The organism is Bradyrhizobium sp. BR 10289, assembly GCF_019455385.1.
Taxonomy (GTDB): domain Bacteria; phylum Pseudomonadota; class Alphaproteobacteria; order Rhizobiales; family Xanthobacteraceae; genus Bradyrhizobium.
Genome location: NZ_JACOFR010000015.1, coordinates 55507 through 113177, shown reverse-complemented (window position 1 = coordinate 113177; position 57671 = coordinate 55507). Strand labels below are relative to the sequence as shown.

The window sequence follows — 57671 nt, the reverse complement described above, 5'->3', positions numbered from 1 at the left end:
TTCATGATCGCGGCCACCGATCCCGACAATCGCATCGGCCGTCCGCTGCATCTGACCTCGGCCAATGGCGAGGTGCTGGCGCGCTGCTCGACCGAGCCGGAGACCGAACGCCTGTTCCGCGGCGCTGACCTGATCAACGCCGACGGCCAGCCGCTGGTGGCGGCCTCGAGGCTGCAATCCTGGTTTCCCCTGCCGGAGCGGGTCGCGACCACAGACCTGTTCCACGTCGTCGCGCGCAAGGCCGAAGCGCTGGGCCGCACCTTCTACATGTTCGGTGCCAGCGAGGAGGAAAATGCCGCGGCGGTCGAGAACGTCCGCAAGATGTACCCGAACCTCAAGATCGTCGGGCACAGCCACGGCTATCTGCGCGGTGAGGCCCTGCGCGCGAAGGTCGAGGAAATCAATGCGCTCGCGCCCGATTATCTCTGGGTCGCGCTCGGCGTGCCCAACGAGCAGGCATTCGTCGAGCAATACACACCGCTGCTGACCAATGTTGGCGTCATCAAGACATCCGGCGGGTTGTTCAACTTTTTATCGGGCAGCCGATCCCGCGCGCCGCAATGGATGCAGAAAATCGGCCTCGAATGGGCTTGGCGCACCTTGCTCGAGCCGCGCCGCCTGTTCTGGCGCTATTTGACCACCAACCCCCGCGCGCTCTATCTTCTCTTCAGCCGCAACCGGCCCCTCCGCTAAGAGAAGAGCAGAAGACGACATGACCGACCGACCGACTGTCCTCGTCACAGGAGGCGCAGGCTACATTGGCTCGCATGCCTGCCGCGCACTGACTGCTGCCGGCTATCAGCCCGTCGTTTATGACAATCTCTCGACAGGTCATCGCAGCTTCGTCACAGGCCCCCTGGTGACGGGCGATCTGCTCGACGGTGCGGCGCTGGCGCGCGCCTTCGCCGAGCATGACGTCGCGGCGGTGATGCATTTCGCGGCGGCGAGCCTCGTCGGCGAATCCATGACCGACCCGCAGAAATATTACATCAACAACGTGCAGGGCACGCTGTCGCTGCTCCAGGCGATGCGCAACGCCGGCTGCCATCGAATCGTGTTCTCCTCGACCGGCGCCGTCTACGGTAACGCCGATTCGAAAGAACTGCCGGAAGATTTCCCTTGCGCGCCGATCAATCCCTACGGCGCGTCGAAACTGATGATCGAGCGCATGCTCGCCGATTATCGCACAGCCTATGGCTTCGGCGCGTTCTGCCTGCGCTATTTCAACGCCAGCGGCGCCGATCCCTCAGGCGAAATCGGCGAGCTGCGCGACATCGAGACCCATCTCATCCCGCGCGCCATGATGGCACTCCAGGGTCATGTCGAATTCGCGGTGTTCGGCGACGATTACGACACGCCCGACGGCACAGCGATCCGCGACTACATCCACGTCACCGACCTTGCCGACGCGCATGTCGCGGCACTGAAGCTCCTGGAAACCGGGCATGCCGGCGGGAGCTTCAATCTCGGCACCGGCTCAGGCTTCTCTGTGCGCCAGATTCTCGACGCCATCAGGCGGGAGACCGGGCGCGAGGTGCCGCACACCGTCAAACCTCGCCGCGCCGGCGATCCCACCTATCTCGTCGCCGACGCCTCGGCCGCGCGAAAAGTCCTTAACTTCGTGCCGCGTCATTCCGACCTCGCGACGGTGATCCGCACCGCCTGGGCCTGGCACCAGAAGGCGCATCCGCTCAAGGTCCGTTAAGCAACCGTAACTCCCGCACCTTGCCTGCCGTACCTCCAAGCGGCTAGAAAGGGCCTTCGCTGCCGCCGTTGGCGTATCTCCGACGGCCGCATTTTTGGGCACTGCCAACGATGATGTCGGCATGTGCGGCTCGGCCGATTTGCGCGAGCCTGTTTTCCGAGCGTCAAGGCCACAATCGAATCCGCGTGACGGCCTGTCACCAGGCGCGGATTCGAAGGAGTATCGATCCAATGCATCAGGCTGCACGCCTGGAGTTCGAGCGCGTGATGGATGAATTCGTCCGCTGGCATGTCGTGCCGGAGAACGAGCGCTCGCCCGCGCCTGCCTGGTGGTGGGGTCCCGCCATGGCTGTTGTCGACGACCAGGAGCCGATGAGCCGCGCATGGTGCGCCGAGCTGGGCCTGAACGAAGGCACGAGCTTCGCCGACGGCGCGCGCGCGATCCTGTCGCTGTTCGTCGAGCAGACCTCGCTGACGGGACCGCAGGATTTTCCGAGCATTGCCGAAGGCGCCGATCACGAAGTTCGCGAGCTGCATCCGCAGCCGTCAGACGACAGCGCTTTTCAGCCGTAACGCCGCGGCCTCGGTCGCGGCAACGTCGAACTCAGGCTGGAGCGGCGGCGCGACCGGCAGTGCGATCGGCCGCAACAGCTCGGCCATCTGCCTGGCCGGCAGCGGCTTGGAGATCAGGAAGCCCTGCATCTCGTCGCAGCCATGGGTGCGCAGGAACGCTTCCTGCTCGGCGTTCTCGACGCCCTCGGCAACGACGGTCATGCCGAGCGCCTTGCCCATGCTGATGATCGCCTGCGCGATCGCTTGGTCCTCCGAATCCTGCGGCAGGTCGCGCACGAAGGAGCGGTCGATCTTGATCGTGTCGATCGGGAAATGCTTCATCAACGACATCGACGAATAGCCGGTGCCGAAATCGTCGATGGCGAGGCGAATGCCGCGGCTCTGGATGGCGTCGAGCACCTTCAGCGCGCGTCCGACATTGCGCATCATCATGCTCTCGGTGACCTCGAGCTGGAGCAGCACCGGCGACATGCCGCTGGCCGCCAGCGCCTCGTCGACGTCCTGCAACAGATGCTCGTCGGCGAACTGCCGCGGCGACAGATTGACCGCCATCGACACCGGCAGCAGGCCGCGGCGCTGCCAGGCCATGGCCTGCGCGCAGGCCTCCTTCACCACCCAGCGGCCGATCGGTACGATCAGACCGGTTTCCTCCGCGAGCGGAATGAATTGCGCCGGCGAGATGCTGCCGAGATCCGGATGGGTCCAGCGCAGCAGGGCTTCGACGCCGGTGATCTGGCCGGTCTCCATGTCCACCTTGGGCTGGTAGTTCAGCGAGAACTGCTCGCGCTCCAGCGCGCGGCGCAGCGCGCTCTCCAGCGAGAGGCGCTCGATCGACTGCGTCTTCACTTCCTTGGAGAAGAAGCGATAGCCGTTCTTGCCGTCTTCCTTGGCGAGATACATCGCCATGTCGGCGTTCTTGGTCAGCGTCTGCGCGTCCGAGCCGTTGGCCGGATACATCGCGATGCCGATCGAGGCCGTGGTGTGGCACTCGTGGCCGGCCAGCACCATCGGCTCGGCGAGCGCAGCGAGCAGCCCGGCGGCGATGCGCTGGACGTCGTCGATTTCGCCGCACTGGTCGAGAATCACCACGAACTCGTCGCCGCCGAGGCGCGCGACCACGTCGCTGGCCCGCAATGCGCCGCGGAGGCGATTGGCCACTTCGAGCAGAAGCAGGTCGCCGGCCTCGTGACCGAGCGAATCGTTGATGACCTTGAAGCGGTCGAGATCGATGAACAGCACCGCAAAACGGTGATCGTGGCGTTTCGCCTCGTCGATCGCCTCACGGAGCAGCCCGTTGAAGGTCTCGCGGTTCGGCAGGTCGGTCAGACTGTCATGCGAGGCGAGATATTCGATCCGCTCGTCCGCCTGGTTCTTCTCGTCGGCGCGATCGAAATTCTCCATTGCGAAGGACACGTTGTTGGCGAGACGCTGCAACAGCTCGACGAATTCGTCCGTGAAGGTGTCCTGCTCGGTCGACATGTAGATCATGACGCCGACGGGCTGGTCGTGCGTGATCAACGGGAATGCGGCGCCGGAACGCGCGCCTTCGCCTTGCAGGACGGCATGGAAGGCGCTGACGCGGCTGTCGTTGACATAATCGTTGCTGATGCAGGGCTGCCGGGTGCGGAATGCCGTGCCGCTCATGCCGCGGCCCTCGGGCCGGTCGGCGTCGATGGAGAGACGAACGTTGCGGGTGGTCTCGGCAGACGGCCCGGCCGTCGCGATGATCGCGAGCTGGTCGCTGTCGTCCTTCAGCAGCGCTATGGTCGCCGAGGTGAATTTTCCGCCGGTGGAGGCCGCCTGACAGACCAGCTCGAACAGCTCGACACGCGACTTGGCCCGCACGATCGCTTCATTGGTGGCGCTCAGCGCCGCGAACATGCGTGTCAAGCGCTCCTTCTGCGCCTCGGCCCGCGCTCGCTCCTCGGCACGGTCGAAATTGTCGAGCGCGAAGGCGACATTGGCCTGGAGCCGTTGCAACAGCTCGACGAATTCGGGCGTGAAGGTGCCGCGCTCCGGCGAGTTGAATAGGAACACGCCTTCGACGCGATCGCCGTTGAACAGAGGCAGCGCCGCGGAGGACGCGATGCCGTTGCGGCGGGCGCTGGCCTGCCAGGGCGCGATACGGTCGTCGGCGAGGACGTCGTTGCTGACGGCAGGCTGGCGCGTCCGGAACGCGGTGCCGGTGAGCCCGCGCCCTTCGGGGACCTGGTCGGAAGTGGAAAACTTGAAATTGCGAACCTGATCCGCATTCGGCCCGTAGCAGGCGACGACGCGGAGCAGCTCGGCCTGATGATCGACCAGCGCGATGTTGGCAGAGGTGAACTTGGCGCCCTTCGCCGTCGCCTCGCAGACGAGGTCGAACAGCTCCGAACGCGTCCGCGCCCGCAGGATCGCCTCGTTGGTGGCGCTGAGCGCCGCATACATGCGTGCCAGGCGCTCCTCTTCCGCCGCGATCCTGGCCTTCTCGGCCTCGCGGTCGAAATTCTCGAGCGCGAACGAGACGTTCTCCGCCATGCGCAGCAGCAGCGCGACCACGCCCTCGTCCTTGGCCCAAGAGCGGCTGATGAAGAACAGCAGCACGCCGACACTCTCGCGGTGCCTGATCAGCGGCGCGACCACGCAGGCGGCGACGCCGGTGTTGACATTGGCCTGCTCCCACACCGTTCCCTTGGTCCGGCTGGCGAGATCGTCCTCGACGATGGCTTTCTGGGTTCGGAACACCTCGCCGGAGATGCCCTTGCCGTAGGGATTGTCGGGATCGATCGAATAGCGCGCCTGGGTGACGAGCTCGAGGTTCTGCCCCGTCGCCGCCACCGGCTTCATCCAGTGCGAGTTCGGATCGCGAAGCAGCACGATGGTCGCCACGGACTTGCCGCCGTGTACGGAGGCGTCACACACCAGTTGATAGAGCTCCTGCTCGGTCTTGGCCCGCAGGATCGCTTCATTGGTGGCGCTGAGCGCGCCGAACATACGATTGAGGCGCCGCGTCGTCCGCTCGCCGCTCTGGCGCGCGGTCTCGCGCGCGAAATTGTCCAGCGCATAGGAAATGTTGGCCGACATGCGCTCGAACAGCGAGACCATCTGCTCGTTCAGCGAATTGGCTTCGGCACGCGTGACAAGGAGCACGCCGACGCTTTTGCCGCTGCGGAGCAGCGGCAACGCCGCAGCAGCGCCGATATGCGCACCGGCTGCGCCCGCGCGCCATGCCAGCGAGCGCGGATCATTGAGATAGTCGTTGCTGACGCACAGCTTCTGATCCCGAAAGGCCTCGCCGGCGACACCCGAGCCTTCGGGGGTCCCGGCTTCCGTGGTGATGACGATCGAGCTCAGGCGGGGAATATCGTCGCCACAGCCGGCCGCGAACTGCAGCCGCTTGCCATCCGGTCCGACCAGGAACACGGCGACAGCCAAAAAGTCCCCGCTCGAAAACCCGGCGTCGCAGACCTTCTGGTACAGCTCGTCCGGCGATTTCGCGTAGAGGATCGCCTCGTTGATGGCGCTCAACGCCGCAAAGGTGCGCGCGAGTGTCGTCGGCACGATCTCAGCTCCCGGGCATTTCTGCCTATTTCTCCCGGCTGCCTTTATGAAGGGCCATCGCCTAAATGGTCGTTATTGCGCGCCGCAAACCGCCGATCAAAGTGAACGAGCTGCGAACACGCGCCGAAAAACTGTCCGGAATCCCGCCAAGCGGGATGTTCGCGCGCAGACCTTGCGACCAAAGGCGCATTCTGTTTACGAATCTGCAGCCCTGTATTGGTTTACGAGAGATTGATATCGCTCGCGCGCTTTGAGACGATGGCTCCCAACGAGCAGCCCATTAAGGGCACCAAGCCGGGGAAACGCCATGCCCATCGTCACGGCCGACCGCCTCACGCGCATCAGCGCCGCGCTGCTCCAGGCTGCAGGCGCTTCCCCTGAAGAGGCCGACGCGGTCGCAACCGGCTGCGTCAATGCCAATCTCGCCGGCCACGACTCCCACGGCGTGATCGCGGTTCCCACCTATATCGACCGCATCAAGGCCGGACACATCGTCCCCGGCGCCAAATGGTCCATCGTCCAGGAATCGCCGACCACGACGGTGATCGACGGACATTGGGGGTTCGGCTTCCACGTCAATGCGAAAGCGATGGCGCTGACGATCGAGAAGGCGAAGACGGCGAATGTCGCCGCCTGCACCGTATTCCGGCAGAGCCATGTCGGCCGCCTCGCCGCCTATCCCTTGATGGCGATGCGCGAAGGGATGATCGGGATTGCCACGGCGGATTCCGGCCGCTCGCCGAAACACGTCGCGCCGTTCGGCGGCAAGGAGCCGCGGCTCGGCACCAACCCGATCTCGATCGCGGTGCCGTCCGACCTCGATGCGCCGTTCTATCTTGATATGGCGACCTCGGCTGTCGCGGCCGGCAAGATCCAGCTCGCGGTTGCCCGCGGCGAGGCGATTCCGACCGGATGGATCATCGACGCCGAGGGGCGGCACACCACCGATCCCACCCAATACCGCAAGGGCGGCGCGCTGCTGCCGCTCGGCGGCACGGAGGGTTACAAGGGCAGCGGTCTTGCCGCCATGGTCGAGGTGCTGTGCGGCCTGCTCACCGGCCTGGGATTCGGCGTCGAGCCGACCGGGCGGCATAATGACGGCTGCTTCATGGCGGTGTTCAACGTCGCAGCGTTCCGGCCGCTGCAGGCGTTCAAGCGCGAGGTCGCCGAGTTCGCGCGCTACCTCAAATCGACGCCGCCCTCCGAGGGCAGCCGAGGCGTCTACTATCCCGGCGAGATCGAGGGCCTGCGCGAGCAGCAGCGCCTGCGCGACGGCATCGAGATCGAGGATGCGACCTGGGAAAAACTGCGCGCGCTGGCGCGTGACTACCGGCTCGACACCATCCTCGATCTGGCCTGACGGCATCAGGAGAACAGCATGAATCGGCAGATGGTCCTTGTCGGCTTCCTTCAGGCGCAGAATTGCACGAACCTGCCGAGCTCGTGGCGGCACCCTGACTCCCGCGACGATTCCATGTCGGCGGATTATTATCAGGAGATCGCCAGAATCCTCGAAGCCGGCAAATTCCACATGGCGTTCTTCGACGATCGCCTGGCGATGCCCGACCGCTACGGCAACGACCATGCCCACACGGTCGAATACGGCATCCGCTGCGTGAAGATGGATCCGCTGATCGTGCTGACCACGATGGGCATGGTCACCGACAGGCTCGGCCTGGGGGCGACCTGCTCGACCACCTATTACGAGCCCTTCGACGTCGCACGCCGCTATGCGACGCTCGATCTGATGTCGGGGGGACGCGCGGCCTGGAACGTCGTCACCTCGCTCAATGACGGCGAGGCGCTCAACATGGGGCGGGACTCGCATCCTGAACATGATTCCCGCTACGACAAGGCCGACGAGTTCATGGAGGTCGTGCTCGGCCATTGGGACACCTGGGAGGACGGCGCGCTCATCATGGACAAGAAGAGCGGCCGCTTTGCCGATCCGACCAAGGTGAAGCGGCTCGATCACAAGGGCGCAAACTTCAAATCGCGCGGGCCGTTCACCGTGCCGCGTTCGCAACAGGGCCACCCCGTGATCATCCAGGCCGGCGCATCGGGCCGCGGCCAGCGCTTTGCCGGGCGATGGGGCGAGGTGATCTTCACCGCCGCGCGCAATCCTCAGGCCGCCAAGGATGGCTATGCCGCCGTGCGCAACGAGGCCGCGAAAGCCGGCCGCGATCCCGACCAGATGTTTCTCTGCAATTTGACGACGCCGGTTTGCGCGGCCACGAAAGCCGAGGCCGAGGACAAGATGGCGCTGATCAACAAGCTGCCGCTCGAGATCGACGCACTGTCGCTGCTCGCCGAAGCGCTCAACTACGATTTCGCCTCCAAGGATCTCGACGAGCCGCTGACGACGGACGAGCTGAACAGCATGCAGGGCATTCTGGGAATCCGCGACGGCGTGCTGAAGAATTCCGGCAAGAGCAATCCGAGCGCGCGTGACTTCGTCACCTTCTCAGGCCGTGGCCAGGTGCACGATGCCATGGTCGGCGGCCCCAAGGAGATCGCGGACAGGCTGGAGGAGATGTTCGTCGAGCGCGGCTGCGACGGCTTTGTCATCGCCGCGACCTATGTGCCCGGCTCCTATGCCGATTTCGTCCAGCACGTCGTGCCGGAATTGCAGCGGCGCGGCCTGTTCCAGAAGGAGTATCGCGGCAAGACGCTGCGGGAGAATCTCGGCCTGAAGCGGCCGGCGGCGGGCGCCTGGAAAGTGCAGCCGCGCGACGCTGCGGAATAACAAGAAGGACACATCATGCGCTGGCTGAAATTCACCGCCTCCGGCAAAACCTCCTGGGGCCTGGCCGAAGGCGACCAGGTGATCGCGGTCGAGGGCGATCCCTTTGGCGAATGGCAGCGCACCTCGCACACGCATCCGCTGTCGCAGGTCAAGGTCGAGCTGCCGCTGATCCCGCGCACCTTCTATTGCGTCGGCCTGAATTACCTCAAGCACCTGAAGGAAGCCGCCGACAAGGCCGGCACGGTGCCGGCCGTGCCTGAAAGGCCCGAGATCGGCTACCGCGCCCAGAATGCGCTGATCGCGCATGACGAGGATGTCGTGATCCCCGCCTTCGCAACCGAGAAGATCCATTATGAGGGCGAGCTCGTCGTCGTCATCGGCAAGAAGGTGAAGCACCTCACCGCAGAGAATGCGATGGATTGCGTGTTCGGCTACACCATCGGCAACGATGTCAGCGAGCGTAGCTGGCAGAAGGCGGACCGCAGCCTGTGGCGTTCGAAGAACGCCGACACCTTCAAGCCGATGGGCCCGTGGATCGAGACCGCGGCCGATCTGGCGACAATGGAAACCGTGGTCCGGGTCAACGGCAAGGAAACCAACCGCTTCGCGACCGCGGACATGATCTTTGGCGTGGTGCCGTTTCTGGTCGAGCTGACCAAATATTTCACGCTGTGGCCCGGTGACGTGATCTGGATGGGCACGGACGGTGCTTCTCCCGACATCAAGCACGGCGACGTCGTCGAGATCGACATCACCGGCATAGGCACGTTGCGCAACAGGTTCGTGCGGGAGGGGCGGTAATGAAGGTTCCGTAGGGTGGGCAAAGGCGCGTAACGCCGTGCCCACGATCTCTTTCTGTCATGAAGGAAACGTGGGCACGCTTCGCTTTGCCCACCCTACGATACTTCCTACGAGACTTCCCTATGTCTCAGAACGGCAGCGCCACACTCGTCTTGATTTCCTTCAGCACCACGTTGCTGCGCACGGTGCGGATGCCGGGAATGCGGAACATGAACTCGTCGAGGAATTTGTTGTAGGCGGCCATGTCCTGCACGACGACGCGCAAATGGTAATCGGCGTCGCCCGTAGTCGCAAAGCACTCCAGCACCTCGCGGCGCTTGGTGACCCGGGATACGAACTCGTCGACGAACTTTGCGTCATGCCGCTCCAGCGAGGCGTGGAGGATCGCCGACATCGCAAAGCCCGCCTGCTCGCGCGCAACCAGGGCCGCATAGCCCTGGATGACCCCCCTCTCCTCCAGCGCGCGCACGCGGCGCCAGCAGGCCGAGGTCGACATGCCGACCTCGTCGGCGAGCTGCTGGTTGGTGGCGCGGCCGTCTTTCTGCAGATGCGCGAGAATCCGCGTGTCCTGGTCTTCAATCATCGGCGCCCCTCAAAATCGATGAAATCTACCACATTTGATATCGTATCGCAAAATTCTACCGAATTTGTGATCGCACGCGGATAAATAGGTAGGACCTACCAGCCTCCAAGGCATAACCTTCCGTCATTGGGCAGGGATGCCGCGCGAGGTCCACCATGGACGCCGTTCCATCACTCGACACTTACGAGCTCTCCGACCGCTACGACCGCGAGGAGGGCCGCGTCTTCCTCACGGGCACGCAGGCCATCGTCCGCATCGCGCTCGATCAGGTCAGGCGCGACCGCGCCGCGGGGCTGAACACGGCCGGGTTCATCTCCGGCTATCGCGGCTCGCCGCTCGGCGGCATCGACCTCGAGCTCTGGCGGATCCAGCAGCGGCTGAAGCAGGACCGCATCGAATTCCTCCCCGCCGTGAACGAGGACCTCGCAGCGACCGCCGTGCTCGGCTCGCAGCAGGTGGAGACGCAAGCCGATCGCGTGGTCGATGGCGTGTTCGGGCTCTGGTACGGCAAGGGCCCCGGCATCGACCGCTCCGGCGACGCGCTCAAGCACGGCAATGCGTACGGCTCCTCGCCGCATGGCGGCGTGCTGGTGGTCGCCGGCGACGACCATGGCTGCGTGTCCTCGTCGATGCCGCACCAGTCCGATGTCGCCTTCATGAGTTGGTTCATGCCGACGCTGCATCCGGCCGATGTCGGCGAATATCTGGCGTTCGGCGAATATGGCTATGCGCTGAGCCGCTTTTCGGGCATGTGGGTCGGCTTCAAGGCGATCTCGGAGATCGTGGAATCAGGTGCCTCCGTCGCGCTGCGCCCGCCGCGCGTGTTCAATACGCCCGACTTCACGCCGCCGCCCGGCGGCCTGCACTATCGCTGGCCGGACTTGCCGGGCCCGCAGATTGAGGAACGGCTGGAAGCGAAAAAGCATGCGGTCTACGCCTTCGCCAAGGCCAATCCGATCGACCGCCACATCTACGACATTCCCAGTGCCACCTACGGCATCGTCACGACCGGCAAGGCGCATCTCGACCTGATGGAAGCGCTGCGGCTGATGGGCCTCGACGAGGCTGCCTGCCGCCGCATCGGTATCGACGTCTACAAGGTGGGCATGGTCTGGCCGCTGGCGCTGCACGACGCGATGGACTTCGTGAACGGCAAGCGCGAGATCCTCGTGGTCGAGGAGAAGCGCGGCATCATCGAGAGCCAGTTCAAGGAATATTTCTACGACTATCCCGGCAGCAAGCCCGAGCGCATGGTCGGCAAGCACGACGAACGAGGGGCGCGGCTGATCTCCTGGATCGGCGAATTGTCACCGCGCGCGCTGGCGGAAGTGCTGGCGCGACGGCTCGATCCGATGTTTCCGGGCCTCGATCTCGCCGCCCGCGCCGCCGCGCTGTTGCCGGAAGCGGAGCGCACGATCAACGTCGCGGGCGCGACGCGCACGCCCTATTTCTGCTCGGGCTGCCCGCACAACACGTCAACGAAAGTGCCGGAGGGTTCGAAGGCGCTGGCCGGAATCGGCTGCCACTTCATGGCGAGCTGGATGGATCGCGAGACCTCGTCGCTGATCCAGATGGGCGGCGAGGGCGTGAACTGGGCGGCATCGTCGCGCTTCACCGGCAACAAGCACATCTTCCAGAATCTCGGCGAAGGCACCTATTATCACTCCGGCTCGATGGCGATCCGGCAGGCGATCGCGGCAAAAGCCAACATCACCTACAAGATCCTGTTCAACGACGCCGTCGCCATGACCGGCGGCCAGCCGGTCGACGGCCCCGTCAGCGTGCATGCGATCGCGCACAGCGTCCGCGCCGAGGGCGTTGCCCGCATCGCGCTGGTGTCGGACGATCCCGCGCAGTTCCTGCCCGCAGACCTGCCTGATGGCGTGAGCATCCACCCGCGCGAGGCGATGGACGCCGTGCAGCGCGAGCTGCGTGAGGTCTCCGGCGTCTCGGTGCTGATCTATCAGCAGACCTGCGCCACCGAGAAGCGGCGCCGGCGCAAGCGTGGCCAGATGGCCGACCCGAAACGCTTTGCCTACATCAACGATCTCGTCTGCGAGGGCTGCGGCGATTGCTCGGTCGAATCCAACTGCCTCAGCGTCGAACCGAAGGAGACGCCATTCGGCCGCAAGCGGCAGATCAATCTGTCGGCCTGCAACAAGGACTTTTCCTGCCTCAACGGCTTCTGCCCGAGCTTTGTCACGGTCGAAGGCGCAACGCGCCGGAAGAAAAGCGCGAGCCAGATCGACGCGATCGGCCGCGCGGCGGCGCTCCCCCTCCCCGAACCTGCCACGCTCGACCGTCCCTACGATCTGCTCGTGACTGGCGTCGGCGGCACCGGCGTGATCACGGTGGGCGCGCTGATCGGCATGGCCGCGCATCTGGAACGCCGTGGCGTCTCGGTGCTGGACTTTACCGGCTTTGCGCAGAAGTTCGGCCCCGTGCTGAGCTTCATCCGGCTTGCCGCCTCGCCCGACGCGCTGCACCAGGTGCGCATCGACCAGGGTGCGGCCGACGCGATGATCGGCTGCGATCTCGTCGTCAGCTCTTCGCCAAAGGCGTCCGGCACCTATCGAAAAGGCACGCGCGCCGTCGTCAACACCGCGGAGATGCCGACCGGCGACGTGGTTCGTTTTCGTGACGCCGATCTCGCCTCGCCCGCACGCCTGCGCGCCATCCGCCAGGTGATCGGCAACGACAATCTCGACACGATCAACGCCAACGCGCTGGCCGAGCGACTGCTCGGCGATGCCGTCTATGCCAACATCATCATGCTGGGCTTTGCCTGGCAGCGCGGACTGGTGCCGGTCGCGCTGCAAGCGCTGCTCCGCGCGATCGAGCTGAACGGCGTTGCGGTCGATCGCAACCAGCAGGCCTTTGCCTGGGGGCGGATCGCGGCGGCCGATCCGGGCTTCCTGCCGACGGCGGACGAATCGCCCAAGACCGAGACGCTCGATGAGCTCATCGCCCGCCGCGCCGATTTCCTGACCGCCTATCAGAACGAGGCCTATGCGGCGCGCTATCGGGAGATGATCGAGAAAGTGCGCCGCACTGAGGCTGCGATCAACAGCGAAGCGCTCACGGAGGCGGTCGCGCGCGCCCTGTTCAAGCTGATGGCCTACAAGGACGAGTACGAGGTTGCGCGCTTGCATATGCAGAGCGGTTTCATCGACGAGCTGAAGCGGGAATTCGAGGACGGTTTTAGCGTCCAATACCACCTCGCCCCACCGTTCCTGCCGTCGAAGCAGGACGCCCGCGGCCGGCCCCGCAAGCGTGCCTTCGGTCAGTGGATCCAGATGCCGCTCGCGATGCTGGCGCAGTTGAAGGGCTTGCGCGGCACGCCATTCGATCCGTTCGGCTACACCGCCGAACGGCGCGCGGAGCGGGAGTTGATCAGCTGGTATGAGGGGGTGATCGAACGCATGCTCGGTCAGCTCGACACCGCGCATGTTTCCGAGCTCATCGCCATCGCAAAAGCGCCAATGGAGATCCGTGGCTACGGCCCGGTGAAGGACACCGCGATCGCCAAGGTGAAGCCCGATGTCGAGCGGCGCCTCGCGAATTTGACGACGCCGGTCATGCAAAAGCTGCAGGTCCACGGTTGACGCGACCGCAATGAGGCCTCAGCCTCAGGCCTCCAAGCGGGCGCCCTGTTGGCGTCTCCGCAATGGAGTGACGCATCATGGATTTCGACCAGTTGACCCTGACCCAGGCCATTGCCGACCTCCGCGCCGGCAAGGTGACGAGCACCGCGCTCACGACGGAAGCACTGAGCCGCGCCAAGGCCCATGCCGATCTCAACGCCTTCATCACTCTGGACGAGGCCGGCGCCCTGAAGGCCGCCGCCGCATTCGACGCGAGCGGCGACACGTCAAAACCGCTCGGCGGCGTGCCCATCGTGGTCAAGGACAACATCGAGGTCGCGGGATTGCCCTGCAGCGCCGGCACTCCGGCGCTGAAAGATTACGTTCCGAAAGCGGATGCGCCGGTTGCCGCAAAGCTGCGCGCCGCAGGCGCGATCATCATCGGCAAGACCAGCATGCACGAGCTTGCCTTCGGCATTTCCGGCTACAACACCGCGTTCAAGACCGGCGCGGAGTTCGGCGTGCGCAACGCCTATGACCGCGCGCTGATCGCGGGCGGCTCCTCGTCCGGGACGGGCGCCGCACTCGGCGCGCGGATCGTGGCGGGCGGGCTCGGCACCGACACCGGCGGATCGGTCCGCGTGCCCGCGGCGCTGAACGGATGCGCCTCGCTGCGCCCGACCGCCGGGCGCTATCCGCAAGGCGGCATCGCGCCGATCTCGCACACCCGCGATACCGCGGGGCCAATGGCCGCGACCATGGCGGACGTCGCGCTGCTCGACCGCGTCATCACAGGCGGCGAGTCCATTGCGCCGGCCGATCTGACGCAGGTCCGCATCGGCATCGTCAAATCGATGTTGGCGAATCTCGATGCCGACACCGAGTCGGCTTTCCAGGGGGCCGTCGCGAAAATGAAATCGCAGGGTGTCACTGTGATCGAGATCGAGATGGCGGCGCTTGCCGGACTTAATGCTCAGGTCGGCTTTCCCGTCGCGCTCTATGAAGCCTATGACGACATGGTCGCCTATCTCGCGCATACCGGCACCGGCCTCGGCATCGACGACATGGCGAAGCAGATCGCAAGTTCCGACGTCAAGGGCATCTTCGATGGCCTGGTGATCCCGCGCAAGCTGCCCGGCCCTGACGGCACACCGGTGGATGCCAAGCCGATCTATGAGGCCGCGATCAAGACCGCACGCCCTGCGCTGCAGGCGCTCTACAGCAAGACGTTTTCGAACAACCGGCTCGACGCCATCGCCTTCCCGACCACGCCGCGCGTCGCGATTGCCTCCACCCCCGATTCCAGCAGCCTCGAGAATTTCGGCCTGTTCATCCAGAACACCGACCCCGGCAGCAATGCCGGCATTCCCGGGATTCAGATTCCGATTGCGCTGGGTGCGACGAGCAAATTGCCGATCGGGATCGAGCTCGACGGCCCGGCGGGGAGCGACCGCAGTTTGCTGGCGATCGGCATGGCGCTGGATACCGTGTTTGGGCGACTGCCGCCGCCACGCTGACGCTCTCGTAGGGTGGGCAAAGCGGAGCGTGCCCACGCATTTGTTGCGATCGAGAAGGAACGTGGGCACGGCGCAAGTGCGCCTTTGCCCACCCTACGGCATCTCGCAATGACGAAGAGATGGTGGGCGCGTCGCTTCTGCCGCCGCTCACGAATACGGATTGATCAGCTTCTGCTGCTCGGCGCTGTGATGGACCAGCATGTCGATGAAGGTTCTCACCTTCGCCGACAGATGATGCCGATGCGGATAGACGGCGTTCATCGACATCTCGACCGGCCGATACTCCGGCAGCAGCCGCACCAGCCGGCCGGCATCGAGATCGTCGCCGACCAGAAAACCGGCGGCGAGGCTGATGCCTGCGCCCTGGAGCGCGGCCTCGCGCAGCGCTTCGCCGCTGTTGGTGATCAGATTGCCCGAGACCCGCACCGAGGCCGGCGCGCCCTTGCGATCGAAGAAGCGCCACTCGTCAAAGGGATAGTTGATGTGGCGCACGCAATTATGCGCGGCGAGTTCCTCCAGCGTCTGCACGCGGCCATGCGCCTCGATATAGGCGTGCGAGCAGCACAGCACGTGACGCCAGGTCGCAAGGCTCCGCACGATCAGGCTGGAGTCCGGCGGCGCGATCATGCGCAGCGCGAGATCGAAACCCTCCTCGATCAGATCGACATTGGTCTCGCCCATGCGCAGATCGACCTTGACCTCGGGATAGGTCGCGAGGAATTCGGCCATCACCGGGGCCACGAACGAGACCATATGGGTGGCGGTGTGGATGCGCAGCGTGCCGCGCGGCGTCGACTGCAGCGCGCCGGCGATGTCGTCGGCCTGCTCGATATCGGCAAGGATCTGGACGCAGCGATCGTAATAGGCCTTGCCGACTTCAGTGAGGTTCACCTTGCGCGTGGTGCGCTGAAGCAGCCGCACGCCGAGCCGGTCCTCCAGCGCCTGCACGTGGTTGCTCACCATGGTGGTGGACATGTTGAGCTTGCGGGCCGCCGCAGAGAAGCCGCCGGCCTCGACCACCCGGCTGAAGACTTCGAGGCTGGTCAATCGGTCCATGTCGCCTGATTATCCGCTTTCGATCGATAATCGCAAGGAATTCGGTCTGATTATCCAACAGATCAGGCGCAACCCTCTCTCGCGCGCAGCCCGTTGGCCGCAATGTCGCGACAGGCGCGGCGATCGCTCTGGGGCAACCGCCGGCTCAGCCTAGTAGATCATCACACGCCGGGACGCTGACGACTATCCACTCCTGATGGATAATCCTTCCCATATTTCGCCAATTATCTCTTGAGACAACAAGACCGATAGTCTCGGCGAGCCGACAGGAGACCGTCATGTCTGAAATGCCCCGCACCGAAAAATTCCAACAAGCAACTGAAATCACTCACGATTATCAGGCACCTCGTGCCGTTCCGGCCCGCACCATGGTCCGGCGCACGGCACTGGCGCTTGCGCTGCTCGCGGGCACGGCCGCGATTGGCTATTACGGCCACGACTACTGGACCCGCGGCCGCTACCTCGAATCCACCGACGATGCCTATGTGAAGGCAGACTCCACGATCATCGCGCCAAAGGTCTCCGGCTATATCGCCAAGGTGCTGGTCGGCGACAACGAGAAGGTCAGGGCCGGCCAGCTGCTGGCGAAGATCGACGACCGCGATTTCAAGGCGGCGCTCGACCAGGCCAGGGCCGACGTCGCGGCCGGCGAAGCCTCGGTGCGCAACATCGATGCCCAGCTCCAACTGCAGCAGCCGGTCATCGAGCAGAGCACGGCCGATGTTGCGGCTGCGGACGCCAATCTGAAATTCGCGCAGGAAGAGCGCGCCCGCTATGACGACCTCATGAAAACGGGCTCCGGCACGATCCAGCGCGCACAGCAGACCGACGCAGCACTGCGCGCCAGCAACGCGCAATTGCAGCATGCCAAATCCGGCCTCGTCGCCGCACAGCGCAAGGTCGACGTCCTCACCACCCAGCGCGCGCAGGCCACGGCCCAGCTCGAGCGCGCCCGCGCGGTCGCGCAGCAGGCAGCGCTGAACCTGTCCTACACCGAGATCACCGCGCCGGTCGACGGCACGGTCGGCGCCCGCTCGTTGCGCGTCGGCCAGTTCGTGCAGGCCGGCACGCAATTGATGGCGGTGGTGCCGCTCGATGCAGTTTACGTCGTCGCCAATTTCAAGGAGACGCAACTGACGCATGTGCGCCCCGGCCAGCCGGTCGAGCTGCACGTCGACAGTTTCCGCAATCAGACCCTGCACGGTCATGTCGACAGCCTGTCGCCGGCGAGCGGTCTCGAATTCGCGCTGCTGCCGCCCGACAATGCCACCGGCAATTTCACCAAAATCGTACAGCGCGTGCCGGTGAAGGTCGTGCTCGACGATGACAGCCTGGCCGGCCTGCTGCGCCCCGGCATGTCGGCGGTGCCGACCGTCGACACCAAGCAGACCGTGCTGGCCGAGCGTGAGGCGGCAAAACGTCTCGCCGAGAACACGGCCCGTCCGAACGGCGGCTGAGGTCGGACAACCGGCGGGATCATCAAGTCCCGCCGCACGATCCTTCCCGGCTTCCTCGATGATCGAAACCGTCCGTCCAATGCATCCTGTCTCCATACCCGAGACGAGGCTTCCATGAGCACGCTTCAACCAACCGTCAACGCCGCCGCCGGCCTCCCCGCTCCCGCGGCGCCCGCCACGCCGGCGATCTCTGCAAGAACCTGGATCGCGGTGATCGGCGCCACGCTCGGCGCCTTCATGGCGGTGCTGAACATCCAGATCGTCAACGCCTCGCTCGCCGACATCCAGGGCGCGATCGGCGCCGGCATCGACGACGGGGGCTGGATCTCCACCTCCTATCTGGTCGCCGAGATCGTGGTAATTCCGCTGTCGGGATGGCTGGCGCAGGTATTCTCGATCCGGATCTACCTGCTCACCAACGCGGTCCTGTTCCTGGCGCTGTCGGCGGCCTGCGCGCTGGCGCAGGACCTGCCGCAGATGATCGTGCTGCGCGCCGTGCAAGGCTTTACCGGCGGTGTGCTGATCCCGATGGCGTTCACGCTCATCATCACGCTGCTGCCGCGGCCCAAGCAACCGGTCGGTCTCGCGCTGTTCGCGCTGTCGGCGACATTTGCGCCGGCGATCGGTCCGACCATCGGCGGCTATCTCACCGAGAATCTGGGCTGGCAGTACATCTTCTACGTCAACCTTGTGCCCGGCGCGATCATGGTCGGCATGCTCTGGTACGCGCTCGATGCGAAGCCGATGAAGCTGTCGCTGCTCCGCGAGGGCGACTGGGCCGGCATCATCACCATGGCGATCGGTCTCTCCGCGCTGCAAACCGTGCTGGAGGAAGGCAACAAGGACGACTGGTTCGGCTCGCCCTTCATCGTCAGGCTCAGCGTGATCGCGGCCGTGGCGCTGACCGCTTTCCTGATCATCGAGCTCACCGTGAAGAAGCCGCTGCTCAACCTTCGCCTGCTGGTCCGCCGCAATTTCGGCTTTGGCATGCTCGCCAACTTCCTGCTCGGCGTCGCGCTGTACGGCTCGGTGTTCATCCTGCCGCAATATCTGGCGCGCATCCAGGGCTACAATGCCGAGCAGATCGGCATGGTGCTGGCGTGGACCGGACTGCCGCAACTCGTGCTGATCCCGCTGGTGCCGCGGCTGATGCAACGCTTCGATGCGCGGATCATCATCGGCATCGGCTTCGCGCTGTTCTCGGCCTCGAACTTCATGAACATTTACATGACCAATGACTACGCCGCCGACCAGCTGCTGTGGCCCAACATCGTCCGCGCCATCGGCCAGGCGCTGGTGCTGGCGCCGCTGTCGGCGGTGGCGACATCAGGAATCGAACCGGAGAATGCGGGCTCGGCCTCCGGTCTGTTCAACATGATGCGCAATCTCGGCGGCGCCGTCGGCATCGCGCTGCTCCAGACCGTCTTGACCAAACGCGAGCAGTATCACTCCAACGTGCTGATGCAGTCGGTCTCATTGTTCGAGCCGGCGACGCGGACGCGGCTGGAGCAGCTCACGCAATATTTCGTCAATCACGGCGTGCTCGACCGTGCGGACGCGGCGCATCGCGCCTATGTCGCGATCGGCCATACCGTGCAGAAGCAGGCCTTCATCTTCGCCTTCAGCGACACGTTCTACCTGCTCGGCATGGCGCTGATCGTCGCCCTGGTCGCCGTCTTCTTTCTGAAGAAACCCGGCCAGAGCTCGGCCGGCGGAGCCCACTGAGTCAACTCAAGCAAGGAGAACGACCATGAAACCGCGCATGAATTTCTACCAGGCCGCCCCCGATACGATGAAGGCGATGATGGCGCTGGAGGAGCAGGTCCAGTCGACCGGTCTGGAGAAGTCGCTGATCGAGCTGGTCAAGATCCGCGCATCGCAGATCAATGGCTGTGCCTTCTGCATCAACATGCACACCGAGGACGCGCGCAAGCGCGGCGAGACCGAGCAGCGGATCTATCTGCTCAATGCCTGGCGCGAATCCCCGCTCTACACCGACCGCGAGCGCGCTGCGCTGGCCTGGACCGAGTCGGTGACGCTGATCTCGCAGACGCATGCGCCGGATGATGCCTACGAAGACGTCCGCGCACAATTCTCCGACGCGGAGATGGTGAACCTGACCATGCTGATCGGCGCCATCAACGCCTGGAACCGGCTGGCGATCGCGTTCCGCGCGGTGCATCCGGTAAAGGTGAAGGCGTCGGTGGCGTGAGGGAAGCGGCAGCAGCGTGATGCACGGCACCGCCTCCGCATTCTCAACTGTCATGCCCCGGCTTGACCGGGGCATCCAGTACGCCGCGGCCTCTCGGTTCTAATAACAAAGGTCTCTGGAATACTGGATCGCCCGGTCAAGCCGGGCGATGACAGCTGAGCGTGCGGCTTAAACCGCTGTCGCCTTCGCGAACTCCACATAGATCTCGCGGAGCCGTGTCGCAACCGGGCCGGGCTTGCCGTCGCCGATGGTCTTGCCGTCGATGGCGACCACCGGCTGCACGAAGGACGAGGCCGAGGTGATGAAGGCTTCCTTGGCGGCGAGCGCGTCGGCGACCGTGAAGGCGCGCTCCTCGACACGGAGCTGACGTTCCTCCGCAAGCGCGATCACGGCCTTGCGGGTGCAGCCCGGCAGGATCGCGTTGGAATTCTGCCGCGTGACGATGACGTCGTCCTTGGTCAGGATGAACGCCGTGGACGAGCCGCCCTCGGTGACGTAGCCGTCCTGCAGCATCCAGGCTTCGCCCGCGCCGGCTTCCGCCGCGGCCTGCTTGGCCAGCACCTGCGCCAGCAGCGCCACGCTCTTGATGTCACGGCGCTCCCAGCGGATGTCGGGCACCGTGATCACGTTGATGCCGGTCTTGGCCGCCGTGGAGCCCATGATGTCCTTCTCGGAGGTGAACATCACCAGGCTCGACTTGACGTCGGCCTTGGGGAAGGGGAAGTCGCGGCCCTTGTCGGCACCGCGCGTGACCTGGAGGTAGACGAGGCCACTCTCGATCTTGTTGCGCGCGATCAGCTCCTTCTGGATCTCGGTGATGCGCGCGATCGTCTCCGGCAGTTGCAGCTTGATCTCGCCGACCGACCGCTCCAGCCGCGCCAGATGCGAGGCATTGTCGACCAGCTTGCCGTCCAGCACCGCCGAGACCTCGTAGATGCCGTCGGCGAACAGGAAGCCGCGGTCGAGGACCGAGATCCTGGCTTCCGAGAGCGGGACGAATGAGCCGTTGACGTAGGCGATCGAGTCCAAGGCAGGTCTCCTGGAGGGGTGGATTTGGCGCGCTTATACGCGAAATGGGCGCGCCGAGCACCCTCTATTCGTCATTCCGGGGCGTCGCGCAACGACGAGCTTTGATGCGCAATTGCGCATCAGAGAATCCATTTGGCTTCTCGGACTGCTGCCCGACGGATCCCGGGTTCGCGCTACGCGGCCAGGGATGACGATCGATTAATGCGACAAAATCTTCGACAAAAATTTCTGCGCGCGGTCGCTGCGCGGCTTGCCGAAGAAGTCCTCCTTCTCCGCGTCCTCGACGATCTCGCCGCGGTCCATGAAGATGACGCGGTTGGCGACCTTGCGGGCAAAGCCCATTTCGTGGGTCACGACCATCATGGTCATGCCTTCGCGGGCGAGGTCAACCATGACGTCGAGCACCTCGCTGACCATTTCAGGATCAAGTGCCGAGGTCGGCTCGTCGAACAGCATCACGATCGGATCCATCGCGAGCGCGCGGGCGATCGCGACGCGCTGCTGCTGGCCGCCGGAGAGCTGCGCCGGGAATTTCTGCGCCTGCTCCTTCAGGCCGACGCGCTCGAGGAGCTGCATGCCCTTCGCGACCGCCTTGTCGTGCGGCCGGCCCAGCACCTTCTCCTGCGACAGGCACAGATTGTCGATGATCTTGAGGTGCGGAAACAGCTCGAAATGCTGGAACACCATGCCGACGCGCGAGCGCAGCTTCGGCAGGTTGGTCTTGGGATCGTGCACCTTGGTGCCGTCAACGGTGATCTCGCCGCTCTGGAACGGCTCCAGCGCGTTGACGCATTTGATCAGGGTCGACTTGCCCGAGCCCGAGGGACCGCAGACGACGACCACCTCGCCCTTGGTGACGCTGGTGGTGCAGTCGGTCAGCACCTGAAAAGTCGGGCTGTACCATTTGTTGACGTGGCTGATTTCGATCATGTGTCTCTCAAGCCCTGCGGCAGACTCGGTTCACCTCTCCCAAGGGGAGAGGTCGGCGCGAAGCGCCGGGTGAGGGGTTCAGGTCTATCGTTGGAGCAAAACCCCTCACCCGGATTGCTGACGCAATCCGACCTCTCCCTATGGGAGAGGTGAAGGGGCACCGCGTTCCGAATACCGATTCCACGTTTCCACCTATCGAATGATGGCGATGCGCGACTGCAGGCGGCGAACGCCGAAAGACGCGATACAGGAGATGGTGAAGTAGACGATTGCGGCGAACAGATACATCTCGACCAGACGGCCGTCGCGCTGCGCGACCTTGCTGGCCGCACCCAGGAAGTCCGGGATCGACAGCACGTAGACCAGCGAGGTGTCCTGGAACAGCACGATGGTCTGCGTCAGCAGCACCGGCAGCATGTTGCGGAACGCCTGCGGCAGCACGACGTAGCGCATGGTCTGGGCGTAGCTGAGACCGAGCGCGCTGGCCGCGGCCGGCTGTCCTCGCGAGATCGACTGGATGCCGGCGCGCATGATCTCGGAGAAGTACGCCGCTTCGAACATGATGAAGGTGATCAGCGAGGACGCAAACGCACCGACGCTGATCGGGCGCGAAGCGCCGGTCAGCCACTGCCCGATATAGGGCACCAGGAAGTAGAACCAGAAGATCACCAGCACCAGCGGCAGCGAGCGCATGAAGTCGACATAGAGGCCGGCGATGCGTCCGAGCGTCTTGTAGCCGGACAGCCGCATCAAGGCGATCGCCGTGCCGAAGATGAGGCCGCCGAGCGCCGCAAGCGCAGTCAGCGTCACCGTGAAGGTCATGCCCTCGTAGAACAGATAGGGCAGCGAGCGGCGGATGACGTCGAAATCGAAACTCCCGAGCATGGCGCTATTTCCCCGTGATGTAGCCGGGGATCGCGACATAGCGCTCGAGGAAGCGCATCGAGGTCACGACGACCGTATTGACGAGGAGATAGATCAGGGTCGCGGCCGTGAAGGCCTCGAACACCTGGAACGAGAATTCCTGCATCGAGCGCGCCTGCCCGGTCAGCTCGATCAGGCCGATGGTGATCGCGACCGCCGTGTTCTTGATGGTGTTGAGGAACTCGGAGGTCAGCGGCGGCAGGATGATGCGGAATGCCATCGGCAGCAGCACGTAGCGATAGCCCTGCACGGTGGTGAGGCCGAGCGCGGTCGCCGCCATCTTCTGCCCGCGCGGCAGCGAGCCGATACCGGCCTGCAGCTGCACCGCGACGCGCGCCGACATGAAGAAACCGATGCCGATCGCAGCCGTCCAGAACGGCGCGTTCGGCAGTTGCTTCAGCCACAGGCCCGCGGCCTTCGGCAGCAATTCCGGCAGCACGAAGAACCACAGGAACAGCTGCACCAGCAGCGGCATGTTGCGGAAGAACTCGACCCAGCAGAAGCCGAACCAGTACGCGCCTCGCGAGGGCAGCGTGCGCATGACGCCGATCAGCGAGCCGAAAATCAGCGCGATGATCCAGGCGAGCACGGCCGTCTTCAGGGTCAGCACCAGTCCCGACAGCAGCATGTCGAGATAGGTGCCGGTCCCCATCGGGTTCGGCTCGAAGAAAATTCCCCAGTTCCAGTGGTAGTTCACGTGTCCCCCGCGCGAACGCGCCGATCAGATATGTCCCGGCGCCGCCTATGCAAATGTCCGGCCACTCTGGTGTCAAGAGTGGCCGGACATGATCCCGATCGAAAAGATCGAGGTAGTAGCTTACTTATAGTCGTCCGGGTTCGGCGAGTCCGACGGTTTTGCGAACTCGTTCTTAAGCTCGGCCGAGATCGGGGTGTTGAGGTTCAGGCCCTTCGGCGGGATCTTCTGGGTGAACCACTTGTCATAGATCTTCTGGCCCTCGCCCGAGGTGTAGAGCGCGGCGGTTGCCGCATCGACCACCTTCTTGAACGGCGCGTCGTCCTTGCGCAGCATGATGCCATAGGGCTCGGGCTTGGAGAACGCATCCTTGGAGATGGCGTAGTCGTCAGGCGACTTGGAGCCGGCGACGAGGCTGGCGAGCAGAATGTCGTCCATGACGAAGGCGACCGCGCGATCGGTCTCGACCATCAGGAAGGCTTCGGCGTGGTCCTTGGCCGGGATGATGTTGGCGCCGAGGCCCTTGGCGACGTTGGCTTCGGTGAGCTGCTTGATGTTGGTGGTGCCGGCGGTCGAGACCACCGTCTTGCCCTTGAGGTCGTCGATCGACTTGATGCCGCTCGACTTCTTGAAGACATAGCGGCTCGCGGTCAGGAAGTGGGTGTTGGTGAAGGAGACCTGCTTCTGGCGCTCGGCGTTGTTGGTGGTCGAGCCGCATTCGAGGTCGATGGTGCCGTTGGCCATCAGCGGGATACGCGTGGCCGAGGTCACCGGGTTGAGCTTGACCTCGAGCTTGTCGAGCTTGAGCTCCTTCTTCACGGCGTCGACGATCTTGTAGCAGATGTCCATCGCGAAACCGACGGGCTTCTGGTTGTCGTCGAGATAGGAGAACGGGATCGAGGAGTCGCGGAAGCCGAGCGTAATGGCGCCGGTGTCCTTGATGTTCTTCAGCGTGCCGGTCAGCTCCTGGGCCCCGGCCTGGCTGACGGCGAAGGTCGCGGCGAGCGCGAGCCCGATGCTACGGAAATGTTTCACTTTTTTGGTCCCCTTTCAGGATGATGCGGCCCGGATGCAAGCACAGATTGGGCCGGATTAGAATGTGACTTTCGGCTGGATTGCGGCGCAGGTTAACGGGCTCAGGCCAGCGGGCTTTAGGCCAAAGGTCTGGGCAATTCCCCGAGATCCCAGAACAGCCCGGCCATCACCGTCAAGGCCTCTTCGGTCAATGGCAGCAGGATGTGCTCATTGGGCGCATGCTGGGAGCAGCCGGGATAGGAGTGCGGGACCCAGATCGTCGGCAGGCCCAAAATCTCGGAAAACACGTCGTTGGGCAGCGAGCCGCCGAAATTCGGCAGCACCGCTGGCGGCTTGCCGGTGGTCTCCCTCACCGAATCCGCCGCCCATTTGATCCAGGGGCTGTCGAAATCGGTGCGCGATGCCGCAAAGCTCTGGGCGGCCCGCACCTCGACCATCGGAAAGCCCTTTGCCACCAGATGCGCGCGGACCGCATCGATCAGGCCGTTGACCTCCGTGCCGACCACGAAGCGCAGTTGCAGCACGGCATTGGCATGGCCTGGAATGGCATTCGCCGGCTTCTCGATATTGCCCGATGACATCGCCAGCACTTCGAGCGTGTTCCAGGCATAAAGGCGCTCGGCGGCCGAAAGACCCTCCTCGCCCCAGTTCTCCGCGAGCGCCGGCTCGTCCGCGGTCGGCACCACCTGCACGTCGGCGAGATAGCTGCGGATCTGGTTGGTGAGGCGCGGCGGCTTCAGCGCGTCGAGCTGGAGCCGGCCATGGCCGTCGACCAGCGTCGAGATCGCGTTGACGAGGATGGTGGCGGGATTGGCGAGCACGCCGCCCCAATTGCCGGAATGATGGCCGCCATCGCGCAAATTGACGTCGAGATGAATGCGGATGCCGCCGCGGCAGCCGAGGAACAGCGTCGGCCGATCCGCGGACAAACGCGGCCCGTCGGACGCCATGAACAGATCCGCCCTCAGTGCATCGCGATTGAGATCGCAGACCTTGCCCAGGTCAGGCGAGCCGATCTCCTCGCCCATCTCGACGATGAATTTGGCGTTGAAGCCGAGCTTGCCGCCGCGGGCCTCGCGCACCGCGCGGAGCGCGGCCATGTTGATGCTGTGCTGGCCCTTGTTGTCGGCGGTGCCGCGGCCATAGAGGCGCGTGCCCGCGACCGTCGTGCGCCAGGGATCGCGTCCATCGCGCCACTCGCCCTCCATGCCGTCGACGACATCGCCATGGCCATAGACCAGCACGGTCGGCGCGGACGCGCTCTCGATATGCTCGGCGAACAGGAACGGCGACTTGCCACTGGGGGATTCGACGATGCGGCTGGTGAAATCGAGCGCGGCGAAGGCCGGCACCATCTCCTGTTCCAGATAGGCGCGCAGCTCGGGGCCGCGCGACGGATTCTGGCTCTCGGTCTTGAAGCCGACGCGGCGGTCGAGTTCAGCGAGGAACGCACCGGATTTGAAGTCGTCCCGGGCGCGGGCGATGGCGTCGGCTCTGGTCATTGCTTTCGTTTTCAAGGTTTCGAGGCGGGCGAACCTGGCGGGCTACACTGGCCGTCGATAGTGGCGGGGAGTTGGATAGATCTTGGTCAGCTCTTGCTTGGCGCTTGTTCGGCCCTTGGGAATTCGTTCTTGCGCCCTTGAGATTGGCTTGCCAAGAGCGGGAGCGCCCGCTGAATTTGGCCTTGCCAAGGTCGCGTTATATGCAAGAACTTCGCCAAGTTGGGGCGCACGTCTATCATTCGAAGAGCGCTCAGTACAGGGCGCCGGGGGACCAGCATGGCCAAAGAAATCAGGCTCAACGCCTTTGCGATGAATTGCGTCGCGCACCAGTCACCGGGGCTGTGGACCCACCCGCGCGACCGCACCGCCGAATATAACCGTCTGCCGTACTGGATCGACCTCGCCAAGACGCTGGAGCGCGGCCGTTTCGACGGGCTGTTCCTGGCCGACGTGCTCGGCGTCTATGACGTCTATGGCAACAGTCCTGACGCAGCTTTGCGCAACGCAGCGCAGACGCCGTCGAACGAGCCGCTGCTGCTGCTCTCGGCCATGGCGGCGGTGACGAAAAATCTCGGCTTCGGCGTTACCAGCAATCTCTCCTTCGAGCCGCCCTACCCGTTCGCCCGGCGGATGTCGACGCTCGATCACCTGACCGAAGGGCGGATCGGCTGGAACGTCGTCACCGGCTATCTCGACAGCGCCGCGCGCGGTGCCGGCAAGGACAAGCAGACCGGGCACGACGACCGCTACGATATCGCCGACGAATATATGGAGGTGGTCTACAAGCTCTGGGAAGGCAGCTGGGAGGACGGCGCCGTGCTGCGCGACCGCAAGCGCGGCATTTTTACCGACCCATCAAAAGTCCATCGCATCAATCATGAGAGCGCGAACTACCGCATCAACAACACCATTCACCTCAGCGAGCCCTCGCCGCAGAGGACGCCGGTGCTCTACCAGGCCGGGACCTCGCCGCGCGGCCGACAGTTTGCGGCGAAGCACGCCGAATGCGTGTTCATGTCGGGACCGTCGGCCAAGATCATTGCGCCGCGCGTCGCCGCGATCCGCGAGGAAGCCGCCAAGCTCGGCCGCAACCCCGCCGAGATCCTGATGTTCAACATGATGACGATCATCCTCGGCAACACCGAGGCCGAAGCCGCGGCGAAGTATGCCGATTACCGCTCACATATCAGCCCCGAGGGCGCGCTGGCCTTGATGTCGGGATGGACGGGCATCGACTTCTCCGGCTACGAGCTCGACCAGCAGGTCCGTCATGTCCAGAACGATGCCGGCCGCAGCGCGCTGGACAACGTCACCCGCGGCGATCCCGATCGCGTCTGGACCGTGCGCGACGTCATCGAGCATGTCGGCATCGGCGGCGCCGGCCCGGTCGTGGTCGGCACGCCCGAAAGCGTCGCCGACAAGATCGAGGACTGGTTCGAGAAGACCGACGTCGACGGCCTCAACGTCGCCTTTGCGATCTCGCCCGGCGATTTCGAGGATATCAGCGACATGCTGGTGCCGGAGTTGACCAGGCGCGGGCGGTACAAGAGCGACTATGCGAAAGGCACGTTACGGGAAAAGCTGTTCGGCGACGGCCGCGCAAGGCTGGATGCGCCGCATCCGGCCGCGGGCTATCGGGTGGGGAAGAAGGGGTAGGCGGAAGTCGCGCCACACCCTCGCTGTCATGCCCCGGCTTGACCGGGGCATCCAGTACTCCGCGGCTTCTCCATAGACAACAGATGCCTCTGGAATACTGGATCGCCCGGTCAAGCCGGGCGATGACATCGAGGATGTGGAGATGTGGTCGCGTCTCACACCTTCCCATCCACCATCACCTCGATCAGCTTCGTGCCCGGCCGATTGAAAGCCGACGCCAGCGTCGGCTTCAATTCGCGCGGATCGCTCATCTTGATCGCCTCGCAGCCGAGCGCCTTGGCGACACCGGCAAAATCCACCGGCGGATCGACGAAATCCATGCCGACGTAATTGTCATCGCCGTGGAACGCAAGCAGGCGCTGCTTGATGATGCGGTAGCCGCCATTGTTGGCGATGACGACGTTGAGCGGCAGCTTGTGATGCGCCGCGGTCCACAGCGACTGGATCGAATACATCGCGCTGCCGTCGCCGGAGAAGCACACGACCGGGCGATCCGGATTGGCGATGCTGGCGCCGACCGAGGCCGGCAGGCCCCACCCGATGCCCCCGGAGGCGAGACCGTGATAGTCGTAGCGGCCGCGATGCGGGCGCAGCGCCGAAACCTGGCGGCTGGAGGTGAGGCCTTCGTCGACGAGGATCGCATGGTCGGGCATGGCCTCGACCATTTGCAGCACCAGATAGTCGGGATCGATGGGGCTGCGACCGGCGTTCTTGCCGATCTGCTCGACTAAAGCGGCGCGGCGCGCGGTCCAGTTCTTCGACGCGAGTTCAGCGAGACGCTGCTTGCTGCGGCTCGCCAGCGCAGCGCCACCCATCTCCTTCAGCACCGGGATCAGCGCACGCAGCGTTTCCTTCAGATCAGCTTTCAGCGCGATCTCGGCACTGTGGTTCTTGGCGATCTCCCAATCGACGAGACCGATCTGCACGATGCCGAGACCATCGGGCAGCGCGTCCACCTCGCTATAGACCGACATGCGAAGCGGATCGCCGCCGAGCGCGATCAGGAGGTCGTAAGGTACCAGCGTATCGCGCGCGACCTTCTGGACGCGCGCGAGCGTGCCGACGAAGCTCGGGCTCTCCGACAGGAAGTGCGAACCATAGGGTGTGGAGGATTGATAGGCGGCGGCGCCGAGCAGCTCGGCGAGCTCGGCGGCTTCCTTCAGCGCATCGCTCTTGACCACCTCGTCCATGGTGACGATGATGGGGCGCTCGGCCTTGAGCAGCCGCGCGGCAAACGCCTTCAGTGCTTCGTCCGATGGTTTTGTGCGCGCGTCGATGCGGGTGGAGCGGCCGAGATCGATGCCGGCTTCGCTGTTGAGGATATCGCCGGGCAGCGAGATGAACACCGGGCCGGTCGGCGGCGTCATCGCCACCTTGGCGGCGCGGCGCACGATGCGCGGCAGGTCTTCCAGCCGCGTCACCTCGACCGCCCATTTCACCAGCGGCTCGGCCATGCGCACCAAGGGGCCATAGAGCACCGGCTCCATCAGGCCGTGGCCCTGCTCCTGCTGGCCCGCCGTCAAAATCATCGGCGTGCCCGTGAACTGGGCGTTGTAGAGCGAGCCCATCGCGTTGCCGAGGCCGGGCGCGACATGGACGTTGCAGGCGACGAGCTTGCCGGACGCGCGGCTGTAGCCGTCGGCGATCGCGACCACCAAGCTCTCCTGCATCGCCATCACATAGGTGAGGTCGGGATGGTCCTTCAGCGCATGCATGATCGGCAGCTCGGTGGTGCCGGGATTGCCGAACAGATGCGTGATGCCCTCGTCCTTGAGCAGCGCGAGAAAGGCGGAGCGGCCGGTGATCTTGTTCTTCATGTTTCCTCCAGGAAGCGGACGTTGCCGCAAGGACGAGACATGATGGCCGAAGTGACGGGAGGCGCGCAAGGAAGTGCGGTCGCCGTCATAGCTGTGTTGCGCGGGAGCCCCGCTCTCGTGTCCCGGACGCGACGCAGCGCCATAGCGCGTCTAAGACGCGCATGAACGCGCTTACGGCGATGCGGCGCAGAGCCGGGACCCAGTTGCTCACCGCATTCTCCGCTGCATGGGCCCCGGCTCAGCGGAGCGTCACTTCGTGCCGCACCGCGTCCGGGGCACGAGAGCGGAGCGAACAGCAAGGATTACATCTCCTCGCGCCCAAGTTCGAACGGATCCTCACCGCCCGCGCGCTTCTTCTTTTTCGAGCGCTGCCAGACCACGCCCGGAAAGCCCTTCAGCGGCACCAGCGGCTCGCCGGTATAGGCCCATTCCTGCAGCTCCTCGATGGCGATGTGATAGAGCGGCTGGCGGCCGGTGCGCTCCCTGAACAACGCGCGGGGAATGTTGACCATGTGCGGCCCGCGCGGGCGCTCATAGGTGATCGGCGTGCCGCAATGCGAGCAGAAGCTGCGCGTGGTTTTTGTGATCTTGTCCTCGTAACGCGTCAGCGCGGTCTTGCCGGAGGTGATACGAAAACGCTTCTTCCAGCTTCCGACATAGGTGGCGTAGGCCGCGCCGTGGGCCCGGCGGCTGGCGGCAGAATGGTCGTGCCAGGCCCAGCGCGCGGGGATGTCGATCTCGAAGGTGATTTTGCCGCAGAGGCACTGGCCCGTGGCTGTTCCTGCGGCGGCTGCGGCTTTGGCCATGGTGTTTTCCCGTCGTCAATGCGCGTGGACAATACACCACTGTCATTCCGGGGCGCGACAAAGTCGCGAGCCCGGAATCCATCGAGCCACAGGTTCAGGCGGAGGAATGGATTCCGGGCTCGGCGCTGCGCGCCGCCCCGGAATGACAGATCAGGCCGGCGTCAGCTCATCGTACACTGGATAGTCCGTGTACCCCTTCTCCTCGCCGCCATAGAACGTCGCCCGGTTATACGGCGTGATCGGGTAATCGCGCTCCAGGCGCCGCGGCAGGTCCGGGTTGGAGATGAAGATGCGGCCGAAGGCGATGATGTCGGCGTGGCCGTCGGCAATCGCAGCATTCGCGGTCTCGCCCGTGAAGCCGCCGGCGGTCATCAGCACGCCGCTGTAGTACGGGCGGAATAGTACCATGGCCGAGGGCACGTTCTCCCAATGCACGTCTGCCCGGCCGGCGCCGCTTGAGCGCGGCTCGATGAAGTGCAAATACGCAAGACCGAGCTTGTCGAGCGCCTTCACCACATGGGTGTAAAGCGGCATCGGATCGGGCTCGCCGGAATCATTGGCAATGCCGTGCGGCGACAGCCTCACGCCGACGCGGTTCGCACCCCAGACGTCGATCGCGGCCTGCGTGACTTCGAGCAGAAGCCGCGCGCGATTTTCGATCGAACCGCCATATTCATCCGTGCGCTGGTTGCTGCGCGACTGCAGGAACTGCTCGAGCAGATAGCCGTTGGCGCCGTGGATCTCGACGCCGTCGAAGCCGGCGGCAAGCGCGTTCCTGGCGCCCTGCTTGAAAGCCTCGACAATGCCCTTGACCTCATCGGTCTCCAGCGCCCGCGGCCTCTCGTAGTCGGCAATCTTGCCGTCGGCGGTCATCGCCTTCATGCCCTCGGCCTTGATCGGGATCGCCGAGGCCGACACCGGCAGCTCGCCGCCATGGAAAGAGGAATGCGAGACGCGGCCGACATGCCAGAGCTGGAGGAAGATGATGCCGCCCTTGGCGTGCACGGCATCGATCACCTTGCGCCAGCCGGCGATTTGCGCGTCGGTATAGATGCCGGGCGTTGCCGGATTGCCGCGGCCGTGCGAGAGCACCGGCGAGGCTTCGGCAATGATCAGGCCTCCCTTCGTCGCGCGCTGGCCGTAATATTCGGCGTTGAGCGGCCGCGGCGAAAAGCTGTCGCGCTCGGCGCGCATGCGCGTCAGCGGCGCCATCGCGACGCGGTGCGCGAGCTTGTACGGACCGACCTGCAACGGCTTGAACAAGGCCTCGAATTTCATGGGGAGCACCGGATGGCTATGAAAGGATGGGGATCATATAGCGAGGGGCGGCCGCCGGAAAAGGCGCCGCCCCCAACAAAAGCAGTTATTCCTTGCCGCGGAACGCGGGCAGAGAACAGGCCTTACGCCGTCTTGATCCAGACGGCCTTCACGTTGAGATATTCCTCGACATGCTGCTTGCCGGACTCGCGGCCGTAGCCGCTCATCTTGTAGCCGCCGAACGGCACGGCCGGGTCCATTGCCTGGTAGCAATTCACCCACACCGAGCCGGCGCGCAGCGACTTCGCAACCGCATGGGCCTTGCTGACGTCGCGCGTCCACAGGCCGGAGCCGAGGCCGAACGTGGTGTTGTTGGCACGCTTGACCAGCTCGTCCATGTCCTTGAACGCGATCGCGGAGATGACGGGACCGAAGATCTCCTCCTGCGCGATGCGCATGTTGTCCTGCACGCCCGCGAATACGGTCGGCGAGACGAAGAAGCCCTTCGACAGCGCGCCTTCTGTGACGCGGCCGCCGCCGGCGAGCGCCCGCGCGCCTTCCTTCTGGCCGATATCGAGATAGCCGGTGACGCGCTTGAGCTGCTCCTCGGACACGAGGGGACCGATCTGCACGTTGGGATCGAGGCCGTTGCCGACCTGCAGCTTCTTGCCGAATTCGGCAACGCGGCCGACGAACTCGTCGTAGACCGACTGCTCGACGAACAGGCGCGTGCCGGCGCTGCAGATCTGGCCCGAATTGGCGAATACCGCCATCGCCGCGCCCGGCACGGCGGCGTCGAGATCGGCATCGGCGAACACGATGTCCGGCGACTTGCCGCCGAGCTCGAGCGAGACGCGCTTGAGGTTGCCGGCCGACGCACGGATGATCGACTGGCCCGTGACATGCGAGCCGGTGAAGGCGACCTTGTCGACGTCATGATGAGCGGCAAGCGCGGCGCCCGCGGTCTCGCCATAGCCGGGCACGACGTTGACGACGCCGGGCGGAACGCCGGCTTCCAGCGCCAGCTCGGCGATGCGCAGCGAGGTCAGCGGCGCTTCTTCCGCCGGCTTCAGCACCACGGTGCAGCCGGTCGCGATGGCAGGGCCGATCTTCCAGAGCGTCGCGGTGAGCGGGCCGTTCCAGGGAATGATGGCGCCGACGACGCCGACCGGCTCCTTCAGCGTGTAGGAGAAGATCTCGCCGGGCAGCGAGTTCTCGATGGTCTCGCCATGAATCGCGGTGGTCTGGCCGGCATAATAGCGCAGCATGCCGACAGCGCGGAGGCGATAGGCGCGGGTGCGGCTGAGCGGCGCCCCCATGTCGAGCGTGTCGAGCTGCGACAATTCGTCGAAATTCTTCTCGACAAGGTCGGCGAGCCTGAGCAGCAGGTTCTGCCGCTCGAATGGCTTGACCTTGCTCCAGGGACCTTCGAAAGCGCGGCGGGCCGCGGCAACCGCGCGGTCGATGTCTTCCTTGTCGCCCTCGGCGACGGTAGCGAGCAATTCGCCCGTCGCGGGGTTATGGGTCTCGAAGCGCTTGCCGGAGGCCGCGTCCACCCACTTCCCGTCGATCAGCATCTGCTTGTAGGACCCGTTGGCGAACGGGTGGCGCGTGATCGGAATAGCTTGCGATACAGCCATGGCTGCACTCCCTGTCAGGTGATTGATTGGGTTCGATCTGGGCGGGATCGTTAGGTCGACCAAAATACAGCGCTGCCGGAGGAGCGTAAAGGCGGCGCGGAACGAAGACCTCCCATGCCGACTTGAGCAGGGTCGCATGAGCGCCATGTTATAGCGCGACCAATCCCCCTGCCCGGAGACGAACCCATGCCGCACCCCGTCATCGTCAAGGACAATGTTGCCGTGATCACGGGTGGCGCGTCCGGCATCGGGCTTGCCGCCGCCACAGCCTTCGCGCGCGCCGGCATGAAGGTGTGCATCGCTGACGTGGATCAGGCACGGCTGGCGGAGGCCGCAACAAAACTGTCATCCATCACCTCCGCCACACATGTGATGACCTTCGCGGTCGATGTCGGCAAGGCGGAGAGCGTCAAGGAACTCGAGCGGGCCGTGGGCGCGCATTTCGGCGGCACCGACCTCCTCATGAACAATGCCGGCATCCAGCCGGGCAGCACGTTGTTCGCCGAGCCCGACAATTGGCAGCGCATCATCGCCGTCAACATGTGGGGCGTCATCAACGGCTCGCGGATCTTCGCACCCAACATGATCGCGCGCGGCAGGTGCGGCCTCATCATCAACACCGGCTCGAAGCAGGGCATCACCACGCCGCCGGGCGATCCCGCCTACAATGTCTCCAAGGCCGGCGTGAAGGCCTTTACGGAAGCGCTTGAGCACGAGCTGCGCAATACGAAAGACTGCCACATCCGCGCGCATCTGCTGATTCCGGGCTTCGTCTTCACCAACCTCACCGCCAAAGGCCGCACCGAGAAGCCGGCCGGCGCCTGGACCGCCGAGCAGACCGTGGATTTCATGCTGGCGCGGCTGGAGGCCGGCGATTTCTACATCCTGTGCCCGGACAACGACGTGCCGCGCGCCCTCGACGAGAAGCGCATGCTGTGGGCCGCGGGAGATATCGTCGAGAACCGTCCGCCGCTATCGCGCTGGCATCCGGATTATGCGGATGCGTTCAAGAAATTCGTGGAGGGGCGTTAGGCGTGCACCGCTCTCTCACGCCCTCTCCCCGCTCTTGCGGCGAGGTGAAGAAGCCTACAGCGTCTCCTGCTTGTGCCCGCAATTCTTGCAGGCGAATTTGACGCGGTTCTGGCCTTTTTCCGCCTGGACCCGGTTTGGCGCGCCGCACTTGCCGCAGACCGCTTCGATGCGGGTGGTGCCCTGCTTCACGACGATAGACTTCTTTTCCATCGATTCGCGGATCAGGCGCTCGGCCTCTTCACGCAGGGATTGTTTCGACAACGCTCGTCTCCGCCTCTGGAAAGCGCGAGAGCCATATCGCACTTGCGTTGGAATCTCAATCGGCAATGCCGAATCAAACTTCGACAATCACGTAGGAGTCCTCGACATGCACCGGAAATGTCTCGGCCACATACGGGCCCTTCTGCAAGTCGTCGCCGCGCTCCACCGCGACGGGATATGACCGGATCTTGACACGCTTCGGGTCGAACCAGGACTGGCCGTTGCGCATGTCGAACTCCCAGCCATGCCAGGGACAGCGCAGCATCTCGCCGACGCGCGAGCGCTCGTAGACGCCGGGTTCCGGCGAGGTCAGTCGCGCGACGCAGGCGGCCTTCTCCAGCGGCGCGCCCTCGTGCGGGCAGCGGTTCAAGAGCGCAAAGAATTCGCCATTGACGTGGAACACGACGATATCGCGCCCGGCAACAGCAACCACTTTGTTGCCGCCGGGTGGAATCTCCGTGGTCGATGCGACGATGTGGCGGGCCATGTCTCTTCAGAAACCCTCTGCTCAGAACTTGTAGACCGCACGGGCATTGGTGCTGAAGATCTTCTTCCGCTCGGCCTCAGTCAGCGGCGTCTTGAAGGCGAAGCGCGGATCGTCAAAATCCCAGTGCGGATAGTCCGACGAGAACAGCAGCCGGTCGATGCCGACCCATTCGATCAGCGACCGCAGATGCCGCGCCTCGTCCGGCTCGTCGATCGGCTGCGTCGTGAACCAGAAGTTCTCGCGGACATATTCAGATGGCTTGCGCTTCAGATGCGGCACCTCGCTGCGAAAGCGCTCGAAGTGCTGGTCCATGCGCCACACCGCCGACGGGATCCAGCCGAAGCCGCCTTCGATGAAGACGATCTTCAGCTTCGGAAACCGCTCCGGAACCCCCTCGATCACGAGGCTGGCGAGCTGCGCCGCGATGGTGTGCGCGTTGGACTGATGCTCCTCGACATAATAAGACGGCCAACCGCCGCCGGTCGGCGCGTGGCCGCCATAGCCGCCGACATGGATGCCGAGCGGCAAATCCAGCGCCTGCGCGCGCTCGTAGATCGGCCAGTAGCGGCGGCGGCCGAGCGGCTCGTTGGCGCGCGGCGAGACGTTGATCTGGATGTACTCACCGATCTTGGCGCAGCGCTCGATTTCGGCGATGGCGAGGTCCACGCCGTCCTGCCCGACCAGGATCGAGGCCTTCAGTCGGGGATCGCGATGCGACCAGAACGCCAGCTGCCAATCGTTGATGGCGCGCTGGATCGCGGCACCGAATTCGAGGTTCTGCTGCGAGAAGATGAAGAGATCGAGCACCTGCAGAATCCCGAATTCGACGTCGAGCGGGTCGAGATGCTGCTTCTGCATGAAGGCGAGATCGGAGCCGGGCACCCCGCCGGTCGGCGGCCAGGCATCGCGCCGGGCGATCAGCGGCGAGGAGCGCGGATAGGGCGTGGTGAACAGATAAGGCGTGCGCAAATGGCTGCCATAGTCCTTCAAATGCTGCTGCCAGCGTTTCGGCAGGAACTCGTTGAGATCATCCGTCGAGCGCAGGCTCGGATGCACGTCGCAATCGACGATGCGCAGCCGCGTCGCGGCGGGCTTCTCATCATCGCGCAATGGACGGTCGATGACTTCACTCATGCAAGCCTCCTTGAAACAGGTTCGGCGATTGCTTCACCTCTCCCCGACGGGGAGAGGTCGGCGCGAAGCGCCGGGTGAGGGGGCGCGGCAAACTCGGTGCAGCGTAAGCCCTCACCCGGATCGCATCTTGCGATGCGATCCGACCTCTCCCTCCGGGAGAGGTGTGGCACCGGCGATACGGCTTCGAGACCGGAGACGCTCATCATGTTCACGCATTCAGCTTCAACCGCGGGAACGTCGCCAGCGGATTGTCGACACACATCTTTTCGATGACGCTCTTGGGCAGATGCGGTGGAATGGGATCATCGCCGTCGAACTGCCAGTGCGGATAGTCGGACGCGAACAGGAACATTTTTTCGGAGCCGATCTGGTCGATGATCTCCTCGACGCTTTTTGCATCGGAGGGGGCATCGAACGGCTGCATGGTGACGCGGAAATTCTCGCGGATGATCGACGCCGGCTCGCGCTCGACCCAGGGCACCTCGACGCGGACGCCGCGCCAGGTCTTGTTGGCCCGCCACATGAAGGCCGGCAGCCAGCTGACGCCCGACTCCATCAGCACGACCTTGAGGTTCGGAAACTTGCCGAACACGCCCTCATAGATCAGGCTCAGGATCTGCGCCTGAAATGCCTGCGCCTCGACGAAGTAATATTCGTAGCGATGCGACGGCCAGCCGGCCGAGCTCGGCGCCTGCCGATATTGCGTGCCGGCATGGATCGCGAGCGGCAGCTGGTATTTTTCGGCGATCCGGTAGACCGGCCAGAAATGCCGCCGGCCCAGCAGCGTCTCGCCCTGCGCCAGCACCAGGATGGATACGAACCTGGCATCGCCGGCGCGGCGCTCGATCTCCTCGATCGCGAGATCCGGATCCTGCATCGGCACCACGATGGAGGCGCGCAGACGGGGGTCGCGCGACAGCCATTCGGCGGCGATCCAGTCGTTGATGGCCTTGCAGAAATCGGCGGCCATATAGGCATCGAACACGGCCTGCGCGCCATAGAGCACATTGAGGATGGCGTGGCTCGCACCTAACTGCTCGAACGCGCCCTTCTGCACCATCGCAAGATCGGAGCCGGGCTTTGCGCCGTTGGCCGGCCGCCAGTCTGCGCGGCCCGTGAGCGGCATGCTCGGCGGATAGGAGGTGAGATCGAGCCCGTCGATGGCGCGGCTCACCACCTGCTCTTTCCAGTGATCGCTGAGATAGGGCAGCAGCGTCGTGCGCGTGCCCCCAACCGCCGGATGGATGTCGCAGTCGATCCGCGTCACCGCCATGAGCTTCCTCGCCGAGATCTTGTTGTCGGCGTTCTTATGCGCCGCCTCTCCAGAGTGTCCTTGCCAGCTTCGGCGCGCAAGGGCGCAGGCTCGCGCGATCCGTCATGGCTCCGATGCATTTCGCAGGCGCGATATGAAGCTTGGTGGAACGCCGAAGCGGCGGAACAGATTGCTCCGCCACTTCTTGCGCATCCGCCTTCTCACGCCGCCTTGGAGACCTCCATCAGCAGGCGCTCGGCCTTGGCGTCCTCGATGCGGTTCACCAGGCGGCTGCTCTCGTGATTGTCGCGGACCGTCTTGGTCAGGGTGATACAGGTCTGGATCAGCATCACGATGCCCATGGTGAGATAGCCCTTCATCCAGAGGTCGATCGGCAGGAAGAACACGCCGATGGCGACGAGGAAGGCGGAGGCGGCGAAGGACGCGTAAGTGAAGGTCACCCAGGCGCTGCTGTGGGGCTGGCCGTTCTGGTTCATGATGGTCTCCTGTTGGTTCGAATGAGGTTGAGGTTTGAGAGATGAGGTCTGGGATCAGGCCGTCGGGGTGCGCTTGGATTTCAACCGCGACAGCACGTCGTCCGCGGTCGTCTTGAGCCGGGGGCCGAAGCCCTGCTCGGCCAATCGTTCGGCAGTGGCGAGCGGGCCGGAGGCCGCATCGAGCTCGACCAGCGCGTCATCGGCAGCCTGGGCCTCCATTTGGCGATCGCGCAGGCGCCGCAAGGTGCTCTCCGCCTCCGGCAGCGTGGATTCGTATGGACGGGCCGCCTCGATGCCGCTGCGGCGAAGCGAGCGCACCGCTTCCGAGGCGCGGGCGACGCGGCGGCCGCGGTCGAGCTCGGTGATGCGGGCCTGCGCGTTCGCGACGTGCCGCTTCAAGCGGGCGATCTCGGTCGCGAACAGCGCGCGGGCCGTCATGGCCGCATCCCGGTCGGCCTCGAGGCCTGCGATGGCTTCGGCGGCATCCTTGGCGAGATCCTCGCGGCCGCCGTCGAGCGCGGCAATCGCGCGGGTTTCGAGATCTGCGATGCGGGCGATGGTCGCCTCGAGCTTGCGGCCCTCCTGCTGGTCCTGGGCGATGGCCAGCGCCAAGGTCCGCTTGCTGCGCTCGACGGCCGCGGCCGCATCGCGCATCTGCTGGTCGAGGATCAGAAGGGCCGTGCGGTCCTCCAGCTCCTCGCCCGCGGCGGCCACGCTGCCGCGGAAGAGTGTCACTACAGTCTTGAACATTGTCAGCTCCCTGTTATGAGCGTTGCTCACAAACGATTAGTAGCGGCAGCCATGAACATTGTTCAAGAAAAAATTTGAGCAACGCTCAAGAATTTGGTAAACAATTGACTAAGGCCTTGGAGCGTCGGGAGAAACTACGGGCGGCCTTGATCCGGGCCGCCGAGCGTATGATTGCGGAGCGGGGCCTGGCCGGCCTGAAAACCCGCGATCTCGCCCGCGAGATCGGCTGTGCCAATGGCGCGGTCTACAATCTCGTCGCGGACGTTGACGAGCTTGTCCTGTGCATCGGCTCGCGGACGCTGCTCCGTCTCGACGAGGCGCTCAGTGCAGCGGTGCGCGCTGGCAATCCGTCGCCGCAGGAGACGCTGGTGCGCATCGCGATCGCCTATTGCGACTTCGCCGCGGAAAATCTCGAACTCTGGCGCGCGCTGTTCGAGCACCGCATAGAGCCCGACAAGGAAGTCCCCGACTGGTTCGTCGACGACCAGTTGAAGCTGTTCCGTCACATCCACGCGCCGCTGGCGGCGTTGTTTCCAAAGCGAGGGACAGAGGAACTCGGCATCACCGCGCGCAGCCTGTTCTCGGCCGTGCACGGCATGGTGGCGCTGGGACTCGAGCAGAGGCTGGTCGCCGTGCCGCTGCCGGCACTGCGCAAGGAGATCGCCCTCCTCGTGCGCGCGATGCTCGACGGATTGATCGCGCGGGCAAGCTAACCGCATCGACTGACTAAAATTTCGCCTGTCGCATCGCGGGCGGCGCGCCTAGCTTTCGCGGCGTCTCGTTCCCTCGTCCGGAGCCTCCCATGTCCCTCCTCATCCGCGGCGGCACCGTCGTCAATCACGATCATTCGCGCCGTGCCGACGTGCTGATCGACGGCGAGACCATCGTCGCGCTCGGCGCCTCGCTCGAGGCGCCGACGGGAGCCGAGATCATCGATGCCGGCGGCGCCTACGTCATTCCGGGCGGCATCGATCCGCACACCCATCTCGAAATGCCGTTCATGGGCACCGTCACCGCCGACGATTTCGAATCCGGCACCAAGGCGGCGCTGACCGGGGGCACCACCATGGTGGTGGATTTCTGCCTGCCCGATCCCGGCCAATCGATGCTCGCCGCCTACCAGGAATGGCGGCATAAATCCGAGAAGGCGGCATCCGACTACGGCTTCCACATGGCGGTGACCTCGTGGTCGAAGCAGATCCATGACGAGATGGAGACCGTGGTCAAAACCTACGGCATCAACACCTTCAAGCACTTCATGGCCTACAAGGGCGCGCTGATGGTGAACGATGACGAGCTCTACAACTCGTTCGCGCGCTGCGCCCATCTCGGCGCCATGCCCGTGGTTCACGCGGAGAACGGCGATGTCGTCGCCCTGATGCAGGAAGCGCTGATCGCACGCGGCGTCACCGGCCCCGAAGGGCATGCCTATTCGCGGCCGCCGGAGGTCGAGGGCGAAGCCACCAACCGCGCCATCATGATCGCCGATATGACGGGCACGCCGGTCTACATCGTCCACACCAGTTGTCGCGAGGCGCATGACGCGATCGCCCGCGCCCGGGCGGCGGGGAAGCGCGTCTATGGCGAGCCGCTGATCCAGCACCTGCTGCTCGATGACAGCGAATACCAGAACAAGGACTGGAATCATTCCGCACAGCGCGTGATGTCACCGCCGTTCCGCGACAGGTCACATCAGGAGAGTCTCTGGGCCGGCCTGCAATCCGGATCGCTCCAGGTGGTCGCGACCGACCATTGCGCCTTCACCACCGAGCAGAAGCGGTTTGGCCTCGGCGATTTCAGGAAAATCCCGAACGGCACTGGGGGCATCGAGGATCGCCTTGCACTGTTGTGGACCGCCGGCGTCGCCACCGGCCGACTGACGAAGGAAGAATTCGTCGCGGTGACCTCGGCGACCATCGCCCGCATCCTCAACATCTATCCGCGCAAGGGCGCGGTCGCCGTCGGCTCGGATGCCGATGTCGTGGTGTGGGATCCCAAGGCGAGCAAGACCATCAGCGCCAAGCGGCAGATGAGCCGGATCGATTACAACGTATTCGAGGGCTTTGCCTGCACGGGCGGGCCGGCCGCAACGCTGTCACGAGGCCGCGTCGTCTGGAAGGATGGAGACTTGCGCGCCGAAGCCGGCGACGGCCATTATGTCGAACGCCCGGCATTCTCGCCGGTGCACGTGGCGAACTCCACATGGAAAGAGCTGACCGCCCCGCGCGCGGTCGCACGCGGAGCGGTGACGCCGTAACGGCTCCGCTCACGCGGCTTGCGACGCCGTGAAGCGCGGCCCATGGCACATACCTTGCCTCTTTGTACGGCAAATCGCTATCAAGGAGGCACTGATGAGCCTAACGTCTTTCGATCTGAGCCGCCGCAGCGTCGTACTTGGCGGCCTCGGCATCGCTGGAATGACGACTGTCCCATCACTTGCCTGGGCGCAGGGACGCGCCGAGACGCTGCTGGTGGTGCAGGAGCTCGGGCCGAACTCGCTCGACATGCAGGGCGTCGGCTCCAACCAGACCGTGAACGGCCTGTCCTGGAACTGCTACGATCGCCTGCTCTCCTATGCCTCGAAGACGCTGCCCGACGGCACCATCTCATACGACCGCGAGAAGCTCGCGCCGGAGCTTGCCGAAAGCTGGGAGGTCGCGGCCGACGGCATGTCCTGCACCTTCAAGCTTCGCAAGGACGCCAAATTCCACGATGGCACGCCTGTGACGGCAAAGGACGTCAAATGGTCGTTCGACCGCGCCGTGAAGGTCGGGGGATTTCCGACCTTCCAGATGTCGGCGGGGTCGCTGGAGAAGCCCGAGCAATTCGTCGTGGTCGACGATCACACCTTCCGCATCGACTATGTGCGCAAGGACAAGATGCTGCTGTTCAACGTCGCCGTCGTCGTGCCCTTCATCATCAACTCCGAGCTTGCGAAGAAGAACGCAACGGCTGAAGACCCCTGGGCGCTCGCGTGGCTGAAGTCCAACGAGGCCGGCGGCGGCGCCTACAGAATCGAAAGCTGGAAGCCCGGCAGCGAGACCGTGCTGGTGCGCTTCGACGACTGGAAGAGCGGACCGCTGCCGAAGGTGAAGCGCGTGATCGCGCGCGACGTTCCCTCCGCCGGCACGCGCCGCGCCATGCTGGAGCGGGGCGATGCCGATATCTCCAGCGGCTTCGCGCCGCGCGATTTCGAGCAGATCATCAAGGAGGGCAAAGTCAAGGTCTCCGGCGTGCCGATCCCGAATGCGCTCTGGTACGTCGCGCTCAACACCGCGAAGCCCCCGTTCAACAATGTGAAGCTGCGTCAGGCCATCGCCTGGGCGATGCCGTATGAGCAGATCCAGAGCAGCGCATTCTTCGGCCGCGCGGTTCCGATGTATGGCGGAGCCGCTGAAGTTTCAAAGCCCGTCTGGCCGCAGCCGTCTCCCTATGTCACCGATCTCGACAAGGCCAAGGCCCTGATGAAGGAAGCCGGCTTCGAGTCCGGCCTGGAGACGACGTTGTCGATCGACACGGGCACCGCGACGGTCGGCGAGCCGACGGCAATCCTGATCCAGGAAAGTCTCGCCAAGATCGGCATCAAGGCGGCCATCGAAAAGATACCCGGCGCGAACTGGCGCACGACGCTGAACAAGAAGGAGCTGCCGCTCGCGCTCAATCGCTTCTCAGGCTGGCTGGATTATCCCGAATATTACTTCTACTGGAATTTCCACGGCAACAATTCGATCTTCAACATCTCCTCCTACCAGAACAAGGAGATGGACGCGCTGATCGACAAGGCGCGCTTCACCGTGGACGCGGCGGAATACGACAAGGCGGTCAAGGATTTCATCGCGCTCTGCATGCGCGACGTTCCCATCGTTCCACTCAACCAGCCGATCCACGACGTCGCCATGCAGAAGACCGTCACCGGCTACGAGTTCTGGTTCCACCGCGAGCCGGACTATCGCCAGTTCGCGAAGGGCTAGTTCTTCCCGACGACGCGGACGCGCGATACGACGCGCGCCTGTTCGGTCGGAAAGGCTCGCGACAGGCGCTCGTCGCTCGCGCGCAGCATCGCCGCATCCAGCTTGCCCTGACGCGATCCTTCCAGCGCGCAGGCGAAGACGCGGTAGAATTGCGCGCCGTCATAGGCGACCAGCAACGTGTCGACCCCGGCGTTGATCGCCTCGACGACAGCCTTGCAGACGTCATTCTGGTAGATCGCACCCATCACGAGGTCGTCGGTCATGACGACGCCCTGGTAATTCCAGGTGTCGCGGATGATGCCTTGGACCACGCGCCTCGAGTGTGAGGCAGCACGGTCGGGGTCGACGGCGGTGAGCGTGACATGGCCGACCATGAGCGCGCTGCGCGAATGCGACAGCACCTCGCGGAACGGGAGCCAGTCGGTCACCTCCAGCTCCTTCACGGGCGTGTTGAGATCAGCGCTGAAATGATGCGTGTCGGTGCGGACGCGGCCGATGCCCGGAAAATGCTTCAGCGTGGCGCCGACGCCTGACTCTTCCAGCCCGCGGACATAGGCGCTGGCAATCGTGCTGACGACGACGGGATCGGTCGCAATCGCGCGCTGGCCGATCAGCGTATGGAAGTCGAGGCGGTTGCGCGGTTGCGGCGGCTTGAGGTCGAGCACCGGTGCGAGATTGAGGTTGACGCCCAGCTCGGAAAGCTCGCGACCGTGGATGCGGCCGAACTCCTCCGCCCTGGCCTGCTGCTCATCGGGCGCGAGCCCGGTGAGCGTCGCCAGCGCCGGCACCTTGGTCAGCGGCGGCGCAAGATGCCCGACGATGCCGCCCTCCTGGTCCGCGGCGACGACCAGCGGCGGCAGGCCGACCGCGCGCCGCTTGTCCTGAAGCGCCGCAATCTCGGCTCGGAGCGCCTCGACCGTCCGGCCGCGAATGTTGTGCCGGGTGACGTAGACGCCGCCGATCAGGCCCTGCTCGGCGAGCCGTGCGACCTCCGGAAAGGAGGAATAGCCGACCATGAAGTGCGGCCCGAGCTGGCGCGCCTCCGTCGCGCTGGCGGCGAGGACGTCGTGCTTGCGCAGCTCGAACTTCAAATGCGCCGTCGACATCAGCAGCGGCGGCAGGCACCAGAGCACGACCAGCAGCTTGCCGGCGGTTGTCCGCCACCGGCCTCTGCGCAGCAGGACGATGACGATCGCGAAGCTTGCGACGACGAGCGCGATGTTTCCGGCGCCGCGCAGCGGCACCAGATAAGGATCGTTCTTGTTCGCGGCCGCGAATGCAACAAGAGGTGCGGCCAGCCAGAGCAGGATGAGACCGATACGGCGGAGCAATTGCATGATGTGCCACATGGGAGGAGTGGTGAATGCTTCGCACCTATCAAAGCGATTCACGCCGCGCGAGAGGCAAAGGCGCGCCTGCACGAAAACTGCAAAAGACTCCTGAAACCGTGCAGACGATGATCCCGCCTTCTGCACAAGAGGCGGTCAGACTTCGTGATGCCACACATCACGAAAGGTCATTTGCACATGACGAGCCTGGCTTCGACGATCGCAGCGGAACTCCATCCGATCAGGCATTCCTCGATCCCAACCAAGGTCGGCCTTGCGCTGGCGCTGGCCGGGCTCGCCGACTGGCTGTTCTATGGCGAGCGGATCGGGCTGTCGCTGACGCTGTTTGCGATTGCGTTGGCTTGCGTATCGGTGCTGTTCAATCACGCGGCCCTGGATCAACGGCGCGCCGTCATCAGCGCGGCCGTTCTCGCCGCCGGCCTCGTGCCGGCCGTCGAAGAGCTCAACGCGCTGTCGTTCCTGATCCTCACCATGGCGTTGGTCATTGCGCTTCTAGTCGCAACCAACCCCGATGCGAACGGGCTTGGCGAGCGTGCCCGCGCGCTAGGAAATCTTGTCTTGCTCGGCCCCTTCCGGTTTTTGCTCGATGCGCGCCAGCTGTTCGACATGTCGGCGTTCACCCGCGGCATCGCGCTCTGGCTGCTCCCGGCAGCGCTCAGCACCGTCTTTGTCGCGCTGTTCGCCGCGGCCAATCCGGTGATCGAGCAGTGGGTCGCCCTGCTCAATCCAAAGCTCATCCTCGAATACATCAGCATCCCGCGCGCGCTGTTCTGGATCATGATGCTGGCACTGGTCTGGCCGTTCATCCATGTGCGCTGGCGGCGCAAGACGGTCGTCACCACCGATGTTGCAGATCGACCCGTGCCGCCGCCGCTCCCGCCCGCAGCCCCCATCGTCTCGGCGGAATTCCTCGGCCCCTCGACCATCCTGCGCTCGCTGATCCTGTTCAACCTGCTGTTCGCGGCGCAGTCCATTCTCGATGGCATCTATCTCTGGGGCCATGTCGCGCTCCCCGCGAACATGACTTATGCGGCCTATGCCCATCGCGGCGCCTATCCGCTGATCGCGACCGCCCTGCTCGCCGCCGCCTTCGTGCTGGTGGCAATGCGTCCGGGGGGCGCGGCGGAGAAGTCGAACGTGATCCGGCCGCTGGTGTATCTCTGGGTCGGGCAGAACGTGCTCCTGGTCGCCTCCTCTATCCTCCGCCTCGATCTCTACGTCGACATCTACATGCTGACATATTGGCGTATCGCGGCCTTCATCTGGATGGGGCTGGTGGCGCTCGGCCTGATCCTGATCGTGGCCCGTATCGCGCTCGACCGGCCCAACCGGTGGCTGATCAGCGCCAATCTGATCGCGTTAATGATCGTGCTCTATGGTTGCTCGCTGATGAACTTCGACGCACTCATTGCCGACTACAATGTTTCCCACAGCCGGGAAGCATCGGGCGAAGGCGTGCAGGTCGACATCAACTATCTCCTGACGCTGGGGCCGCAGGCGCTGCCTGCCATCGACAAGGCTTTCATGCTCCGGCCCGGCACGCCGGAGAGCTGCCTTGTGTCGCGCCGCGACCGCCTTGTAGAACAGCAGCGCCAGGATCTCACCTGGCGAAGCTGGGGCTTCCGGAACTGGCGGCTCGGGCGCAGGCTCGAGGCACAGGCGGCACGTCAGCCGGCTGGCTGACAGGGAGGCGGAGATCATCTTGGCGCATCGCATTCTCATCGTCGACGACGAGGGCCACATCCGCGAGGTCATCCGTGTCGCGCTGAAGAAGGCCGGCATGGACGTGATCGAGGCCCGCGACGGCAAGGAGGCGCTCGCCCGCTTTGCCGCCGACAGGCCCGATCTGATCGTGCTCGACATCGGCATGCCCGAGTTCGACGGCCTCGACGTCTGCCGGGAAGTCCGCAAGAGCTCCGACGTGCCGATCCTGTTCCTGTCGGCGCGCGACGAGGAGATCGACCGCATCCTTGGCCTCGAGATCGGCGGCGACGATTACGTGACAAAGCCGTTCAGCCCGCGCGAGCTGGTCGCACGCGTCAATGTCATCCTGCGCCGGCTCTCCCCACGCAACGGCGAGGCCAAGACCGGTACGGCCGCGCTGTCGCAAGGGGGTCTCCTGATCGATCCCGAGCAGCATGTCGCGACCTTCGCCGGCACGCCGCTGAAGCTGACCGCGATCGAGTTCGGCATCCTGCGCGCGTTTCTGACCCGGCCGACCTCGGTGTTCAACCGCGAGCAGCTGATGCGGGCGGCCTACCAGCTCAACATCCAGGTCTCCGACCGCACCATCGACAGCCACATCCGCAACATCCGCGCCAAGCTTGCGGCGCAAAATTGCGAGAACGTGATCGAGACCATCCACGGCGTCGGCTTCAAGCTCGGCCGCTGCGAGACAGAGGCATGAGCGCGGCGCCCGACAAATGGCGGCCCTCGCTCACCCTCGTGATCTTCACGGTGCTGGCGACCGTCGGCGTGCTGCCGCTGGTCGGCCTGTTCTTCTTCCGCCTCTACGATAACCAGCTGATCCGCCAGACACAGGCCGAGCTGATCGCGCAGAGCCGTGTGCTGGCGACGATCTATGCGCAGGAGATCACGGCGAGGCTCGACAGCGGCCTCGTGCTCGGCGCCGAGGTGCCGCCGAACGTGCTGCCCGATCCCGGCGACCAGGTCACGCCGATCCGGCCCGCGCTCGACCTCACCGCCAACGACCTGCTGCGGCGGCGGCCGGACGCGCTGCCCGCGCCGCAAGCAGCGCAAGCGGCCTATGTCGAGATCGGCGCGAAGCTGACGCCAATCATCCGCGAAACCCAGAAGGTGACGCTGGCGGGCTTTCGCATCCTCGATCCGCAGGGCGTCGTGATCGCCGGGCGGCAGGAGGTCGGGCAGTCGCTCGCCCATATCGAGGAAGTCGCGGATGCGCTGCACGGGCAATACCGGGCGACCTTGCGCAACCGCGTGCCGGACAAGCCGCCGCCGCCGATCTATTCCTTCAGCCGCGGCCTCGGCGTGCACGTGTTCTCGGCGATGCCCGTCATCGTCAACAACCGCGTCGCGGGCGTGATCTACACCACGCGGACGCCGAGCAACATTTTCGATCATCTCTACCAGGAGCGGGCCAAGTTCGTGCTGGCCGGGCTCGCCGTGATCCTCGGCACCATCGCGATCGGCCTGGTGTTCTCGCGCACCATCACGCGGCCGATGCGCGAGCTGATCGACCGCGCCGCCAGAATTGGGCGCGGCGACCGCGAGGCGTTCCAGCCGCTGCGGCACTACGGCACGCGCGAGTTCGCCCAGCTCTCGCACAGCTTCCTCGGCATGGCCGAGCAGCTGGCGCGGCGCTCGGACTACATCGCGACCTTCTCGGCCCACCTCACCCACGAGCTGAAATCGCCGCTGACCTCGATCAAGGGCGCCGCCGAGCTGCTGCAGGATTCGGTTCAGGGCAAGGCCGGCAGCCTGACGCCGGCCGAGCAGAACACGTTCATCGCCAACATCCTCGCCGACACACAGCGGCTGGAGGCGATGGCGCAGCGGCTGCGCGAGCTGGCCCGCGCCGAGAGCCTGCCGCAGAACGAGCGGACCGAGCTCGCGCCCGTCATCGCCGACCTCCGGAGCCGGTTTCCGGCGAGCCGCATCGAGGCCAGCGGCAGCCTCGACCGGGCCATCGGCATGTCCTCGGAGAAGGCGCTGATCGTGCTATCGCACCTCGCCGACAACGCGATGCGGCATAAGGCCGGGACCATCCGGCTGGAGGCGGCGGACGAACGGACGACCCTGCTGCTGACGGTGAGCAATGACGGCGAGCCGATCTCGGCGCCGAACCGCGACAGGATCTTTGACGCGTTCTTCACCACCCGCCGCGACCAGGGCGGGACGGGGATGGGATTGGCGATCGCGCGCGCGGTGATGGCGAGCCATGGCGGCTCGATCAGGCTCAAGCCCACCGAGACGGGCGCGGCCTTCGAGCTGCAATTCCCCGCAGGTTAGATCGCGAACACCCAGGCGGCCACGATGGTGCCGAGGGTGACGAGACCGGCGATGGTCCAGCCGGCGGCGTATTCAAGTTCAGGATGACCGGTTGCCCGCATGATCTCGGTGGGATCGGCGGTATGCTTCTCTGCCATGACAGCCTCGCACGTTACTTTCCGCGTCACTAGATAAGTCGCATCAGCCGCCAATAGGTTCCATCACGGAAAGGGGAGGAATGACGCAGCTTGGTTTGTTCGCCGAGCCGGACGCCAGTCCGGCCGGTCTCCGACATACGAATGATTTTATCGACGCCGCCACCGAGCGGGAGCTGATCGGCCGCATCGCGGCATTGCCGCTCCAGCGCTTCCAGTTCGGTGCCTTCGAGGGCAACCGCCGGGTGGCGTGGTTCGGCTATAGCTACGATTACGCGCTGCAGCGCCTCGCGGAAGCCGAGCCGATCCCGGACTGGGTGCGGCCAGTTGCGCGCCAGGTCGAGGCCTGGGCGGGGCTGAGAGAGGGCAGCGTGCAGCAGGTGCTCTGCACCGAATATGACGCCGGCGTCGGCATCGGCTGGCATCGCGACAAGCCGCATTTCGACAAGGTGCTCGGCCTGTCGCTGGGCTCGGCTTGCAAATTTCGCTTCCGCCGCCGCAGCGGCGACAAGTGGGAGCGCTACACGCTCGCGGCTCTCCCGCGCTCGCTTTACCTGATGGACGGAGAGGCCCGATCGCAATGGGAGCACAGCATCCCGCCGGTCGAGGCGCGCCGCTACTCCGTCACGTTCAGAACGATGAAGCGGACCTGATCGTCCAAGACAAAATGCGAAAACAACCCCATGCACAGTAGCAACCGCCATCCGGCATGACGCGAGGTCGCCTCCCGCAAGCGTCTGATACACAGGTGCAAAACGCCGCTTCGCGCAACTGGGCCCCGCCCCGGCCTTGCCTTTCAAATCGGGGGGCATGCTAGATTGAACGGACCGGCAGGAGGGGCGCATGGGCAACAGCCAGGCAACGCGGGACGGGGCCGATCGGGTGAAATCGGGTCGAGCGATCGTCGCCTGCGCCCTCGTTCTTGCGGGTCATCCCATGTCGCCGGCGCCCACGCCGCGACACCCACCAAGGGTCTCGGGCTCCACCGCGCTGGCGCTGGCGGGCGTGATCGCGCCGCTGTCGCCGGATCTGACGGGCCCTGAGAAGAAGGCGGTGGCCATGCTGTTCGCCGCCAATGCCGACATCCCCTACAAGAAGCCGATCGTGGTGACGGCCGACCGGATCGTCTGCCGCACCGGCAATGTCGACATCACCATTCGCAATTGCGAAGTGACCTTCGGCAAGAAGACGAAGACAGTGAACGGCTCAACCGCCAACGAGATCTTCGCCACCGAAGCGCTGGCCGGCGTTCCCGCCGATGGCGCAGCCGGATCGAACTTCGAGAGCCTCGCCAAGCTCAGCTGCACGATCGACCCCAATGCGATCAGGCGGAAGGACGGCAGCGGGGCGGATTGCACGTTCCAGCCGGGGAATTGAGCCGCGCTCGCAAGTACGGGGTGCCGTCAAATCGCCTCAAGGCCCACCACTAATCGAAATCTGCAACTAATAAGGCGAATAGAGAAGACAGGCCCCAAGCGCGCGCCATTATGGCGCACAAGGCCGATAACATCATGAAGAATTATCTCGCATTTTTGCTTGTTCTGACCGTCACGACCGCCTCCGCGCATGGCCCGGTGCCGATGCGCCCGGGTATGCCGTCCGATCTCGTCCTGACGGGCCTCACCGATTCCGACACCATCGCCGGCGGCACCGCGCGGCTGTGCGAGCAGGTCACCTTCTCGCGCGGCCTTCGTTACGGCGAGAGCGAGGCCAATGTGCTCGACATCGCGGCCAGCGCGACCAAGGCGGATACGCCGCGGCCGGTGTTGCTGTTCGTGGCCGGCGACACCTTTACCGGCGACCGCGGCGCGCCGGACCTCGCGCGCGAGATGCAGGACCAGGCCATGTGCTTTGCCGCACGCAACGACATGATCGGCGTGCGCGTCAACTATCGCCTGGCGCCGTCGGCGGCGTGGCCGATCGGGGCGACCGACGTTGCGGCAGCGCTGTCCTGGGTGCACGGCAATATCGACCTGTTCAACGGCGATGCCCGCGAGATCGTCGCGGTCGGCTATGGCGCCGGCGCCTTTCATGTCGCGACCCTGCTGGCGCATCCCGAGTTCCAGACCGACAGTGCCGACGTCGCAGGCGTCGTGCTGGTGTCGGGGATCTATCGCGCCGGCAAGGATGCGAGCGAAAGCGTGAAGGCCTATCTCGGCGACGACGCCGCCCAATATGATAAGCGTTCGGTCTACCCCGGCATCATCAATGTCGACGTGCCGATCGTGCTGGCCTGGGCCACGGACGATCCCGCCGGCATCGTGGCGCAGGGTGAGACCTTGAAGAAGACGCTCTGCGGCGCCGGCCACTGCCCGCGCGCCAGCCTGCTGCGCAGCCGCGACGGCATCGCGGCCGCGTTCGGGCTGGACGGGTCGGGCGAAAGTCTCGCCGAACCGACGCTACTGCTGGTGCATCAGCTGGAGGCGCGAGGGTTGCCGTAAAGGCGCTTACGCCGAGTTTTTGCGAGGGCCGCTCCGCTCCCTCCAGGGCCGCGCAATCGCAATGGATTTCACGGGGATTGTCCATGGGGCTCCGCCTCTCCCGCTTGCGGGAGAGGCCGACGCGCTCCGGGCGATGCGAAGCATCGTCCCGCGCGCGGCGGGTGAGGGCTCTTTCCGCAATGGGATCCTCTCCGCAATTCTCGACAATCCCGACGCGGAGACACCCCCAACCCCGACCCTCCCCCGCAAGCGGGAGAGGGAGCCTACTGCCGACGCCGCTGCATCGTGCGGGCCACATGCGATTGCCGGGCCGGCATGCGATCGTCTTGGGAACCGGAAGCGATGGAGAAGGGTGGGCGGCGCGCAACCCCATGCGCTTCCTTCCAGTTCTTATATGTGGAGCGCAAGGCTCTTGCTTCAAGACCCCGCCTCACCCGTAGAAGTCAGGCCCACTGGCAAACCCGGGGTGGCGAATGACCGAACATGACGTGATCATCATCGGCGGTGGTCCGACTGGATTGATGCTGGCAGGCGAGCTGGCTCTGGCCGGCGTGAACGTCGCGATCGTCGAGAAGCGTCCGGACCAGGCGGTGGAGGGCTCGCGCGCGAGCGGTCTGCATCCACGGGCCATCGAGCTGCTCGATCAGCGCGGCATCGCGGAGAGGTTCCTCGCGCAAGGCACCAAGCACTACGCCGTCGCGCTCGCGGGCATCGTCCTCGAAGCTCACGACCGGCCAAGCCGCCACAACTACACGCTCGGTCTCTGGCAGGAAAAGATCGAACGCGGTCTCGCCGACTGGATCTCGGAACTGGCCGTCACACTTTATCGGGGCTGTGAGATGGCGACCTTTGTCGAAACCGCGGAGTGGGTCGAGGTCCGGCTGACGGACGGGCGCAGCCTCGGCGCGCGCTATCTCGTCGGCTGCGACGGAGGCCGCAGCCTCGTGCGCAAGACCGCCGGCATCGGGTTTCCCGGATCGGAGCCACAGGCGAGCTACCTCATCTTCGAAGCCAGCATGGCGGATGAACCGCCACTCGGCATCCGCTACGGGGCGCGGGGGCTGTATGCTCTGGGATGGCTCGATGGCGGGCCGCGAGTGCGTGGCGTCGTGACGGAAGAGCGGCTCGAGCAGGACGCCCGTCCCACGGAATCGGATCTCAGGGCGGCCCTTCAGGCCGGCTACGGATCGGATCTCGGCATCCATGCGGTGACGTGGATGTCGCGGTTCACGGACGCGGCGCGGCAAGCGGACGCCTATCGCAAGAACCGCATCCTGCTCGCCGGTGACGCCGCGCATGTCCACTCCCCCGTGGGAGGACAGGGCCTGAACGTTGGATTGCAGGACGCGGTGAATCTCGGCTGGAAGCTGGCCCAGGTGGTGAAGGGGATCTCGCACGACGCCCTGCTGGACAGCTATCATGCGGAGCGGCACCCGGTCGGCGCCGCGCTGCTGGAGCTGACGCTGGCACTCACCGCGCTCAACCGTGGCGACGAGCACACCACGGCGCTGCGCGGATTCGTCGCCACCTCCATGAGGATGGACGAGCCCAGGAAATGGTATTCCGCCAAGGTCTCCGGCCTCGACATCCGCTACGGCGCGGAAGGTTCTCACCCGCTGCTCGGCAGGCGCATGCCCGACCTCGACCTCGTCACCGCGGATGGTCCAACGCGTGTGTTCGAGCTGATGCGCGAGGCGCAGCCGCTCCTGCTCGATCTCGGCGCGCCGGAGTGCGCCGTTCCCGAGCGCTGGCGCGAGCGCGTCAGGCAGGTCAGCGCGTCGTTCACGGGTATCTGCGAGATGCCGGTGATCGGCGTCGTTTCGCCCCCCGCCGCCGTGCTCATTCGCCCCGACGGGCATGTCGCCTGGGTCAGCACAGGCAATTGCGAAGGTCTCGTGGAGGCGCTCTCGACATGGTTCGGAGACTAGCTGCTACGCCCGAAGCACATGGTCCGGGAGAAGCAGCGCGTCAATGCGCCTGTCGTTTCGTTCGGAGCACTTGAAGCGGGTCGCTCAGCCACAGCTTGCCAAACGTTTGACCTAGATCAACCTGCTTGGGTGCGGATCAAGTCGAACCTCACTCAGGGGGCCAACGACAAAGGTGTCGAGCATGCGCGTCACCGGCAGGCTGCTGTTCGTCTCAATGATCGCCTTCGCTTCGCTGGGGGCGATGTCGCAGCAACAGCATTCAGACCAATCGGCGTCCGCCAACGAGATCCGCATCGGCAATGTCATGCCGTATTCGGGGCCGCTGTCGGAGTTCGGCGCGATAGGCCAGGCGGAGGCGGCCTATTTCGACATGGTCAATGCGCGCGGGGGCATCAACGGCCGCAAGATCCGCTTCATCACGCGCGACGACAATTCCGATCCGGGAAACGCACTGGAGCTGACGCGAAACCTGGTCGAGAAAGACGATGTGCACCTGATGTTCGGCTCGTTCGGCACGCCCGGCAATCTCGCCGCGCGCTGGTACCTGAACGAGAAGAAAGTGCCGCAGCTGTTCGTCGCCTCCGGCGACGAGGAGCTGAGCCAGGCGAAAGCATTTCCCTGGACCATGGGCTGGCAGCCGTCGTACCGCGCGGAGGGGCGCATCTACGCCAATTACATCCAGGCCTATTATCCCGGGAAGAAGATCGTGGTGCTCTGGCAGAACGACCAATTCGGCCGCATGCTCTACAAGGGCATCCAGGAAGGGCTCGGCGAGCTGAACCGCCTCGTGCTCGTCGACATCGCCTTCGACATCAACGACGAGCATCTCGACGGCCACGTCTCGATCCTCAGGCGCGCGGGCGCCGACATCTTCGTCTTTCTCGGCGTGCCCTCGACCGCGTCGAAGGTGATCAAGCTGGCGGCGTCGATGAAATGGCGCCCGGTCGTCATCGTCAACGACGCCTCGGCCTCGATCGCCAATGCGATGGCGCCTGCGGGCCTGGAGAATTCCGCCGGCGTGATCTCGGCGGCGTTCTTGAAGGATCCAAGCGATCCCGCATGGAAGGACGATCCCGCCATGAAGGACTGGTTCGCCTTCATGGACAAATATCATCACGTCGAAAGCACCAACAACAGCGCCGCGCTGTATGGCTACGCCGCGGCCGAGGCACTGACGCAGGTGCTGAAGCAATGCGGCGACGATCTCTCGCGCGAGAACATCATGCGGCAGGCGGCATCACTGAAGGCCTATCAGTCCTCAGTCGCGCTGCCCAATATCAGGATGAATACGTCGCCGGCGAGCTATCTGCCGATCAGGCAGATGCGGCTGGTGCAGTTCGATGGGCGCTCGTGGCAGCCGTTTGGTGAGGTGATCGAGACGGCGTTTACGGAGGGGGCGGCGAGGTAGGTTTCATTTTAAGGGCGTCGTTGCAGTTGGCGTGACGACGACTCCCACCGTTTGCTGAGCCACCCCTCTCCCCCGTCCTCCCCCGCAAGGGGGGAGGGAGCGCAGCGGAGTGCGCGGCTACACTGCGGCTCATCGCTGACGGCCAAATGAATCGAGTCTTTCACCACAACAATGGTATGTTCCCTCCCCCCTTGCGGGGGAGGGTCAGGGAGAGGGGTACCACACGGGGACTCTTTCGACCGGAATAGCGCCGCCCTCACGCTGGCTTCAGCGAGGCCAGGGCGTTTTCCAGCAGCGAGCGCACGCGGGCTGCATCGCCGGACTTCACCACCGCGGGATCGAGATACAGCTCGAGCCCCGGCGCGCGTTCGGTGATGACGCCGCTTCGTTCCGCCGCGGCGTCGTTCAGCGCATCGACCGAATACGGAATCACCTCGCGGCTGATGCCTTTCATCGTGATCGCGGGCAGCGCGTGGGCGCGGACGATGTCGCTGACGAGGGCAAAGGTCTCGTAGCTCAACACGATCCCGCCGGGCTCGGCGATCGACTGCAGGCGCGCAGCGAGGTTCGCTTCGGCGCCGATGATGGTGTAGTCCATGCGGTCGCTGCTGCCGAAATTGCCGACATTGCAATAGCCGGAATTGATGCCCATGCGCGAGCGGAACGGCTGCTCGATGCCGGACGCCCGCCATTTCGCATTGAGCTCGGCGAGGCGCTGCTGCATGCGCCAAGCCATCTGGAGACAGGCTTCGGCGTCGGCACGGTCGCCCTTGGTCTCGGGGTCGCCAAAGAAGATCAGCATGGCATCGCCAATGAACTTATCGATGGTGCCGCCATATTCATGAGCGATCGCCGACATCTCGGTGAAGTATTCGTTGAGCAGCTGGGTCAGCTGCTCCGGCTGCAGCCGCTCCGCGGTCGCGGTGAAGTTCTGGATGTCGGAGAAGAAGATCGTCAGCTTCTTGCGCTCGGTGTGGATGGTGACGTCCTTCTGGCCCGAAAAAATGCTCTTGTAGACCTGTGGCGGGATATAGCGCGAGATCTTCATCGAGAGCGAGGCGAGGAAGTCGTTGGCGGATTCCAGCTCCTTGTTCATGCCCTTGATGCGGCTCGCCTGGCGGCGCTGCAGCGAGAGGAACGACAGGCCGCTGCCGGCGGCGATCAGGAAATAGGCCAGGAGAAATTTGAATGAAAAGATGTTGGCGGCGATCGGCTGGGCGATGATCACTTCCTGGATGCCCCGGACATCGCCCACCTTCCAGTCCTTTTTCGGGCTCTCGGGGTGGCTGTTGTGGCAACTGACGCAGGCCGGGCCCATGGTGACGGGGGCGACCAGGCGGACCTTATCGTTGAACAGCGAGGTCTCAGTCTCCACGATCTTCTGCTCGGGATCCCTTCGCAGTGCATCGAGCGCGTCCTTCTCGAATTTGTCGAGCTGGTGCGGGGCGCGGTTCTGGAACGGGAAATCCGAGACGAAGCGGTAGGTGATGTTCTCCTGCTGCGCGCCGATCACGCGGCCGAGCTCGAGCGACAATGTCGCGGGGATCGGGATCGCGCCGGGAACCGATTCGTAATTGTGCACGACTTTCGTGCTGCCATTCGGATTGGCCAGCACCCGCCCGACCACATTGGTCGCATAATAGCTGCGCACGCTGGTGATGACGGAATTGAGGTCGATCGCCTGCCGGCGCAGCGCCGTCTTGGAGAGCTCGGTCAGATCCAGCCACACCGCGAGCGGCAGAGCGAGCAGGAGGAAGGCGACCGCGGCGCCGGTCAGGAGGCCGCTCTTGCGCTGCTCTTCGGCAATCTCTTGTTTCACTCTATGGCTCCGTTATGTGCGCTTTTGTCGCAAATTCTTGGAATCTGCGGCACAACATGTGGCCCGCACAGAGCCAATAAACGCCGCTACGCGCAACCCCATTTTATGGTGGTCGCGCCAAGTGCCTTTTCGTTTCATGACGAATGTTTAAGATCGGCACGAACCTGCATTCACTCCGCCGGGAGATCCCATGACCGAGACTATCCGCATCAAGCGCTTCAACGCGCGGCCCGTGATCGTGCCGATGAATCTGCCGCTCAAGACTTCGACCGGGGCGGTCGACAAGGCGCCGCTGGTGCTGATCGACTGCGAGACCGACCAGGGCGCTGTCGGGCATGCCTATCTGTTCTCGATCACGCCGTCAGCGCTGAAGCCGCTGACCGCGATGGTCACGGAAATGTCAGAGCTGCTGCAAGGCGACGAGCTGCTGCCGTTCGAGATCGAGCGCAAGCTGACCCAGCGTTTCACCCTGCTCGGCCTCGCCGGCCTGCAGCGGCTGGCGCAATCCGGCATCGACATGGCCGCGTGGGACGCGCTGGCGCGCAGCAGAGGCCTGCCGCTGGCGCGCCTGCTCGGCGGGGCCCCGAAACCGGTGCGCGCGTATAATTCGAAGGGGCTCGGCATCATGCCGGCGGGCGCGGCCGTCGAGGAGGCGCACAGACTGCTGGCCGAAGGCTTTCAGGCCGCGAAGATCCGTGTCGGCCGGGCCGATGCGCGTGACGACCTCGCCGTGGTGCGCGCGGTGCGCAAGGGCGTCGGCGACGACGTCACGCTGATGTGCGACTACAACCAGGCGCTGACCGTGACCGAGGCGATCCGCCGCGGCGAGATGCTCGATGACGAGGGCCTGAGCTGGATCGAGGAGCCGATTCGGCATGACGATTACGAAGGCAATGCCCGCATTGCGGATGCGCTGCGCACACCGGTCCAGATCGGCGAGAACTTTGACAGCGCCTTCGCCATGCAGGCGGCGCTGTCGGCGGAAGCCTGCGACTACGTGATGCCCGACGTGCAGCGCATCGGCGGCGTCACCGGCTGGCTCCGCGCCGCCGCGCTGGCGCAGGCCGCCGGCATCGAGATGTCGACGCATCTGTTCTCGGAGATCAGCGCGCACCTGCTCTGCGTGACGCCGACGGCGCATTGGCTGGAATATGTCGACTGGGCCGATGCGGTGCTTTCGACGCGGTTGAAGATCAAGGACGGTTTTGCCCTGCCGGGCGAGGAGCCAGGGAATGGGCTCGCCTGGGACGAGGCCGCGGTGAAGAAATATCTGGTTGGCTAACCTCAAGCGCAGTCCCGTAGCCCGGATGGAGCGCAAGCGTAATCCGGGAAAATCTCTCCGCGGCGAGAGGCCCCGGATTGCGCTGCGCTCCATCCGGGCTACAAGACGCCTGCCATATCGAGTGACCCATCATGAGCCGCTTCTGGAGTTCCGTCGTCCGCGACCTCTCGCCTTACGTGCCCGGCGAGCAGCCGAAAATCCCCGACCTCGTCAAGCTCAACACCAACGAGAACCCTTACGATCCCTCGCCGCATGTGCTGGCCGCGATCGCGGCGGCGGCGGAGCGCCTGCGCTTCTATCCCGATCCCGGCGCGACCGCGCTCCGCGAGGCGATTGCGGCGCGCTACAGCGTGGCGGCGGATGAGGTGTTCGTCGGCAACGGCTCGGACGAGGTGCTGGCCCACACGTTCCAGGGCCTGTTGAAGCAGGACGCGCCGCTGCTGTTTCCCGACATCACCTACAGCTTCTATCCGGTCTATTGCCGCCTCTACGGCATCCGCTACGAGGAGGTGCCGCTCGATGCCGCGATGCGGGTGCAGATCGCCGATTACCGGCGGCCGTGCGGCGCCATCATCCTGCCCAATCCGAATGCGCCCACCGGCATCGCGCTGCCGCGCGATGCGATCGAAGCGCTGGTGAGCGAGCATCCGGACCAGCTGGTGGTGGTCGACGAGGCCTATGTCGATTTTGGCGCCGAGAGCGCGGTGCCGCTGGTCGCGCGCCACGACAATCTGCTCGTCATCCAGACGTTCTCGAAGTCGCGGTCTCTCGCAGGCCTGCGCGTCGGCTTTGCCATCGGCCAGCGCCCGCTGATCGAGGCGCTAGAGCGGGTGAAGGACAGTTTCAATTCCTATCCGCTCGATTGCCTCGCCA

Annotated in this window: 48 protein-coding genes (2 of these 48 only partly in view); 26 read left to right on the top strand and 22 right to left on the bottom strand. The window is 64.8% G+C overall.

What is annotated here, in order from left to right; translation table 11 throughout:
• From HYH08_RS23465 to HYH08_RS23455, 3 genes are all read left to right on the top strand, one after another.
• On the top strand, nucleotides 1-693 hold the 3' portion of the coding sequence (locus tag HYH08_RS23465; protein ID WP_220012196.1) for a WecB/TagA/CpsF family glycosyltransferase. It extends 111 nt beyond the left edge of the window; the window shows 693 of its 804 coding nt (coding positions 112-804); its start codon lies beyond the left edge, outside the window; its stop codon occupies nucleotides 691-693.
• A 19-nt stretch (nucleotides 694-712) separates the two neighbouring features.
• Entirely contained in the window at nucleotides 713-1705 is a 993-nt protein-coding gene (gene galE, locus HYH08_RS23460; RefSeq protein WP_220012195.1) for a UDP-glucose 4-epimerase GalE, read from the top strand.
• Nucleotides 1706-1935: 230 nt separating this feature from the next.
• The gene (locus HYH08_RS23455; RefSeq protein ID WP_220012194.1) at nucleotides 1936-2277 is read left to right on the top strand and encodes a hypothetical protein; all 342 of its coding nucleotides are present in this window, start codon (nucleotides 1936-1938) and stop codon (nucleotides 2275-2277) included.
• Here the strand turns inward: HYH08_RS23455 and HYH08_RS23450 are convergent.
• Nucleotides 2251-5817: a bifunctional diguanylate cyclase/phosphodiesterase gene (locus tag HYH08_RS23450; RefSeq protein WP_220012193.1), complete on the bottom strand. Its 3567-nt coding sequence runs from the start codon at nucleotides 5815-5817 to the stop codon at nucleotides 2251-2253. The two genes, HYH08_RS23455 and HYH08_RS23450, sit on opposite strands and share 27 nt — an antisense overlap.
• Nucleotides 5818-6124: 307 nt before the next feature.
• Between HYH08_RS23450 and HYH08_RS23445 the strand changes: the two genes are divergently transcribed.
• Genes HYH08_RS23445 through HYH08_RS23435 form a run of 3 tightly spaced genes read left to right on the top strand, consistent with a single transcriptional unit; the run spans nucleotide 6125 to nucleotide 9364 of the window.
• Nucleotides 6125-7177: an Ldh family oxidoreductase gene (locus HYH08_RS23445; protein WP_220012192.1), complete on the top strand. Its 1053-nt coding sequence runs from the start codon at nucleotides 6125-6127 to the stop codon at nucleotides 7175-7177.
• 18 nt (nucleotides 7178-7195) lie between these two features.
• Nucleotides 7196-8563 carry an LLM class flavin-dependent oxidoreductase gene (locus HYH08_RS23440; RefSeq protein ID WP_220012191.1) on the top strand — a complete coding sequence of 456 codons (1368 nt, stop codon included), beginning with the start codon at nucleotides 7196-7198 and terminating at the stop codon, nucleotides 8561-8563.
• Between the two features lie 15 nt (nucleotides 8564-8578).
• The gene (locus tag HYH08_RS23435) at nucleotides 8579-9364 is read left to right on the top strand and encodes a fumarylacetoacetate hydrolase family protein (protein ID WP_220012190.1); all 786 of its coding nucleotides are present in this window, start codon (nucleotides 8579-8581) and stop codon (nucleotides 9362-9364) included.
• 127 nt (nucleotides 9365-9491) lie between these two features.
• Here the strand turns inward: HYH08_RS23435 and HYH08_RS23430 are convergent, their stop codons facing one another.
• On the bottom strand, nucleotides 9492-9947 hold the full coding sequence (locus HYH08_RS23430) for an Lrp/AsnC family transcriptional regulator (RefSeq protein ID WP_220012189.1): 456 nt from the start codon (nucleotides 9945-9947) through the stop codon (nucleotides 9492-9494).
• A 155-nt stretch (nucleotides 9948-10102) separates the two neighbouring features.
• On the opposite strand from HYH08_RS23430, the gene HYH08_RS23425 reads away from it, so the two are divergent.
• Complete coding sequence (locus tag HYH08_RS23425; protein WP_220012188.1) at nucleotides 10103-13552, top strand: indolepyruvate ferredoxin oxidoreductase family protein; 3450 nt, start codon at nucleotides 10103-10105, stop codon at nucleotides 13550-13552.
• Nucleotides 13553-13629: 77 nt separating this feature from the next.
• On the top strand, nucleotides 13630-15048 hold the full coding sequence (gene iaaH, locus HYH08_RS23420; protein WP_220012187.1) for an indoleacetamide hydrolase: 1419 nt from the start codon (nucleotides 13630-13632) through the stop codon (nucleotides 15046-15048).
• 147 nt (nucleotides 15049-15195) lie between these two features.
• On the opposite strand, the gene HYH08_RS23415 is transcribed toward iaaH, so the two are convergent.
• Nucleotides 15196-16104 (bottom strand): LysR family transcriptional regulator, encoded by a 909-nt coding sequence (locus tag HYH08_RS23415; protein ID WP_220012186.1) that lies wholly within the window; start codon nucleotides 16102-16104, stop codon nucleotides 15196-15198.
• A gap of 278 nt (nucleotides 16105-16382) precedes the next feature.
• Here HYH08_RS23415 and HYH08_RS23410 point away from each other — a divergent pair, with 278 nt between their 5' ends.
• The 3 genes from HYH08_RS23410 to HYH08_RS23400 all read left to right on the top strand — a co-directional run bounded on the left by HYH08_RS23410 (nucleotide 16383) and on the right by HYH08_RS23400 (nucleotide 19773).
• The gene (locus HYH08_RS23410) at nucleotides 16383-17561 is read left to right on the top strand and encodes an HlyD family secretion protein (RefSeq protein ID WP_220012185.1); all 1179 of its coding nucleotides are present in this window, start codon (nucleotides 16383-16385) and stop codon (nucleotides 17559-17561) included.
• Between the two features lie 114 nt (nucleotides 17562-17675).
• Entirely contained in the window at nucleotides 17676-19286 is a 1611-nt protein-coding gene (locus tag HYH08_RS23405; protein WP_220012184.1) for an MDR family MFS transporter, read from the top strand.
• Nucleotides 19287-19311: 25 nt separating this feature from the next.
• Nucleotides 19312-19773 (top strand): carboxymuconolactone decarboxylase family protein, encoded by a 462-nt coding sequence (locus tag HYH08_RS23400; protein ID WP_220012183.1) that lies wholly within the window; start codon nucleotides 19312-19314, stop codon nucleotides 19771-19773.
• 168 nt (nucleotides 19774-19941) lie between these two features.
• Here HYH08_RS23400 and HYH08_RS23395 read toward each other — a convergent pair whose 3' ends face one another.
• The 6 genes from HYH08_RS23395 to HYH08_RS23370 all read right to left on the bottom strand — a co-directional run bounded on the left by HYH08_RS23395 (nucleotide 19942) and on the right by HYH08_RS23370 (nucleotide 25887).
• A complete protein-coding gene (locus HYH08_RS23395) occupies nucleotides 19942-20802 on the bottom strand; it encodes a D-amino-acid transaminase (protein WP_220012182.1) in 861 nt (286 codons plus the stop codon).
• Between the two features lie 198 nt (nucleotides 20803-21000).
• Entirely contained in the window at nucleotides 21001-21732 is a 732-nt protein-coding gene (locus tag HYH08_RS23390; protein WP_220012181.1) for an amino acid ABC transporter ATP-binding protein, read from the bottom strand.
• A gap of 192 nt (nucleotides 21733-21924) precedes the next feature.
• On the bottom strand, nucleotides 21925-22617 hold the full coding sequence (locus HYH08_RS23385) for an amino acid ABC transporter permease (RefSeq protein ID WP_220012180.1): 693 nt from the start codon (nucleotides 22615-22617) through the stop codon (nucleotides 21925-21927).
• A 4-nt stretch (nucleotides 22618-22621) separates the two neighbouring features.
• Entirely contained in the window at nucleotides 22622-23353 is a 732-nt protein-coding gene (locus HYH08_RS23380) for an amino acid ABC transporter permease (RefSeq protein ID WP_220012179.1), read from the bottom strand.
• Nucleotides 23354-23473: 120 nt separating this feature from the next.
• Nucleotides 23474-24385 carry an amino acid ABC transporter substrate-binding protein gene (locus HYH08_RS23375; protein ID WP_220012178.1) on the bottom strand — a complete coding sequence of 304 codons (912 nt, stop codon included), beginning with the start codon at nucleotides 24383-24385 and terminating at the stop codon, nucleotides 23474-23476.
• A 116-nt stretch (nucleotides 24386-24501) separates the two neighbouring features.
• Nucleotides 24502-25887 carry a M20 family metallopeptidase gene (locus tag HYH08_RS23370; protein WP_220012177.1) on the bottom strand — a complete coding sequence of 462 codons (1386 nt, stop codon included), beginning with the start codon at nucleotides 25885-25887 and terminating at the stop codon, nucleotides 24502-24504.
• Between the two features lie 276 nt (nucleotides 25888-26163).
• Here HYH08_RS23370 and HYH08_RS23365 point away from each other — a divergent pair, with 276 nt between their 5' ends.
• Complete coding sequence (locus tag HYH08_RS23365; RefSeq protein ID WP_220012176.1) at nucleotides 26164-27543, top strand: LLM class flavin-dependent oxidoreductase; 1380 nt, start codon at nucleotides 26164-26166, stop codon at nucleotides 27541-27543.
• A gap of 155 nt (nucleotides 27544-27698) precedes the next feature.
• Here the strand turns inward: HYH08_RS23365 and HYH08_RS23360 are convergent, their stop codons facing one another.
• From HYH08_RS23360 to HYH08_RS23345, 4 genes are all read right to left on the bottom strand, one after another.
• Nucleotides 27699-29360, bottom strand: a complete 1662-nt coding sequence (locus tag HYH08_RS23360; protein ID WP_220012175.1) for a thiamine pyrophosphate-binding protein — start codon at nucleotides 29358-29360, stop codon at nucleotides 27699-27701.
• 302 nt (nucleotides 29361-29662) lie between these two features.
• Nucleotides 29663-30166, bottom strand: a complete 504-nt coding sequence (locus tag HYH08_RS23355; protein WP_220012174.1) for a GFA family protein — start codon at nucleotides 30164-30166, stop codon at nucleotides 29663-29665.
• Between the two features lie 150 nt (nucleotides 30167-30316).
• Nucleotides 30317-31444 (bottom strand): alkene reductase, encoded by a 1128-nt coding sequence (locus HYH08_RS23350; protein WP_220012173.1) that lies wholly within the window; start codon nucleotides 31442-31444, stop codon nucleotides 30317-30319.
• Between the two features lie 122 nt (nucleotides 31445-31566).
• The gene (locus HYH08_RS23345) at nucleotides 31567-33063 is read right to left on the bottom strand and encodes an aldehyde dehydrogenase family protein (protein WP_220012172.1); all 1497 of its coding nucleotides are present in this window, start codon (nucleotides 33061-33063) and stop codon (nucleotides 31567-31569) included.
• A gap of 186 nt (nucleotides 33064-33249) precedes the next feature.
• Between HYH08_RS23345 and HYH08_RS23340 the strand changes: the two genes are divergently transcribed.
• Nucleotides 33250-34095, top strand: a complete 846-nt coding sequence (locus tag HYH08_RS23340) for an SDR family NAD(P)-dependent oxidoreductase (RefSeq protein ID WP_220012171.1) — start codon at nucleotides 33250-33252, stop codon at nucleotides 34093-34095.
• A 54-nt stretch (nucleotides 34096-34149) separates the two neighbouring features.
• On the opposite strand, the gene HYH08_RS23335 is transcribed toward HYH08_RS23340, so the two are convergent.
• The 6 genes from HYH08_RS23335 to HYH08_RS23310 all read right to left on the bottom strand — a co-directional run bounded on the left by HYH08_RS23335 (nucleotide 34150) and on the right by HYH08_RS23310 (nucleotide 38476).
• On the bottom strand, nucleotides 34150-34356 hold the full coding sequence (locus HYH08_RS23335) for a hypothetical protein (RefSeq protein WP_220012170.1): 207 nt from the start codon (nucleotides 34354-34356) through the stop codon (nucleotides 34150-34152).
• Between the two features lie 73 nt (nucleotides 34357-34429).
• The gene (locus HYH08_RS23330) at nucleotides 34430-34843 is read right to left on the bottom strand and encodes a Rieske (2Fe-2S) protein (protein WP_220012169.1); all 414 of its coding nucleotides are present in this window, start codon (nucleotides 34841-34843) and stop codon (nucleotides 34430-34432) included.
• A 21-nt stretch (nucleotides 34844-34864) separates the two neighbouring features.
• Nucleotides 34865-35977: an amidohydrolase family protein gene (locus tag HYH08_RS23325; protein WP_220012168.1), complete on the bottom strand. Its 1113-nt coding sequence runs from the start codon at nucleotides 35975-35977 to the stop codon at nucleotides 34865-34867.
• A gap of 208 nt (nucleotides 35978-36185) precedes the next feature.
• Nucleotides 36186-37250 carry an amidohydrolase family protein gene (locus tag HYH08_RS23320; RefSeq protein WP_220012167.1) on the bottom strand — a complete coding sequence of 355 codons (1065 nt, stop codon included), beginning with the start codon at nucleotides 37248-37250 and terminating at the stop codon, nucleotides 36186-36188.
• 200 nt (nucleotides 37251-37450) lie between these two features.
• On the bottom strand, nucleotides 37451-37726 hold the full coding sequence (locus tag HYH08_RS23315; protein ID WP_015688680.1) for a YiaA/YiaB family inner membrane protein: 276 nt from the start codon (nucleotides 37724-37726) through the stop codon (nucleotides 37451-37453).
• A 54-nt stretch (nucleotides 37727-37780) separates the two neighbouring features.
• Complete coding sequence (locus tag HYH08_RS23310; protein ID WP_220012166.1) at nucleotides 37781-38476, bottom strand: PspA/IM30 family protein; 696 nt, start codon at nucleotides 38474-38476, stop codon at nucleotides 37781-37783.
• 104 nt (nucleotides 38477-38580) lie between these two features.
• Between HYH08_RS23310 and HYH08_RS23305 the strand changes: the two genes are divergently transcribed.
• The 3 genes from HYH08_RS23305 (at nucleotide 38581) to HYH08_RS23295 (ending at nucleotide 42447) form a co-directional block, all read left to right on the top strand.
• Nucleotides 38581-39189, top strand: a complete 609-nt coding sequence (locus HYH08_RS23305) for a TetR/AcrR family transcriptional regulator (RefSeq protein ID WP_220012165.1) — start codon at nucleotides 38581-38583, stop codon at nucleotides 39187-39189.
• Nucleotides 39190-39278: 89 nt separating this feature from the next.
• Nucleotides 39279-40733, top strand: a complete 1455-nt coding sequence (gene hydA / locus HYH08_RS23300; protein WP_220012164.1) for a dihydropyrimidinase — start codon at nucleotides 39279-39281, stop codon at nucleotides 40731-40733.
• 94 nt (nucleotides 40734-40827) lie between these two features.
• Nucleotides 40828-42447, top strand: coding sequence for an ABC transporter substrate-binding protein (locus HYH08_RS23295; RefSeq protein ID WP_220012163.1), 1620 nt, complete (start codon nucleotides 40828-40830; stop codon nucleotides 42445-42447).
• Here HYH08_RS23295 and HYH08_RS23290 read toward each other — a convergent pair.
• On the bottom strand, nucleotides 42444-43784 hold the full coding sequence (locus tag HYH08_RS23290) for a glycoside hydrolase family 3 N-terminal domain-containing protein (protein WP_220012162.1): 1341 nt from the start codon (nucleotides 43782-43784) through the stop codon (nucleotides 42444-42446). The two genes, HYH08_RS23295 and HYH08_RS23290, sit on opposite strands and share 4 nt — an antisense overlap.
• A 189-nt stretch (nucleotides 43785-43973) precedes the next feature.
• On the opposite strand from HYH08_RS23290, the gene HYH08_RS23285 reads away from it, so the two are divergent.
• From HYH08_RS23285 to HYH08_RS23275, 3 genes are read left to right on the top strand one after another with little or no spacing between them, the layout of a single operon-like run.
• Nucleotides 43974-45479, top strand: coding sequence for a DUF4153 domain-containing protein (locus tag HYH08_RS23285; RefSeq protein ID WP_220012161.1), 1506 nt, complete (start codon nucleotides 43974-43976; stop codon nucleotides 45477-45479).
• 19 nt (nucleotides 45480-45498) lie between these two features.
• Complete coding sequence (locus HYH08_RS23280) at nucleotides 45499-46203, top strand: response regulator transcription factor (RefSeq protein WP_220012160.1); 705 nt, start codon at nucleotides 45499-45501, stop codon at nucleotides 46201-46203.
• Nucleotides 46200-47786, top strand: coding sequence for an ATP-binding protein (locus HYH08_RS23275; RefSeq protein WP_220012159.1), 1587 nt, complete (start codon nucleotides 46200-46202; stop codon nucleotides 47784-47786). Before HYH08_RS23280 ends, HYH08_RS23275 begins: the two co-directional genes overlap by 4 nt.
• On the opposite strand, the gene HYH08_RS23270 is transcribed toward HYH08_RS23275, so the two are convergent.
• Nucleotides 47783-47923: a hypothetical protein gene (locus tag HYH08_RS23270; protein WP_220012158.1), complete on the bottom strand. Its 141-nt coding sequence runs from the start codon at nucleotides 47921-47923 to the stop codon at nucleotides 47783-47785. The two genes, HYH08_RS23275 and HYH08_RS23270, sit on opposite strands and share 4 nt — an antisense overlap.
• Before the next feature lie 80 nt (nucleotides 47924-48003).
• Here HYH08_RS23270 and HYH08_RS23265 point away from each other — a divergent pair, with 80 nt between their 5' ends.
• From HYH08_RS23265 to HYH08_RS23245, 5 genes are all read left to right on the top strand, one after another.
• Entirely contained in the window at nucleotides 48004-48573 is a 570-nt protein-coding gene (locus tag HYH08_RS23265) for an alpha-ketoglutarate-dependent dioxygenase AlkB (RefSeq protein ID WP_220012157.1), read from the top strand.
• 229 nt (nucleotides 48574-48802) lie between these two features.
• The gene (locus HYH08_RS23260) at nucleotides 48803-49297 is read left to right on the top strand and encodes a hypothetical protein (protein ID WP_220012268.1); all 495 of its coding nucleotides are present in this window, start codon (nucleotides 48803-48805) and stop codon (nucleotides 49295-49297) included.
• A gap of 134 nt (nucleotides 49298-49431) precedes the next feature.
• Nucleotides 49432-50361 carry an alpha/beta hydrolase gene (locus tag HYH08_RS23255; RefSeq protein ID WP_220012156.1) on the top strand — a complete coding sequence of 310 codons (930 nt, stop codon included), beginning with the start codon at nucleotides 49432-49434 and terminating at the stop codon, nucleotides 50359-50361.
• 473 nt (nucleotides 50362-50834) lie between these two features.
• On the top strand, nucleotides 50835-52289 hold the full coding sequence (locus HYH08_RS23250) for an FAD-dependent oxidoreductase (protein ID WP_220012155.1): 1455 nt from the start codon (nucleotides 50835-50837) through the stop codon (nucleotides 52287-52289).
• A gap of 181 nt (nucleotides 52290-52470) precedes the next feature.
• Nucleotides 52471-53697 (top strand): ABC transporter substrate-binding protein, encoded by a 1227-nt coding sequence (locus tag HYH08_RS23245; protein WP_220012154.1) that lies wholly within the window; start codon nucleotides 52471-52473, stop codon nucleotides 53695-53697.
• A 256-nt stretch (nucleotides 53698-53953) separates the two neighbouring features.
• Here the strand turns inward: HYH08_RS23245 and HYH08_RS23240 are convergent, their stop codons facing one another.
• Entirely contained in the window at nucleotides 53954-55516 is a 1563-nt protein-coding gene (locus HYH08_RS23240; RefSeq protein ID WP_220012153.1) for an adenylate/guanylate cyclase domain-containing protein, read from the bottom strand.
• 190 nt (nucleotides 55517-55706) lie between these two features.
• Between HYH08_RS23240 and HYH08_RS23235 the strand changes: the two genes are divergently transcribed.
• Both HYH08_RS23235 and hisC read left to right on the top strand, forming a co-directional pair.
• Entirely contained in the window at nucleotides 55707-56798 is a 1092-nt protein-coding gene (locus HYH08_RS23235; RefSeq protein WP_220012152.1) for an enolase C-terminal domain-like protein, read from the top strand.
• Nucleotides 56799-56929: 131 nt separating this feature from the next.
• Nucleotides 56930-57671, top strand: partial view of a histidinol-phosphate transaminase gene (gene hisC / locus HYH08_RS23230; RefSeq protein WP_220012151.1) — the 5' portion only. 311 nt of this gene lie beyond the right edge of the window; 742 of the gene's 1053 nt are visible here — the first part of the coding sequence; it begins with the start codon at nucleotides 56930-56932; the stop codon falls past the right edge of the window.

Bases quoted from the DNA above. Each gene is read 5' to 3' on its own strand.
- galE (WP_220012195.1), top strand. From the start codon at position 713: ATGACCGACCGACCGACTGTCCTCGTCACAGGAGGCGCAGGCTACATT.
- HYH08_RS23455 (WP_220012194.1), top strand. From the start codon at position 1,936: ATGCATCAGGCTGCACGCCTGGAGTTCGAGCGCGTGATGGATGAATTC.
- HYH08_RS23445 (WP_220012192.1), top strand. From the start codon at position 6,125: ATGCCCATCGTCACGGCCGACCGCCTCACGCGCATCAGCGCCGCGCTG.
- HYH08_RS23440 (WP_220012191.1), top strand. From the start codon at position 7,196: ATGAATCGGCAGATGGTCCTTGTCGGCTTCCTTCAGGCGCAGAATTGC.
- HYH08_RS23435 (WP_220012190.1), top strand. From the start codon at position 8,579: ATGCGCTGGCTGAAATTCACCGCCTCCGGCAAAACCTCCTGGGGCCTG.
- HYH08_RS23430 (WP_220012189.1), bottom strand. From the start codon at position 9,947: ATGATTGAAGACCAGGACACGCGGATTCTCGCGCATCTGCAGAAAGAC.
- HYH08_RS23425 (WP_220012188.1), top strand. From the start codon at position 10,103: ATGGACGCCGTTCCATCACTCGACACTTACGAGCTCTCCGACCGCTAC.
- iaaH (WP_220012187.1), top strand. From the start codon at position 13,630: ATGGATTTCGACCAGTTGACCCTGACCCAGGCCATTGCCGACCTCCGC.
- HYH08_RS23415 (WP_220012186.1), bottom strand. From the start codon at position 16,104: ATGGACCGATTGACCAGCCTCGAAGTCTTCAGCCGGGTGGTCGAGGCC.
- HYH08_RS23410 (WP_220012185.1), top strand. From the start codon at position 16,383: ATGTCTGAAATGCCCCGCACCGAAAAATTCCAACAAGCAACTGAAATC.
- HYH08_RS23405 (WP_220012184.1), top strand. From the start codon at position 17,676: ATGAGCACGCTTCAACCAACCGTCAACGCCGCCGCCGGCCTCCCCGCT.
- HYH08_RS23400 (WP_220012183.1), top strand. From the start codon at position 19,312: ATGAAACCGCGCATGAATTTCTACCAGGCCGCCCCCGATACGATGAAG.
- HYH08_RS23390 (WP_220012181.1), bottom strand. From the start codon at position 21,732: ATGATCGAAATCAGCCACGTCAACAAATGGTACAGCCCGACTTTTCAG.
- HYH08_RS23385 (WP_220012180.1), bottom strand. From the start codon at position 22,617: ATGCTCGGGAGTTTCGATTTCGACGTCATCCGCCGCTCGCTGCCCTAT.
- HYH08_RS23370 (WP_220012177.1), bottom strand. From the start codon at position 25,887: ATGACCAGAGCCGACGCCATCGCCCGCGCCCGGGACGACTTCAAATCC.
- HYH08_RS23365 (WP_220012176.1), top strand. From the start codon at position 26,164: ATGGCCAAAGAAATCAGGCTCAACGCCTTTGCGATGAATTGCGTCGCG.
- HYH08_RS23360 (WP_220012175.1), bottom strand. From the start codon at position 29,360: ATGAAGAACAAGATCACCGGCCGCTCCGCCTTTCTCGCGCTGCTCAAG.
- HYH08_RS23355 (WP_220012174.1), bottom strand. From the start codon at position 30,166: ATGGCCAAAGCCGCAGCCGCCGCAGGAACAGCCACGGGCCAGTGCCTC.
- HYH08_RS23350 (WP_220012173.1), bottom strand. From the start codon at position 31,444: ATGAAATTCGAGGCCTTGTTCAAGCCGTTGCAGGTCGGTCCGTACAAG.
- HYH08_RS23345 (WP_220012172.1), bottom strand. From the start codon at position 33,063: ATGGCTGTATCGCAAGCTATTCCGATCACGCGCCACCCGTTCGCCAAC.
- HYH08_RS23340 (WP_220012171.1), top strand. From the start codon at position 33,250: ATGCCGCACCCCGTCATCGTCAAGGACAATGTTGCCGTGATCACGGGT.
- HYH08_RS23330 (WP_220012169.1), bottom strand. From the start codon at position 34,843: ATGGCCCGCCACATCGTCGCATCGACCACGGAGATTCCACCCGGCGGC.
- HYH08_RS23325 (WP_220012168.1), bottom strand. From the start codon at position 35,977: ATGAGTGAAGTCATCGACCGTCCATTGCGCGATGATGAGAAGCCCGCC.
- HYH08_RS23320 (WP_220012167.1), bottom strand. From the start codon at position 37,250: ATGGCGGTGACGCGGATCGACTGCGACATCCATCCGGCGGTTGGGGGC.
- HYH08_RS23315 (WP_015688680.1), bottom strand. From the start codon at position 37,726: ATGAACCAGAACGGCCAGCCCCACAGCAGCGCCTGGGTGACCTTCACT.
- HYH08_RS23310 (WP_220012166.1), bottom strand. From the start codon at position 38,476: ATGTTCAAGACTGTAGTGACACTCTTCCGCGGCAGCGTGGCCGCCGCG.
- hydA (WP_220012164.1), top strand. From the start codon at position 39,279: ATGTCCCTCCTCATCCGCGGCGGCACCGTCGTCAATCACGATCATTCG.
- HYH08_RS23295 (WP_220012163.1), top strand. From the start codon at position 40,828: ATGAGCCTAACGTCTTTCGATCTGAGCCGCCGCAGCGTCGTACTTGGC.
- HYH08_RS23290 (WP_220012162.1), bottom strand. From the start codon at position 43,784: ATGCAATTGCTCCGCCGTATCGGTCTCATCCTGCTCTGGCTGGCCGCA.
- HYH08_RS23285 (WP_220012161.1), top strand. From the start codon at position 43,974: ATGACGAGCCTGGCTTCGACGATCGCAGCGGAACTCCATCCGATCAGG.
- HYH08_RS23275 (WP_220012159.1), top strand. From the start codon at position 46,200: ATGAGCGCGGCGCCCGACAAATGGCGGCCCTCGCTCACCCTCGTGATC.
- HYH08_RS23270 (WP_220012158.1), bottom strand. From the start codon at position 47,923: ATGGCAGAGAAGCATACCGCCGATCCCACCGAGATCATGCGGGCAACC.
- HYH08_RS23265 (WP_220012157.1), top strand. From the start codon at position 48,004: ATGACGCAGCTTGGTTTGTTCGCCGAGCCGGACGCCAGTCCGGCCGGT.
- HYH08_RS23255 (WP_220012156.1), top strand. From the start codon at position 49,432: ATGAAGAATTATCTCGCATTTTTGCTTGTTCTGACCGTCACGACCGCC.
- HYH08_RS23250 (WP_220012155.1), top strand. From the start codon at position 50,835: ATGACCGAACATGACGTGATCATCATCGGCGGTGGTCCGACTGGATTG.
- HYH08_RS23245 (WP_220012154.1), top strand. From the start codon at position 52,471: ATGCGCGTCACCGGCAGGCTGCTGTTCGTCTCAATGATCGCCTTCGCT.
- HYH08_RS23235 (WP_220012152.1), top strand. From the start codon at position 55,707: ATGACCGAGACTATCCGCATCAAGCGCTTCAACGCGCGGCCCGTGATC.